General features: G+C 45.2%; 46 protein-coding genes. 32 read left to right on the top strand and 14 right to left on the bottom strand.

Annotated features, from left to right (window positions below; translation table 11 throughout):
* Nucleotides 1-99: 99 nt before the first annotated feature.
* The 17 genes from ACVBIL_RS15660 (at nucleotide 100) to ACVBIL_RS15580 (ending at nucleotide 23,582) form a co-directional block, all read left to right on the top strand.
* The gene (locus ACVBIL_RS15660; RefSeq protein WP_447167895.1) at nucleotides 100-573 is read left to right on the top strand and encodes a pilus assembly FimT family protein; all 474 of its coding nucleotides are present in this window, start codon (nucleotides 100-102) and stop codon (nucleotides 571-573) included.
* 37 nt (nucleotides 574-610) lie between these two features.
* A complete protein-coding gene (locus tag ACVBIL_RS15655) occupies nucleotides 611-1,198 on the top strand; it encodes a type IV pilus modification PilV family protein (protein WP_447167894.1) in 588 nt (195 codons plus the stop codon).
* A complete protein-coding gene (locus ACVBIL_RS15650; protein WP_447167893.1) occupies nucleotides 1,198-2,145 on the top strand; it encodes a PilW family protein in 948 nt (315 codons plus the stop codon). The genes ACVBIL_RS15655 and ACVBIL_RS15650 overlap by 1 nt, the downstream gene beginning before the upstream one ends.
* A gap of 94 nt (nucleotides 2,146-2,239) precedes the next feature.
* Complete coding sequence (locus ACVBIL_RS15645; RefSeq protein WP_447167892.1) at nucleotides 2,240-2,701, top strand: MSHA biogenesis protein MshP; 462 nt, start codon at nucleotides 2,240-2,242, stop codon at nucleotides 2,699-2,701.
* Complete coding sequence (locus tag ACVBIL_RS15640) at nucleotides 2,694-7,115, top strand: DUF6701 domain-containing protein (RefSeq protein ID WP_447167891.1); 4,422 nt, start codon at nucleotides 2,694-2,696, stop codon at nucleotides 7,113-7,115. Before ACVBIL_RS15645 ends, ACVBIL_RS15640 begins: the two co-directional genes overlap by 8 nt.
* 172 nt (nucleotides 7,116-7,287) lie before the next feature.
* Nucleotides 7,288-8,337 (top strand): rod shape-determining protein, encoded by a 1,050-nt coding sequence (locus tag ACVBIL_RS15635; protein ID WP_447167890.1) that lies wholly within the window; start codon nucleotides 7,288-7,290, stop codon nucleotides 8,335-8,337.
* Between the two features lie 41 nt (nucleotides 8,338-8,378).
* The gene (gene mreC / locus ACVBIL_RS15630; protein WP_447167889.1) at nucleotides 8,379-9,266 is read left to right on the top strand and encodes a rod shape-determining protein MreC; all 888 of its coding nucleotides are present in this window, start codon (nucleotides 8,379-8,381) and stop codon (nucleotides 9,264-9,266) included.
* The gene (mreD, locus tag ACVBIL_RS15625; protein ID WP_447167888.1) at nucleotides 9,263-9,751 is read left to right on the top strand and encodes a rod shape-determining protein MreD; all 489 of its coding nucleotides are present in this window, start codon (nucleotides 9,263-9,265) and stop codon (nucleotides 9,749-9,751) included. The genes mreC and mreD overlap by 4 nt, the downstream gene beginning before the upstream one ends.
* A gap of 97 nt (nucleotides 9,752-9,848) precedes the next feature.
* Entirely contained in the window at nucleotides 9,849-10,457 is a 609-nt protein-coding gene (locus ACVBIL_RS15620) for a Maf family protein (protein ID WP_447167887.1), read from the top strand.
* Nucleotides 10,458-10,656: 199 nt separating this feature from the next.
* Complete coding sequence (gene rng, locus ACVBIL_RS15615) at nucleotides 10,657-12,123, top strand: ribonuclease G (protein WP_447167897.1); 1,467 nt, start codon at nucleotides 10,657-10,659, stop codon at nucleotides 12,121-12,123.
* Nucleotides 12,123-16,499 (top strand): YhdP family protein, encoded by a 4,377-nt coding sequence (locus ACVBIL_RS15610; protein WP_447167886.1) that lies wholly within the window; start codon nucleotides 12,123-12,125, stop codon nucleotides 16,497-16,499. Before rng ends, ACVBIL_RS15610 begins: the two co-directional genes overlap by 1 nt.
* Nucleotides 16,423-17,253, top strand: coding sequence for a carbon-nitrogen hydrolase family protein (locus ACVBIL_RS15605; protein WP_447167885.1), 831 nt, complete (start codon nucleotides 16,423-16,425; stop codon nucleotides 17,251-17,253). The genes ACVBIL_RS15610 and ACVBIL_RS15605 overlap by 77 nt, the downstream gene beginning before the upstream one ends.
* An 82-nt stretch (nucleotides 17,254-17,335) precedes the next feature.
* Entirely contained in the window at nucleotides 17,336-18,784 is a 1,449-nt protein-coding gene (gene tldD / locus ACVBIL_RS15600; RefSeq protein WP_447167884.1) for a metalloprotease TldD, read from the top strand.
* Nucleotides 18,785-18,897: 113 nt separating this feature from the next.
* Nucleotides 18,898-20,289, top strand: coding sequence for a TolC family protein (locus tag ACVBIL_RS15595; RefSeq protein WP_447167883.1), 1,392 nt, complete (start codon nucleotides 18,898-18,900; stop codon nucleotides 20,287-20,289).
* Nucleotides 20,279-21,250, top strand: coding sequence for an HlyD family secretion protein (locus ACVBIL_RS15590; RefSeq protein ID WP_447167882.1), 972 nt, complete (start codon nucleotides 20,279-20,281; stop codon nucleotides 21,248-21,250). Before ACVBIL_RS15595 ends, ACVBIL_RS15590 begins: the two co-directional genes overlap by 11 nt.
* Nucleotides 21,251-21,280: 30 nt before the next feature.
* Nucleotides 21,281-22,444: an ABC transporter permease gene (locus ACVBIL_RS15585; protein WP_447167881.1), complete on the top strand. Its 1,164-nt coding sequence runs from the start codon at nucleotides 21,281-21,283 to the stop codon at nucleotides 22,442-22,444.
* 1 nt (nucleotide 22,445) lies between these two features.
* Nucleotides 22,446-23,582, top strand: coding sequence for an ABC transporter permease (locus ACVBIL_RS15580; protein WP_447167880.1), 1,137 nt, complete (start codon nucleotides 22,446-22,448; stop codon nucleotides 23,580-23,582).
* A gap of 320 nt (nucleotides 23,583-23,902) precedes the next feature.
* Here ACVBIL_RS15580 and ACVBIL_RS15575 read toward each other — a convergent pair whose 3' ends face one another.
* Both ACVBIL_RS15575 and yjgA read right to left on the bottom strand, forming a co-directional pair.
* Nucleotides 23,903-26,425 (bottom strand): hypothetical protein, encoded by a 2,523-nt coding sequence (locus tag ACVBIL_RS15575; RefSeq protein WP_447167879.1) that lies wholly within the window; start codon nucleotides 26,423-26,425, stop codon nucleotides 23,903-23,905.
* Between the two features lie 155 nt (nucleotides 26,426-26,580).
* On the bottom strand, nucleotides 26,581-27,123 hold the full coding sequence (yjgA, locus tag ACVBIL_RS15570) for a ribosome biogenesis factor YjgA (RefSeq protein WP_447167878.1): 543 nt from the start codon (nucleotides 27,121-27,123) through the stop codon (nucleotides 26,581-26,583).
* A gap of 227 nt (nucleotides 27,124-27,350) precedes the next feature.
* Here yjgA and pmbA point away from each other — a divergent pair, with 227 nt between their 5' ends.
* On the top strand, nucleotides 27,351-28,691 hold the full coding sequence (pmbA, locus tag ACVBIL_RS15565) for a metalloprotease PmbA (RefSeq protein WP_447167877.1): 1,341 nt from the start codon (nucleotides 27,351-27,353) through the stop codon (nucleotides 28,689-28,691).
* Nucleotides 28,692-28,989: 298 nt separating this feature from the next.
* Here pmbA and ACVBIL_RS15560 read toward each other — a convergent pair whose 3' ends face one another.
* Nucleotides 28,990-30,243, bottom strand: a complete 1,254-nt coding sequence (locus ACVBIL_RS15560; RefSeq protein ID WP_447167876.1) for an esterase/lipase family protein — start codon at nucleotides 30,241-30,243, stop codon at nucleotides 28,990-28,992.
* A gap of 213 nt (nucleotides 30,244-30,456) precedes the next feature.
* On the opposite strand from ACVBIL_RS15560, the gene ACVBIL_RS15555 reads away from it, so the two are divergent.
* The 5 genes from ACVBIL_RS15555 (at nucleotide 30,457) to ACVBIL_RS15535 (ending at nucleotide 36,461) form a co-directional block, all read left to right on the top strand.
* Nucleotides 30,457-30,801 carry a metalloregulator ArsR/SmtB family transcription factor gene (locus tag ACVBIL_RS15555; RefSeq protein WP_447167896.1) on the top strand — a complete coding sequence of 115 codons (345 nt, stop codon included), beginning with the start codon at nucleotides 30,457-30,459 and terminating at the stop codon, nucleotides 30,799-30,801.
* A 43-nt stretch (nucleotides 30,802-30,844) separates the two neighbouring features.
* Nucleotides 30,845-31,888: an ACR3 family arsenite efflux transporter gene (gene arsB / locus ACVBIL_RS15550; RefSeq protein ID WP_447167875.1), complete on the top strand. Its 1,044-nt coding sequence runs from the start codon at nucleotides 30,845-30,847 to the stop codon at nucleotides 31,886-31,888.
* A 128-nt stretch (nucleotides 31,889-32,016) separates the two neighbouring features.
* The gene (locus ACVBIL_RS15545; RefSeq protein WP_447167874.1) at nucleotides 32,017-33,027 is read left to right on the top strand and encodes an ArsJ-associated glyceraldehyde-3-phosphate dehydrogenase; all 1,011 of its coding nucleotides are present in this window, start codon (nucleotides 32,017-32,019) and stop codon (nucleotides 33,025-33,027) included.
* A gap of 480 nt (nucleotides 33,028-33,507) precedes the next feature.
* Complete coding sequence (gene arsJ, locus ACVBIL_RS15540; protein ID WP_447167873.1) at nucleotides 33,508-34,740, top strand: organoarsenical effux MFS transporter ArsJ; 1,233 nt, start codon at nucleotides 33,508-33,510, stop codon at nucleotides 34,738-34,740.
* Between the two features lie 341 nt (nucleotides 34,741-35,081).
* Nucleotides 35,082-36,461, top strand: coding sequence for an alanine/glycine:cation symporter family protein (locus tag ACVBIL_RS15535; protein WP_447167872.1), 1,380 nt, complete (start codon nucleotides 35,082-35,084; stop codon nucleotides 36,459-36,461).
* Between the two features lie 93 nt (nucleotides 36,462-36,554).
* Here the strand turns inward: ACVBIL_RS15535 and ACVBIL_RS15530 are convergent, their stop codons facing one another.
* From ACVBIL_RS15530 to ACVBIL_RS15510, 5 genes are all read right to left on the bottom strand, one after another.
* Nucleotides 36,555-36,734: a PA3496 family putative envelope integrity protein gene (locus ACVBIL_RS15530; protein ID WP_447167871.1), complete on the bottom strand. Its 180-nt coding sequence runs from the start codon at nucleotides 36,732-36,734 to the stop codon at nucleotides 36,555-36,557.
* A gap of 330 nt (nucleotides 36,735-37,064) precedes the next feature.
* Entirely contained in the window at nucleotides 37,065-37,757 is a 693-nt protein-coding gene (locus tag ACVBIL_RS15525; RefSeq protein WP_447167870.1) for a TorF family putative porin, read from the bottom strand.
* A 248-nt stretch (nucleotides 37,758-38,005) separates the two neighbouring features.
* Nucleotides 38,006-38,278 carry an HU family DNA-binding protein gene (locus ACVBIL_RS15520; RefSeq protein WP_447159742.1) on the bottom strand — a complete coding sequence of 91 codons (273 nt, stop codon included), beginning with the start codon at nucleotides 38,276-38,278 and terminating at the stop codon, nucleotides 38,006-38,008.
* Nucleotides 38,279-38,414: 136 nt separating this feature from the next.
* Complete coding sequence (locus ACVBIL_RS15515; RefSeq protein WP_447167869.1) at nucleotides 38,415-39,212, bottom strand: response regulator; 798 nt, start codon at nucleotides 39,210-39,212, stop codon at nucleotides 38,415-38,417.
* Between the two features lie 127 nt (nucleotides 39,213-39,339).
* A complete protein-coding gene (locus tag ACVBIL_RS15510) occupies nucleotides 39,340-39,732 on the bottom strand; it encodes a hypothetical protein (RefSeq protein WP_447167868.1) in 393 nt (130 codons plus the stop codon).
* 167 nt (nucleotides 39,733-39,899) lie between these two features.
* Here ACVBIL_RS15510 and ACVBIL_RS15505 point away from each other — a divergent pair, with 167 nt between their 5' ends.
* Nucleotides 39,900-40,409: a DUF4240 domain-containing protein gene (locus ACVBIL_RS15505; RefSeq protein ID WP_447167867.1), complete on the top strand. Its 510-nt coding sequence runs from the start codon at nucleotides 39,900-39,902 to the stop codon at nucleotides 40,407-40,409.
* A 92-nt stretch (nucleotides 40,410-40,501) separates the two neighbouring features.
* Here ACVBIL_RS15505 and ACVBIL_RS15500 read toward each other — a convergent pair whose 3' ends face one another.
* Nucleotides 40,502-40,810 carry a hypothetical protein gene (locus ACVBIL_RS15500; RefSeq protein WP_447167866.1) on the bottom strand — a complete coding sequence of 103 codons (309 nt, stop codon included), beginning with the start codon at nucleotides 40,808-40,810 and terminating at the stop codon, nucleotides 40,502-40,504.
* Between the two features lie 299 nt (nucleotides 40,811-41,109).
* On the bottom strand, nucleotides 41,110-41,415 hold the full coding sequence (locus tag ACVBIL_RS15495; protein ID WP_447167865.1) for a hypothetical protein: 306 nt from the start codon (nucleotides 41,413-41,415) through the stop codon (nucleotides 41,110-41,112).
* Between the two features lie 269 nt (nucleotides 41,416-41,684).
* Here ACVBIL_RS15495 and ACVBIL_RS15490 point away from each other — a divergent pair, with 269 nt between their 5' ends.
* Nucleotides 41,685-42,209: a DUF3016 domain-containing protein gene (locus tag ACVBIL_RS15490; RefSeq protein WP_447167864.1), complete on the top strand. Its 525-nt coding sequence runs from the start codon at nucleotides 41,685-41,687 to the stop codon at nucleotides 42,207-42,209.
* A 61-nt stretch (nucleotides 42,210-42,270) separates the two neighbouring features.
* Here ACVBIL_RS15490 and ACVBIL_RS15485 read toward each other — a convergent pair whose 3' ends face one another.
* Together ACVBIL_RS15485 and ACVBIL_RS15480 are read right to left on the bottom strand one after the other, a co-directional pair.
* Nucleotides 42,271-44,013, bottom strand: coding sequence for a bifunctional diguanylate cyclase/phosphodiesterase (locus ACVBIL_RS15485; RefSeq protein WP_447167863.1), 1,743 nt, complete (start codon nucleotides 44,011-44,013; stop codon nucleotides 42,271-42,273).
* A 106-nt stretch (nucleotides 44,014-44,119) separates the two neighbouring features.
* On the bottom strand, nucleotides 44,120-44,431 hold the full coding sequence (locus tag ACVBIL_RS15480; RefSeq protein ID WP_447167862.1) for a prephenate dehydrogenase: 312 nt from the start codon (nucleotides 44,429-44,431) through the stop codon (nucleotides 44,120-44,122).
* A 45-nt stretch (nucleotides 44,432-44,476) separates the two neighbouring features.
* On the opposite strand from ACVBIL_RS15480, the gene ACVBIL_RS15475 reads away from it, so the two are divergent.
* From ACVBIL_RS15475 to ACVBIL_RS15465, 3 genes are all read left to right on the top strand, one after another.
* Entirely contained in the window at nucleotides 44,477-45,361 is an 885-nt protein-coding gene (locus tag ACVBIL_RS15475) for a TraB/GumN family protein (RefSeq protein ID WP_447167861.1), read from the top strand.
* 108 nt (nucleotides 45,362-45,469) lie between these two features.
* Nucleotides 45,470-46,336 (top strand): MaoC family dehydratase, encoded by an 867-nt coding sequence (locus ACVBIL_RS15470; protein ID WP_447167860.1) that lies wholly within the window; start codon nucleotides 45,470-45,472, stop codon nucleotides 46,334-46,336.
* 248 nt (nucleotides 46,337-46,584) lie between these two features.
* Nucleotides 46,585-48,297: a formate--tetrahydrofolate ligase gene (locus ACVBIL_RS15465; protein WP_447167859.1), complete on the top strand. Its 1,713-nt coding sequence runs from the start codon at nucleotides 46,585-46,587 to the stop codon at nucleotides 48,295-48,297.
* Between the two features lie 95 nt (nucleotides 48,298-48,392).
* Here ACVBIL_RS15465 and ACVBIL_RS15460 read toward each other — a convergent pair whose 3' ends face one another.
* Entirely contained in the window at nucleotides 48,393-50,009 is a 1,617-nt protein-coding gene (locus tag ACVBIL_RS15460; RefSeq protein ID WP_447167858.1) for a mechanosensitive ion channel family protein, read from the bottom strand.
* A gap of 88 nt (nucleotides 50,010-50,097) precedes the next feature.
* Between ACVBIL_RS15460 and ACVBIL_RS15455 the strand changes: the two genes are divergently transcribed.
* On the top strand, nucleotides 50,098-50,523 hold the full coding sequence (locus ACVBIL_RS15455; RefSeq protein WP_447167857.1) for a hypothetical protein: 426 nt from the start codon (nucleotides 50,098-50,100) through the stop codon (nucleotides 50,521-50,523).
* Nucleotides 50,524-50,732: 209 nt separating this feature from the next.
* Here the strand turns inward: ACVBIL_RS15455 and ACVBIL_RS15450 are convergent, their stop codons facing one another.
* The gene (locus ACVBIL_RS15450; protein ID WP_447167856.1) at nucleotides 50,733-50,858 is read right to left on the bottom strand and encodes a hypothetical protein; all 126 of its coding nucleotides are present in this window, start codon (nucleotides 50,856-50,858) and stop codon (nucleotides 50,733-50,735) included.
* Between the two features lie 231 nt (nucleotides 50,859-51,089).
* Between ACVBIL_RS15450 and ACVBIL_RS15445 the strand changes: the two genes are divergently transcribed.
* The 3 genes from ACVBIL_RS15445 (at nucleotide 51,090) to ACVBIL_RS15435 (ending at nucleotide 53,546) form a co-directional block, all read left to right on the top strand.
* On the top strand, nucleotides 51,090-51,374 hold the full coding sequence (locus ACVBIL_RS15445) for an ABC-type zinc uptake system zinc chaperone (protein ID WP_447167855.1): 285 nt from the start codon (nucleotides 51,090-51,092) through the stop codon (nucleotides 51,372-51,374).
* Between the two features lie 77 nt (nucleotides 51,375-51,451).
* Nucleotides 51,452-52,636 carry a hypothetical protein gene (locus ACVBIL_RS15440; RefSeq protein WP_447167854.1) on the top strand — a complete coding sequence of 395 codons (1,185 nt, stop codon included), beginning with the start codon at nucleotides 51,452-51,454 and terminating at the stop codon, nucleotides 52,634-52,636.
* Nucleotides 52,620-53,546 carry a metal ABC transporter solute-binding protein, Zn/Mn family gene (locus tag ACVBIL_RS15435; protein ID WP_447167853.1) on the top strand — a complete coding sequence of 309 codons (927 nt, stop codon included), beginning with the start codon at nucleotides 52,620-52,622 and terminating at the stop codon, nucleotides 53,544-53,546. Before ACVBIL_RS15440 ends, ACVBIL_RS15435 begins: the two co-directional genes overlap by 17 nt.
* Nucleotides 53,547-53,658: the final 112 nt, after the last annotated feature.

Raw genomic sequence — 53,658 nt, 5'->3', positions numbered from 1 at the left:
GAACCTAGAACCTAGAACCTAGAACCTAGAACCTAGAACCTAGAACCTAGAACCTAGAACCTAGAACCTAGAACCTAAGCTTATCAATCAGGACGAGTCATGCATAGATCGCAGCGACACACAGGTTTTACGCTAGTCGAGCTGGTGACTACGATAATCCTTATTGCCATTCTTGCAGTGGTGGTGATTCCTCGTCTGCTGACCTCTTCAAGTTACAGTGCTTTTACCCTGCGCGATGAGTTTATCAGTGAGCTTAGAAAGGTGCAGATAATGGCGATGAATAATCAAGATCGCTGCTACCGTTTATCTGTTACTGATACCAATTATCAAGTCTCTCGCTACCAAGGTGCTTGCTCAGGAACGCCAGTCCGTACCGATATGCCACAGACATTTCAAGGTGGCGCCAGTCTAGCCTTGCTCAATGGAGGTGCGAGTAGTTTCAATATCGAATTTAATGCCCAAGGCGTGCCCATAGTCAATGGTGCTCGCTGCAATGGAAATTGCATTAGCGTGATTGCCGATGAAACCCTGTTTCTCGCAATAGAGTCCGAGGGCTATATTCATGAGGGCTAATGTGAGGGCTGGTGTGAGGGCCAGAGTGAGGAGGGATATGAAGGCTAATATAAGGGCTGGTCAGTTCTCTATCCTCAAATTACAGACTCAAAAAGCCTTTACCTTAATAGAGCTTGTTGTGGGCATGGTGGTGATAAGCATCGCCTTTGTGTTACTTAGCACCATGCTATTCCCTCAAGCGGAAAGAGCCGCAGATACCTTGCATCGAGTACGTACAGCAGAACTTGCCCACTCTATTTTAAATGAGATCTGGGGTAAGCGTTTTGATCAAAATACCAATGCTAATGGTGGAGTGCCAGCCTGCGGCGCACCAGCAAAGCCTGCATTAGGTTTGCCAGCGGGATTAGCTTGTACTGCTAAAGGTGATTTGGGACCTGATAAGGTTAATGGCGCCGAAGAAACCCGTAATAACTATAATGATGTCGATGATTATAATGGGCTGAATATCAACAGTCTTATGCTTGATAGCAGCGAGACTTATGCTCAACGTTATGTGAACTATGGCCTTAAGGTCGAAGTGGCATATAACAATTTACCTAGCCTTAATACCAAGCTTATTACGATTAATGTGACCACGCCTAAAGGCGAGATGATGACCTTCAACGCGATCCGGAGCAACTATTAATGCCATTGTTAATACGCCCAGCTTCGAGGTCGACATTGAGTCAACGAACTCAATTAAATCAGACTCAACTAACTCAGATAACTCAACTTAAGCAACTAACTCAACTTAAGCAACTCAAAAATAGCGGCTTCACCTTGGTGGAGATGGTCACTGTGGTGATTATCTTAGGTGTATTAGTGCTTGGAGTCAGTAGTTTTCTTATTTTTGGTACACGGATATTTATCGATGCCACCTCGGTCGACAAGGTGATGAGTCAAAGCCGATTTGCTATTGAGCGCATGACCCGAGAGATCCGTAATACAGCACCAAACAGCATTCGAGTTCGCGATAGCGGTGATGGTGCTTGGCAATGTATCGAGATGATGCCGATTATCTCTAGTGCATCTTATATCGATATGCCTATTGCGCCAGCTTCAGCAGTGAGCAGTGGTACTGCAATGCAATCAGCCGCCAGCGCCCCTTTAACGGCGGATCAATTATTGCTGATTTATCCATTATCACCCGCCGATGTTTATACCTCAGCGGCTGGCACCCAAGGCAAGCTATTTAGCATTAAAGCCATTACAGCTAATGCAACAACGAATGATCTCAGTATCGATTTTGGCCGTGCAGTACGTTTTGATGCCGCCTCACCAAGGCAGCGTTATTTTGGCGTGAAAGATGCGGTGAGTTACTGCTTTGAGCAGGTGACGACAGAGTTGAGCTTATTAAAGCGTTACGCAGGCTATGGTTTTAATCATCCTAATTTGCAACCAGCGCCTAATGATATGGGCACAGGGATATTGATGGCAGAAGATATCGTCAATACCATAGCTAACAACAGCCCTATTGCCTATACCCCGGGAACGCTTAGAAACAATGCTATGGTGCATCTGAATCCACTGTTTAATGTGCAAGGGCAAACGTTTCAATATCATCATCAAGTGCAGGTGATTAATGTCCCGTAACCGAATGCTTTTTCCACCTCATCACCGTAGCACTATGAACTCAATTCATCGTTCTAGTATGAGCTTTGGCCCTAGAATCAACTCTGGCTCTAGCATGAGCTCTAGGCAGCGCGGTAGTGCTTTGGTGATAGGTGTATTCATCATCACAGTGATGTTTTTGCTGGCTGCGACATTGATTAATGTCTTAGATGACGCTGACCAAGATATCAGCCTTGAAGTCTGGGGAACACGCGCCTTTGCTGCAGCAAACACCGGTGCCGATAGTGCTTTAGCCACTTTGTTTCCAGTTGATGGCAGTAACGGCAGTTGTAATACTCAAGCTCCTTGGAATACTCCTTGGCATATAGGTACTGCAACTGGACTCGTGGGCTTTAACGGCTGCAGTGTTGTAATGACCTGCTCGGCTATCACCACTAACTTAGCGCAAAATAATATGACTCAGTATTTAATCACCAGCACGGCAACCTGCAGTACCGGGCAATGCGATTCAGGCACAGATAGCGATGTCAGTTGCATTCGCGTGAGTCGTCAAGTGGAGGTAGAAGCTCGTGATTAGAACCTTAATGTTTATTTGCAGTTTAAGCTTACTGGGTCAATCTGCAGTGGCGTCAGATTGGAGCTCTGTTTTCCAGGAGGGGATTAATACTCATGGCGCAAGAGGTGAAATTGAATTTAAAAAAGATGCTCGTCTTGAAAATGCGCCGTCAAATGGAGAGCTACCTGCTAGAGACGTAAAAGATAAAGACGACAACTCTTGCTGGGTAAGTGATGGGCGTAGAATCGAGTGTGAGGAGTCCGATACTCCCTCAGAGTTCCCACCGGATAGAATTAGTTTTGAGCAGTGTAAATCACATAGTAATGACGATATTACTACCTCAAATAGCAACCGTGAATTTGAGCTGCCAGATGGTGAATATGGTCATATCCATATGGAAAATAGTGCCAGTGATAAAATATCATTCACAACGACAAATGGTATTTACAAGATTAAACATTTAAAGGCAAAGCTAGGAACCTTAACTTTTGCCCCAGGTAAATATTGGATTGAGGATTTAGAAATTGAAGATGCTGTACAAATTGTTTTTCCGACTACTGGCAATATAAGTTTATTTGTAAAAAAAGATTATAAACATAAGAAACGTCAATTTTTACCATATAGCGCTGAGCAAATGTTGATCTATGGTTATGGTAAGATTGAACTTGAAAATAGTACCTATTTACGTGGTTTTGTTTTTTCAGAAAAAGACGTCAATCTGAAAAATAGCTCATCGATTGAAGGCGCTGTTGCAGGTAAAGACAAGGTTAAGCTTGATAACAATAGCCGTGTCATTCAAAAAAATACCATGGGAAACCTTCGTGTAAACCCCAACTGTGAATCGGTGCCGGTTCCCAAGCCTCCTGTTATCCCTCAATGCCCTGCAGAGCAAAGCAATGTTGAGGGACTAACGTACCGCACTTATGATGCTCGGAGTTGGTATGCTGATAATTATAGCCCTGCAAATAAAAATGAGTTTAGAGAACTTGTAAATGAAGTCAGTAAAACCAGCAATCAAATTGGTGAGTCAATTGAAACGAATCTAAATCAGCATGGCTATAGCATCAATCCTCATTCAAACGCTGCGGCCGATCAAGACCTGTATTTAGGTATATTTGAAGGCTACATAGAGGCACCTGAAACTGGTGAATACACCTTTGCAGTTGATGGTGATGATGCGATTGAGTTATTGATAGATGGTGAGGTTATTACCGGTTTTTATGACGTCCACGCGACCTGTGATTGCACTCGATACCAAGGTAAAGTTTCATTAGAGCAAGGTGCGCATACTATTGAGCTTAGATTTCATGAAGCCTTTGGTGCAGAAGCCTTTAGACTGTATTGGCAGCCTCCCTCTTCAAATAGCTTTGAGATAGTTCCGTCGAGCCAGTTGCTGACTTGTCCGGCGCCGCAGTTTGAGTTTGGCCGCGCCGAGCTTGATGCCAACGGCAATGCGGTTATCAATTTTGATAATACTTATTCTACAGCTCCTGTCATCATGGTTATGCCAACGATTGATGGCAGCGATGCCAATGCTGACCACTCCTCTACAGTAACAGTCGATAGTCTTAGTTCGAGTAATGCCTCCATTAAGCAGGTGAACTCAGGCTCCTCGCAAGTGCTAGATAAAAAAATGGATAAAATCGATTATTTTGTCATGGAGCAAGGTTACCGTTTTCTAGAAAGAGGCAAGGCACTGCAGGCGGGATCGATATCAACCGAGTTGTATCAAGGTAAAAATCTGCCAAGCTCAGGTCGGGGTTACGAGAATATCGAATTTGAGCATGATTTTGGGCTCCATCCAGCAATGATTGGTCAAGTCTTAACCCATAACAATAATCGTTTTATAACCACGGTTATTAATAATGTTGATACCGATGGCTCACAGTTTGATATCGCTATTGAAGGCTCTGAAATGAGCTCTGGGATCACTCGCCCAGAACTTTTAGGCTATGTTGCTGGTGTGGGTAAAGGCGTGATGACGGTTAATGGTGAAAGCTTAAAGTACGAGTTTGCCAACGGCTTAAATCATGGCAATGGTAGTTCAACTCGAACACTAAGTCAGCAGTGCGCGTTTAATAACAACTATCAGCAAACCTATTTTGACCAACCCTTAACTATCGCCAATAAAAATCAACGTCGTGGTGGTGATGGCGGCTGGGTAAGGCGCTGCACTAAAGAGAGTTTTAACCATCAGGTAAGCTTTGCAATCGATGAAGATCAACAGCGAGACGGTGAGCGTAGCCACTTAGCTGAAAGCATTGGTTATTTTGCTTTTGAATATGCACCAGAGGCGCCAGCGGTTAACCATTACCGGATCAATTTTGATTCGGGTGCGCTCAGCTGCGCCGCTAAATTAATCACCCTTCAGGCGTGTGCTAACCCAGATTGTACGTCGTTACTTAGCGATCCCGCTTCTGTGACGTTAACTAAAAACGGCACCAATTATACTCGTGAAACCTTTACCGGTAGCACAAGCACAGAGTTGTGGCACCCCGAGGGAGGCTTGGTCACGCTTGGGTTAAGCTCGACCTTGCCGACGGCTAACTACAGCTGTTATATCGATGGACGTTTTGTTGCCAACAGTCAATGCCAATTGAACTTTGAAGATAGCGGCATCTATTTTAATATCGATGATTCTACAGCCTGTAAAAACGCCAATAACTTCGAGCTGTTCGCGGTTAAAAAAGATCAAGTTACTCAGCAATGTGTACCGCTATTTGCCAACAAAACCAAGCCTATTTCCATGGCGTTTAATTACATCACGCCAGATGCCGCAGCGGTTAATACCGAGGCAAAGTTGACCATTAACAGCCTAAATGCGCCAACGGCCAGTAAAGAGATTGCAGGCGGGGCAAGTCAACAGCTACAAGTGCATTTTGATGCCAATGGTAAAGCATTGCTTAATGTGAACTACCCAGAGGCGGGTAAGGTTGAGCTGGCTGCGACACTAACAGAAACCATTAGTTCTCCCGATGGCAGTACTAGCGAGACCTTAGTGCTTGAGCATAGTGAGCAGTTTGTCTCTAAACCTGATGGTTTCCACTTCTTTAATGATTCAGGCCTAAATGGTTGCAGCGGCGCAAGTTGTGACTTGTTTGCTAAAGCGGGCGCTGATTTTAAGATGAATGTCAAAGCGGTGTGTGGCGTTGATAACGGGACGCGCTACAAAGATCGCCCAGCACTTAAAAATTTCCAATTTTCAGACTTAAAAATTAAGCCTGTACTGCAAGCGCCATTAATCACTAACGGTGATGAAAAAGATGGTGGACTTGGAGGTTTAGGGCTCACAGGCTTAAACTTTACCAAGGCGAACAGTGCACCGTTGAAAGTGACCAATCAGACTTATTCTGAGGTGGGCGCGATAAGCATTACGCTTGATGGCGAAGTTAATTACCTCGGCGCGACGATTGCTGAGGCGAACTCAAGCAGCGACACGTTTGGTCGCTTCTCTCCTTACTATTTAACCTTAACGGGCAATACTCCTAGCCTTGAAGTTCAGTGTGGTAGTTTCACCTATATGGGCCAACCGTTTGGCTTCTTAACGGGTAAAGAGCCAACCTTGTCGATTATCGGTAAAAGTAAGAGCGGGGCGATAACCAATAATTACCAAATTGGTGACTGGTGGCGCTACAAGGGCAAGCAATGGCTAGATCGCAGTTATAGTGATACCTCGGGTGCGACTTCGTTTAATGGTGTAGCGCTACAAATTGCAGATGAAACACCGATTTCTGGCGTTGTTGATTACTACCCGATTAATGATACTAACAGTGTTCAAAGGGCTTATCTAAAGGGGGCTGAGCTGCATTATGTCCGTACGGCCTCATTAGCCGTGCCGTTTAATGCCCAGTTTGATTTAGACCTTTCGAAGACAGATGTCACCGATATCGATGCCATTTGTTATCAAGACTCCGCATCTGGTGCCTGTATCGGCTTTAGCTTTGATGATATTGCTAAAGCCGATGGCTTTGCTATGCGCTACGGTCGACTGTTGATGCAAAATGCTTACGGTCCGTCGTCTGAGGAGCTGCGCCTTCAAGTCAGTACTCAATATGTGAAGGCCGATATTGATGGTAAAGCTCAGTGGGTCACCAATACTAGCGATAGCTGCTCGATTTTTGATACGACCAGCGCGACGGAATCAGCAGATGTTGGCTTGAATTTAAAGCCTGATGCCGGGCTTGAGTTAGTGCAAGGTTTTACTCAATCAGGGGGAACCGGAAAAGCCGGAACAATAGGATTAGGTAAAAGCTTTATCTATTTCCCAGCACCTCATAGCGATGGCGAAGTAGGCTTGCAGCAGCATGTTGATAAATGGCTACAGTGGTATTGGAATTATGATGAAAATACTGGCCTGCAAGACCCTAGAGCAACGGCTTATTTTGGTACTTATCGCGGCCATGACCGGATTATTTATTGGCGAGAAGTTAACTAAATGTCAGTAACAGGGGGCGAGACAAGTTATTGACTCGCTGTTTGTGGATAAGATCGTAAAAAACAGCGTTTCATTAGCAATTGTTAACCTCTGTGGTCTTGTGGATTTTAAGAAGCATGATAAAGTTACCTGATTTCTTTTTTCTACGACTCCACTGAGACAGGCTGGTTACATGTTCAAGAAGCTACGCGGCATTTTTTCTAATGATCTTTCGATCGATTTGGGTACAGCAAATACACTAATTTACGTCCGTGACGAAGGCATTGTGCTAAACGAACCTTCGGTAGTAGCGATTCGTGGAGAGCGAAACGGTTCTGGTCAGAAGTCGGTTGCGGCCGTCGGTACTGAAGCAAAGCAGATGCTAGGTCGTACACCTGGAAACATTCAAGCAATTCGTCCAATGAAAGATGGCGTTATCGCCGACTTTTATGTCACTGAAAAAATGCTACAGCATTTTATCAAGCAAGTTCATAACAACAGCGTGTTCCGCCCAAGTCCTCGTGTTCTTGTGTGTGTGCCAGTGGGTGCAACTCAAGTTGAGCGTCGTGCGATTCGTGAATCAGCAATGGGCGCTGGCGCACGTGAAGTGTATTTGATTGAAGAGCCTATGGCTGCTGCCATTGGTGCTGGTCTTCCCGTATCTGAAGCAACAGGTTCTATGGTTGTCGACATCGGTGGTGGTACTACAGAAGTCGCAATTATCTCGCTAAACGGCGTGGTGTATTCATCTTCAGTTCGTATCGGTGGTGACAAGTTTGATGACGCGATCATCAACTATGTCCGTCGTAACTACGGCAGCTTGATTGGTGAAGCGACAGCCGAGCGCATCAAGCACACAATCGGTACTGCTTACCCTGGTGATGAAGTGCTAGAGATTGAAGTTCGCGGTCGTAACCTTGCAGAAGGTGTACCACGTAGCTTTACGCTCAACAGCAATGAAATTCTAGAAGCACTACAAGAGCCTCTATCGGGTATTGTAAGTGCAGTCATGGTTGCGCTAGAGCAGTCTCCACCAGAATTGGCATCTGATATTTCAGAGCGCGGTATGGTGTTAACTGGTGGTGGTGCACTGATTCGTGACCTAGACAGATTGCTAATGCAAGAAACAGGCATTCCAGTGATGATCGCTGAAGATCCATTAACGTGCGTTGCTCGTGGCGGCGGTAGAGCTTTAGAGATGATCGATATGCACGGCGGCGACCTGTTCTCTGAAGAAAACTAACCACGGTTAAAAAGGGCGGTATATCACCGCCCTAGTTTGTTATGAAGCCTATTTTTGCTCGCGGAATTTCCAATCAATTTAGATTAACACTGGCTGTTATCATGTCGGTGATCTTGCTTGTCGCTAATGACAGGCTTGAGCCTGTGCGTAACTCCCTCTCTTCGCTATTAAGCCCGCTGCAGTATGTCGCCAATATTCCCGGTGCGTTACTCGACCTTTCGGCCGAAAGCTTAGCTACACGCAATATGCTAGCTAAACAAAATAAAGAATTGTTACGTCACCAACTCCTTATGAGTGAGCGTTTACAACGCTTCGAACACCTTCGCCAAGAAAACGATCGTCTGCGTGGTTTACTGGGCTCTCCGGTACATATGGATGCTAAGAAGGTGGTTGCCGAGGTGATGGAAGTTGCTAGCGATCCTTTTCGTCAATATGTGGTGTTAAACCATGGATCGCGTAATGGCGTATTTGTTGGTCAACCTGTGGTTGATGCTCAAGGGGTTGTCGGCCAAGTGGTGCAGGTGAGTGAGCTCAGCAGTCGTGTGTTACTGCTTTCAGATACCACTCACGGGATCCCGGTAAGAATTACCCGTAATGATGTCCGTCTTATGGCTGTTGGTACCGGTGTGCTTGACGAATTAGAGCTTAAGCATGTCGCCAAGAGTACCGATGTGCGCGTAGGCGATCTGTTAGTGTCGTCAGGCTTAGGACAACGCTTTCCTGAGGGCTACCCAGTAGCTCGAGTCATGAGTGTTGAAAAAGATGACGGTAAGAATTACGCAACCGTAGTGGCTCAGCCGTTAGCGGCGCTAGATAGAATTCGTTATCTATTATTACTTTGGCCAGATATTGAATCTGACGACGCCGAACTCACGCCACCTAAGAGTGTCGAAGAGGCAGTGAAAGCGAGTCAAGAGGTCACACCATGAGTTTACATGTGGCAAATGGCCGCTGGGTCGTTTGGTTAAGCCTATTAGTGGCAATGCTGTTTCAAATCATGCCACTGCCTGATTTGGTGGAAGCATGGCGTCCCGACTGGCTATTGTTAGTCATCATCTATTGGGCGATGGCACTGCCTCACCGATACAATATTTTAACGGCTTGGGTGCTGGGAGTGATGCTAGACATCCTGCTTGGCGCCACCTTAGGCATTCGAGCCTTTGCTATGTCCGTTGTGGTGTATGTGGTTGTGCTGCATTTTCAGCGAATGCGTAACTTCCCTATGTGGCAACAATCGCTGCTGGTGGCCATGCAGGTGGCACTCTATAACCTAGTGGTATTTTGGGTGCAGTTTGTTACTAATGGTGCCGTGTTCGATATTAATCTGTTCTATCCGGCACTGTCGAGTTTGGTGATGTGGCCGTGGATATTCTGGCTTTTGCGTCGTGTAAGGCGTCTGTATAAGGTTCGATAGCAACCGTTTATTTGGGTTTGTTTTTTCGTTAGTGTGCTTATTCAGATAAATTCTTGAATAAACACACTCAGCTAAAATCGTATCAAAGGTACTCATTATGAAGTTAGTACTCGCCTCGGGCTCGCCTCGCCGTAAAGAGTTGTTAGGTCAGTTAGGTTTTTTGAGCACTAACAGTGCAACCCCATTCTCGTTCGAGATTTTAGCGGCGGATATTGATGAGAGTCACCAAGCTGGCGAGTCTGCAGAGACATTTGTCGTGCGCTTAGCAGAAGAGAAAGCGCTAGCAGGATTAGCCTTATATGGCGTGAGAACTGGTGCAAATAAGCCAGCCGTAGTACTGGGTTCAGATACGATTGTGGTGCTAGGCGATGCGATTTTAGGTAAGCCGACAGATGAAGCTAATGCCGCTAAGATTTTAGCAAGCCTATCGGGGAAAACGCACCAAGTGATGACAGCGGTAGCCCTAACTGATGGCGTTAAGACTATTAGTCGATTGGTTAAGACCCAAGTCCGTTTTTGCACGCTATCAGAGGCTGATATTTTAGCCTATATCGCCACACAAGAGCCGATGGATAAGGCGGGCGCTTATGGGATCCAAGGATTGGGCGGAAATTTTGTTGAAGCTATCGAAGGAAGTTATTCCGCGGTAGTCGGGTTACCTTTGGTAGAAACCCGCGCGTTATTGTGTGAGATGCAAGTTTTATAGTCATAAAAACAGTAAAAACTAGGTCTAATGGCCGAACTATAAACATCATTCATTGCAGACTTTACGCTGGCTAAACTGAGTTAATATCCCGTTTAGCCAGATCACAATTTATGCCAAATCCTTTTTAAATTAGCTATTTCCCTAAGCGGGGTGAGTTGTGAGTAGAAGTCGAATCGCGCAGAGCAGAGTGCAGAAAAAAATAGGCTCTGAGCTGTTAATCAATGTAACGCCAACAGAAGCTCGAGTGGCACTGGTTGAACACGGTGTGCTGCAAGAGGTGCATATTGAACGACGTATGAAACGTGGTTTAGTGGGTAATATTTATAAAGGTAAAGTGAGTCGTGTACTGCCGGGTATGCAGGCCGCTTTTGTTGATATCGGCCTTGATAAAGCCGCGTTTTTGCACGCCTCAGATATTGTGCCGCATACAGAATGTGTAGCCGATGTTGAAAAAGGTAACTTTGTGGTGCGTGACATCGCCGAGCTTGTTAGGCAAGGGCAAGATATCATGGTGCAAGTGGTTAAAGATCCGCTAGGCACCAAAGGCGCGCGCTTAACGACAGATATCACCTTACCCTCTCGCTATCTGGTGTTTATGCCTGGTTCTAGCCATGTTGGTGTATCGCAACGCATCGAGTCTGAAGCCGTGCGTGCTCGGCTGAAGAAAATTACTCAGCCCTTTGTTGACGACGACGGTGGTTTTATTATCCGCACCGCAGCCGAAAGTGCGGGTGAAGATGAGCTAATACAAGATGCAGGCTTTTTAAGGCGCGTTTGGGCCAAGGTCCGCGAGCGCCGCAAGCGCCGCGGTGTGTCTTTGTTGTATCAAGACTTAGCCCTGCCTGTGCGTATCGTACGTGATTTTGTGGGTACAGAGCTGGACCAAATTCAGGTGGATTCGGCGCAAACCTACGAAGAGTTACAGCAGTTTGCACAAGAATTTATGCCTGAGATCGCTGATAAGCTTGAGCATTACAATGGTCCGATCCCAATTTTTGATCTGTATGATGTTGAAAATGAAGTGCAGCGTGCATTGGGGCGTAAAGTAGAGCTTAAATCTGGCGGCTATTTGATCATAGATCAAACTGAAGCCATGACGACAGTTGATATCAATACTGGCGCATTTGTTGGTCATCGTAACCTTGCAGAAACCATCTTCAACACTAACCTCGAAGCGACCCACGCGATAGCGCGCCAATTACGGCTACGTAATTTGGGCGGCATTATCATTATCGACTTTATCGACATGCTCAATAATGAGCATAAAAAACGTGTGCTAGCTAGCTTAGAAAGCGCGTTATCTAAAGACAGAGTCAAGACTAACATCAGTGGTTTCTCCGGTTTAGGTTTAGTCGAAATGACCCGTAAGCGTACTCGTGAAAGCTTAGAGCATGTGCTTTGTGGCGAATGTCCTGCTTGCTTAGGTACGGGTAACCTAAAGACGGTTGAAACGGTTTCTTATGAGATCTTCAGAGAGATCATTCGCTTGAATCGTGGCTACGATGCTGACGAGTTTTTGGTGTATTGCTCACCGACGGTTTACCTGAGCCTGAAAGGTGATGAGAGTCATCTGCTGGGAGAGTTAGAAGTTTATATCGGTAAAAGAGTCAGACTGCAAAACGAACCTATGTACGCGCAGAACAAGTTTGATGTGGTAATAATGTAGTGTCATTAGAGACTTGCGCACCTAAAAAGCGCTCTTTCAATTTGATTCGTTTTTGCTGGCAATTCTTCGCCATCATCTTAGTGTTATTTGCACTTATGGTCAGTTTGTTTAGAGGCTTATTGCCACAACTTGATCAGGTCCGTATGGAGCTGATCAGCTTTGTGGAGTCTGAATATCAAGTCGAAGTTGACGTCGGTCAGCTTGCGGCTGAATGGCAGGCCTATGGTCCGGCATTAACCGTTAAGAATTTCGTCTTACCCGCACAAGACAACCTTCCCGTTACTCTGCTGTTTAATCAAGTGCATGTGAAATTTGATTTTTGGCAGTCGTTGGTCACAGCGTCGCCACAGATTGAGGATGTTATTTTTGATGGGGTTAATGTCGCCCTCGATTTAGATCGTTTAAAGGCGTTAGAACCGCGACAGTCGACCACAAAAATGCAAACAGACTGGCTCTATAAGTTACTGTTAGAGCAGCTAGACCGCTTCTCGATTACCGATGCAAGATTTCAATTATTGAGCAAAGAGCATAGCTATCGCCCCATTTACATTAAAGACATGAAATGGCGAAATACCAGCGGGCGACATCGCGGCGAAGGTCAGTTAGTTCTTGATGAAGATGCCTCTGAAGTTGAGAAGCTAGCATTAAGTGTGGATATTAAAGGTAACGGCAATCGACCCGAGTCTCTCGTTGGGCAATTTTATTTAGCCGCTCGATCGCTTGATATTGGCGAGTGGGCAGCGAGACAGCCTAATCCATATGACACGACAAAAAGTTTACCACTCGAAGGCGTGGTTAATCTTCAGGCTTGGGCTGGCTTTTCAAACCGAACAATTGATGGTGTTACCGTCGAGTTTCAACCTAGTTGGTTAGAGTGGTTTCTTAATGATGAGTCTCAGAAGTTTACCATTAACTCTGGGGCAATGGTGTGGCAACCGGATCCGCAAGGTTGGTCGCTAACTAGCCACGCGCTGAGATTTTCTACCAATGAATCGTCTTGGCCAGCATTATCATTACATGCTAAGAAAACAGATGAAGGTGTCAATGCCAATCTTAGTCAGCTAGAGCTGAGCCAATTGTTGCCATTGCTGCCGCTTATTCCAGGTATAGAGCTCGACAGCCTGAGTACTTGGCAATCATTACAGCCTGCTGGGCGAATTAAAGGTGTTAACGCGCACTGGACCCAGCTACTGAAACAACCTCAAGTTTCACTTGAGCTTGATCAAGTGACTTGGCTAGCTCATGGCAGTATTCCTGGGGTATCTCCAGTTGATATCAAGCTGCAGATGATTGATGACACGCTGAGTTTTTCGCTACCAGAACAAGATTATCGTCTCGACTTGAATGGTGGTTTTGCAGCGCCAGTCAACCTTAAAGGCGATGCCTTTAGTGGTGATTTTAATTTTTCAGACTTAGCGCTGTCTTTGCCTAAGGTGCACTTTAGCAATGCAGACTTAGATATTGATGCGGGTCTGCGTTTAGAGTTTGCCGATGCCGTGCATATGGCGCTGCTCGCCAATGTTGATATTAATGATGTGGCAAATGTCCATCAGTACTTTCCGTTAAATGGCATGAGTAGCGAGCTGGTTAGCTATCTTACCGAGGCGCTTAAGGCGGGTAAAACGGATGATGCCGTCGTGGTTTGGCACGGTGCATTTAGTGATTATCCTTATGCTCAGCACGCCGGTATTTTTCAAGCCTACTTTACGCTAACTGAAGCGAACTTTGAATTTCAACAAACTTGGCCAGCCGTGAGTCAGCTCAACTTGTCAGCCCAGTTTGAAAATGATGCGATGGCGCTTTGGGTCAATCGGGGCCAGCTATTAGATGTTAAAGCTGACGGTGCTTATATTGGTATTCCGTCACTGGGTGAAAGAAGTTTACTGCAGGTGAAAGTGGACTTGGCGACCAAGGCTGAAGCTGCCAATGAGGTTATTCAGAAGTCACCTTTAGTCGATTCAGTTGGGGCTACGCTTAATGTGGTGCAGATCAGTGGCGATATTACTGGGCAGATCGATCTAAGCATTCCACTTTATGATGGCGAAAGTGAGATCATTAAAGGCACGGTTAACTTTAAAGATACGCCGGTTTATGTGACTGAACCTGGGATCCTACTCGATAAGGTTACTGGTCAGCTTCAGTTTATTAATGATGTGGTGACAGGCACAAATCTCGATGCAATTATGTATCAGCAGCCGCTGCAGTTTAGCTTTAATACCGAAAGTATTAATAAAAATTATGCGGTAAATGTCGCGCTCTCAGGGCAATGGCAATTGGCCGATTTGCCACCAGAGCTACATAATCCCCTTAGTGATTATTATGCTGGTCAAGTTGATTGGGATGGTGATTTGCTGTTGATCTTCGATCCCATAGGTTACCGAATTCAAGCGCGAGTCGAAACCGATCTCAATGATGCCAGCCTACAACTTCCAGCGCCTTTTGCTAAAGAAAAAGGCGAAGCTAAGCACTTAGTTGCCGAGTTAATTGGTGATAATAAGCAAGCTTCGCTAGGTATTAAGCTCGATAAGCAAATGGAGTTTTGGGGTGGGTTTGATGCTGACTCTGGTAATTCGTTAGCGCACTTTGACTTACTCTTGGGGCGGCTATTTAAGCCAGGCGACATACTGCGTAAAACCCAAGGCCACCTGCAAATCGATATAGATAAAACCGAGCTGTCACCTTGGTTACCGATTATCCAAAGCTTTGTTGGCCAAGGCGATGCGAGTCAAAGTGATGTTAGTGCAATTACGACAGCGTCTATCGATACCACCGCTAGTCAGCAGGCAGCATTTTTTCCGCCGTTAGTGTCGATTGATGCAGATTTTAATGATCTAAACCTTATGGGGCAGCCACTTGAGGATGTGCATTTTGACGCGGCACCAACCGAGCATGCGTGGCGCTTTGATGTTAATTCGCAGCAGTTCGATGGTCATATTGATTTTTATCCTGATTGGGTTAATCAGGGCCTAAAAATTGTCGCAAATAAATTCCATATGGCGCCAGAGGCGCGTACGGAAGAAACGGCGCACTATAAGTCTGATACGATTATGGCTAACTTGCCGCCACTGGCGGTCGACGTCGACGATTTCTCATTATATGGTAAATCGTTAGGCCATTTAGTATTGCAGGGGACGCCAAGTGAAACCTCTTATCAAATCCAAACTGTGTCGATAACCACGGCTAATGTCGAGCTAAAGGGCACTGGCAACTGGGATATGAGTGAAGGCAAGAACTTAACTTCATTTAAGCTTACGCTAGATGCCGATAAGTTTGATTATCTGTCAGAGCAATTAGGTATAGACCCGGGGCTTAAGAATGCACCGACTGAAGTTACTGCTGATATTTCATGGACTGGCGCGCCTTATGCGTTTTCGCTCGAGACGCTTAATGGTGATGTCAGTTTTGAGTTAGGCAAAGGCCACCTATCTGAAGTGAGTGACAAAGGCGCACGCATTTTTTCGCTGTTTAGCTTAGATTCACTGCTACGTAAGTTGTCATTAGATTTTTCAGATGTGTTTGGTAAGGGGCTTTACTTTGACTCCTTTAATGGCACGCTAAAGCTCGATAACGGGGTGGTTAAAACGACCGACACTGAGATGAATGCCGTAGCGGGTAACATGCGAGTGCGCGGTTATACCGATTTAATGACCGAAAGCCTCAATTATGATATTCGCTTTGTGCCGCAATTGGCATCGAGTGTTCCGACTGTCGTGCTGTTGAGCACGGGCTGGACATTTGGATTAGGGGCGTTTGCACTGACTAAAGTGCTTGAGCCTGTGATTGAGGTGATTTCAGAGATCCGCTTTAGGCTAACTGGCACCATGTCAGAACCTAAGCTTGAAGAGCTAGAGCGCAAGAGTAAAGAGATTGAGATACCAGAGTCTATCTTGCGTCAGCAAACGCCACCGCCGGGTAGCCAAAGCCAGCAAGACCTACCTCAATCAAATACAGTGACAGCAGCCAACAAGGCTGCCTCGGTGGTAATAGGGGCCAGCACTCAGGCCAGCACTCAGACGAATACTCAGGCTGCTAAGGTTGAGGCATCAGGTGTTGAATTAAAGGCCGTGACAGCACCGAATATACAATTTAATGATGCTGGTAGTAGTACCAATATCGGTAGTGGCATTAATGAAAGTGCGACTAATCGCACACTAGATTTACAACCGGCAAAGCTTAGCGTTATTGAATCCAAGCTTGAAACCGCTCAAGATGAGCAGAGCGAATCATCAGATTTACCGCAGCAAGATCTATCCAAGGGCAGTTTGTTAGAGCCAGATAGTCGCCAACAGGGAGAGTTAGATGCAAGTCAGCCTACTGCAATGTCGAAGCAGTCGCAGCGTACCCGACAACCTAGCGTTTATCGAATCGCAGCTTAAGTCATTACCGCAAAAGATTGATGGACCGCAACTGGTGGTATTGCCAGAATGTTGTTTGCTATTTGGTGGTGAAGAGAGTCAACAACTGCAATATGCTGTTGACGCGGAAACGAGCCCCCTTAAGCAAGCACTGGCTAAGCTCGCGGCGCAATATGGCGTTGTGATTGTTGCCGGAAGTATCCCCATTTTAGCTGAAGATGGCCGGGTTTATAATCGCTGTTATGTGTTCGATACCGATGGCAGTATTTTAGGTCAATACGATAAGTTGCACCTGTTTGATGTTGAGGTGACAGATGGCACTAAACAGTATCGTGAGAGTGATGCATTTTGCCCCGGAGATCATATTTGCGTCGTTGATACGCCAATAGGGAAATTGGGTTTAGCTATCTGTTACGACATACGCTTTGCGGATCTTTTTAGAGCGATGCGTGAAGCGGGAGCAGAGCTGATTGCAGTGCCCGCCGCTTTCACTAAAGTCACGGGAGAAGCCCATTGGCAAGTATTGTTGCAGGCCCGTGCGATAGAAACCCAGTGCTTTGTGTTAGGTGCGGCGCAGTGGGGACAACATAATCAAGGTAGCCGAGAGACCTGGGGGCAAAGTATGATAGTCAGTCCTTGGGGAGATATTCTTGCCGAAAAAGCACAAGGCACTGGTTGGGTCCAGGCGCAAATCGATCTGGAAAGCTTACAAGCGCTTCGGCTTAAAATGCCGGTGATTAGCCATAATCGCTTTGTGTCGCCAACGCTTAAATAATGAATTTAGGGTAAATTGAAACTCATAAAGCAGAGCTTCAGTTCACCGAAGTATTTATCGAATCAATATAAAGAGAGAAGAGATGTCATTTTTAACCCAAGTTGGACAGAGCTTATTACAAGATGGGCTAGCAATCGATGATCTACAAAGCTATTTAAAGCGTATTCATGAGCATCAAATTGACTTCTCTGATCTTTATTTTCAAGGTAGTCGCCACGAGTCTTGGGTATTAGAAGATGGCATCGTCAAAGATGGTAGCTTTCACATCGAGCGCGGTGTGGGTGTACGCGCAATTAGCGGCGAAAAAACGGGTTTTGCCTATGCCGATGAAATTACGCCAGCAGCCCTTGAAGCGGCTGCAACAGCAGCGCGCGGCATTGCGGTGGCAGGCGGTAATGCACAAGTTAATGCTTGGACCCAGCAGCAGAGTAAGGCGCTGTATATCAGTTCTGATCCTATCGCTGCGATGGAAGAAGTGAAAAAGATTGAGCTACTTAAGCAAGCCGATGTGTACATTCGCAGTTTAGACAGCCGCATTATTCAAGTTGTTGTGAGCCTATCTGGTGTTCATGAAGAAATTCTAGTGGCAGCGAGCGACGGTACGCTTGCGGCCGATATCCGCCCTTTAGTGCGCTTTAACTGTAGCGTTATTTTAGAAGAGGATGGCAAGCGTGAACGTGGCGCTTCAGGTGGCGGTGGACGTCATGACTATAGCGTACTACTTGAAGATGCTGATGACGGCCTACCATATTGCTTTGCCTTTGCGCGTGAAGCAGTGCGTCAAGCACAAGTCAATTTACACGCGATTGATGCGCCAGCGGGCGAAATGCCGGTGGTACTTGGCGCAGGTTGGCCTGGTGTGTTACTGCACGAGGCTGTGGGCCATGGTCTAGAAGGCGACTTTAACCGTAAGGGTAGCAGTGCCTTTAGTGGCAAGGTTGGCCAGCAAGTCGCGTCAGAATTAGTAACGGTAGTCGATGATGGCACTATGGCTAATCGCCGTGGCTCGTTAAGTATTGACGACGAAGGGGTTCCGACACAAAAGACGGTACTTATCGAGAACGGTATCTTAAAAGGCTACATGCAGGACAAACTTAATGCGCGCCTAATGGGCGAGCAGTCAACCGGTAATGGTCGCCGTGAGTCTTATGCTCACTTACCTATGCCACGTATGACCAACACCTATATGGAAGCGGGTGAGTCAGATCCCGCAGAGATCATTAAGTCGGTTAAGAAAGGGGTTTATGCACCTAACTTTGGTGGCGGCCAGGTGGATATTACATCGGGTAAGTTTGTGTTCTCTGCATCAGAAGCCTATCTCATTGAAAACGGCGAAATCACCCAAGCGATTAAAGGTGCAACGCTAATTGGTAATGGCCCTGAGTCTATGAGTCAGATCTCTATGGTCGGTAACGATCTAGCACTGGATAAAGGTGTGGGCGTATGCGGTAAAGATGGTCAAAGTGTTCCTGTTGGTGTTGGCCAGCCAACATTGAAGTTAGACAAGTTGACCGTTGGTGGCACCGCATAAAAGTTCATAAGCTAGGATTTAGCGAGTAAATAATCGACTAAGTCCTAGCAGGCAAGATGATGCAATGATAGTATCGACCCATTAAAAATAGAGTAAATACTCTAGAGGTGCTAATGAAACGTTCGCTGTGTGCTCTTTTGCTAGTATTGCCGTTAACAGCCCAAGCTAAGACCATGGCTTTTGACGAGGCGTGGCTGCAGTTGACTAAGGTCAGCGACAAGCTGCAGGCCGGAGCTCAAGAAGTCAATCGTGCAGAAGCCGAGCGTAAAGCCGGTGAAGATATGAACCTGCCGTCGATTAACCTTACCGGTAGTTATACTCGCTTAGAAAAACCAATAGAGTTAGATCTGCGCGATCTTAACCCTCTCGCATCACTCGATCCTGCTACATTGCCCCCCGCTCTCGGTGGCGCATTGGCCGGTATTCCTGGCTCAATGTTTGTGACACCTTTTACCGAGCAAGACATTTTCCGCTCAAGCCTGCAGGCTATGTGGCCTATCTACACTGGCGGTAAGATTACTGCTGCGCAAGGGATCCATGAGGCGCAAGTTGCTGAGAAAGAGCAACAGCTTAAACTGACCAGCCGCGAGCTATTCTTACAGCTTGTCGATCGGTATTACGCCGTTGCGGTTACTGAAGCCTTAGTGAGTACCCAAGCCAAGTTAGTTGACTCACTGACCTTGCATGTCTCTCATGCACAGAAATTGGAACAACAAGGTCAAATCGCTAAAGTTGAACGCCTTAATGCACAAGTGGCACTAGAAAATGCCCGCGTCAGTTATGGTAGCGCTAAGCGTCAGTCAGAGATGGCGATGATTGCGTTATCACGCATGTTGCATGAAAGAAAAGTCGACACGACTTCGCCGCTATTTATGCTGCATAAGTCGCCTTCACTGCCGCAACTTGCCGAGCTAACGATGAAGCAGCATCCGGCATTAAAACTGCTTGAGGCAAAAGAAGCACAGGCCCAAGGTTTAGTGGATGTTGAAAAGGGTAGCTACTTGCCAACGGTATTTCTCTACGGTAACTACACCCTGTATGAAGATGATAGCTTGTTTGCCCAAATTGAGCCTGATTGGATGCTAGGTGTTGGCTTTACTATGCCGTTACTCAGTCGAGATGGTCGTAGTGGCAAAGTAGAAGCTGCGCAAAGTGCACTGCTGCAAGCAAGGTATACCAAAGCGCAAACCCAGCAAGATCTGAACTTATTGCTCGATCAGAGCTATCGTCAAATGTTGCAGGCGCAAGAAGAGGTGCAGTCACTCAATACCTCTATGAGCTTGGCTGAAGAAAACAAACGTTTGAGAGATATCGCGTTTAAACAGGGATTATCGACGTCAATTGAGAAAGTCGATGCAGAGCTTAAGCTTAACGCCGTCGCAACCCAACAACTGGGCGCGCAGTACCGATATGTACAAGCATACGCAAGACTGATGGCGATAAGCGGTCAGCTAGATGAATTTATAGGTAGAAGTATCCAGCAAGGGGAAACGAATGCGCACTAACCGTATTTTGGCCGCTGTGGCATTAATCATATTAATTGGTGCGCTGGTATATGGGTTAATCCTTGCTTACACGCCGAAACCACAGCTGCTACAAGGGCAGATAGAAGCCCGCGAGTATAACGTGTCTTCTAAAGTACCGGGGCGAGTCGAAGAAGTCTTAGTTAGACGTGGTGACCTTGTTACCGAGGGCGATCTGCTTTTTGCTATCGATAGCCCTGAGTTAAAAGCGAAATTGATGCAGGCCGAGGGTGGCAGAGATGCCGCGGTTGCTATGCAGAAAGAGGCAGATAATGGTGCGCGTAAACAGCAAATCGCAGTAGCGAAAGAGGAGTGGTTAAAGGCGCAGGCGGCAGCCAAGCTATACCGTACCACTTATGAGCGTTTAGAGGTGCTCTTTAACGAAGGAGTATTGGCAAGGCAAAAGCGCGACGAGGCCTTTACTCAGTGGCAAGCGGCAAAGTATACCGAACAAGCGGCATTGTCCATGTATCAAATGACCAGTGAAGGCGCCCGGGTTGAAACCAAAGCGGCGGCTGCGGGCAATGCTCGTATGGCTGAAGGAGCGGTGAATGAGGTTTCTGCAATCCTACTTGATAGCCAAATGCGCTCACCAAAAACAGGTGAGATCAGCGAAGTCTTATTGCAAGCCGGAGAGCTAGCACCAAGTGGTTTCCCCGTGGTGAGTTTGATTGACATGAATGACGCTTGGGCCGTGTTCCAAGTGCGTGAAGATCAACTAAAGCAATTTAAGCAAGGCGATGTACTTAAACTGACCATTCCAGCGCTTGAACAGGACGTGGAGTTTACCGTGACTCATATTGCGGTGATGGGCGATTTCGCGACTTGGCGTGCTACCGAGAGTGGCCATGATTTTGATATGCGTACCTTCCAAGTAGAGCTGCGTCCTAACAAATCTATTGCAGATTTAAGAGTCGGTATGTCGGTGCTATTCACCCTTTAAGGTGAGTGACACAACGAAGAGGTCAAGGCTTTGATAAAGTTGCTCAAGCGAGAGTTTATCGCCCTGCAAGATGATCCATGGCAGTTGGCGTTGATCAGCTATATTCCGCTGCTGAGTATCATCTGCCTGTGGCTGCTATTTAGTGCAGGCTTGCCAAGGCAGTTACCGGTTGCAGTGGTTGATCTAGACAACAGCCAAGTTAGCCGTGCGCTCGCACGTCAACTGCAAGCCAACCCGGTGACCAAGCCTATTAGTTACGCTGGTTTACCAAGCGCAGTCGAAGCGATGAGGCAGGGTGAGGTTTATGCCTTACTCGTGCTGCCTTACGGGCTCAATCGCGATCTATTGACCGCTAAAACTCCTATTATCGATATTCGTTACAACAGCCAGTTTTTATTGGTGGGTAAGTTACTATCGAGTCAATTATTGGTGACAATGGCAGATGGTCTCAAGCCATTAGGCGAGCTTAAATTGCTTGCGGCAGGAGTGCCTATGGAGCGGGTTGCTGTTAACTTGAGTCCTATTACCACCCAAACTACGGCATTGTTTAATCGTAATACCAACTACGTTGGCTTCTTGGTGCCACCAGTGTTGATTGCACTGCTGCAGTTGTTGGCGATGATGGTGTTTGCTAATAGTCTTAACCGCGAGCTCCGCTGGAACACGACGAAGCAGTGGTCTGAGCTTGGATTATGGAAAGTGATTACGGCAAAAGTGTTGTTCTATACGCCGTTGGTACTGCTGCATGGTGGCTTTATCTTGGCCCTTATCTATCTATTTCTTGAACTGCCTATCGCAGGCAGTATGGCCGTGATATTGCTCGCGCAAACGGTGATGTTATTAGCGGTTTGGTTAATGGTACTGACCATCTTTTTTGCCCTACAAGACAGCGCCCGAGTTATTAGCTTTTGTACCGCAATGTTCGCGCCCGCGTTTGCATTTATGGGGGTTACCTTTCCGGTGCATGAGATGCCAGTACTTGCTCAGTGGTGGCGCGTTATCATGCCAACCAGTCATTATATTGAAACACATATTGCGGTGGTCAGTTATGGCCAAGGCTTGATGGCTAGCTTAGCGCAAATGACCAGTTACTGGGGATTCCTGTTGCTACTGATCCCAATCAGCATCTTGGCGAAAAAAGATTTTTCTGTCACTGAAGCGCCAGTGTTAACCGCTACGGCTAAGGAGCAATAATATGAGCTTCCTAGCGCTTATTTGGTGTGAATTAAAAGCGATTATTGCCGATAAAACGATTGTTATTACCGTTTTTGGTGGTGTGCTGTTTTATTCGATTCTTTATCCTCTGCCCTACCTCAATGAGGTGCCGACAAAGCAGCAAGTGGTCGTGATCGATCATGACCACTCCTCATTAAGTCGCAAGCTTATTCGTTACGCCAATGCCAGCCCTAAAATTGAGGTGGTCACTGAGTTAGGTTCAATCGATGAGGCGAAGCGCTGGATAGAAACGGGCCGCGCACATGGTTTGCTGGTGATCCCTGCTGACTTTAGACAAGATCTGTTATTAGGCAAAGGTGTTACCTTAAGCTATGGCGGTGATGCGAGTTACTTTTTGATCTACTCTGCAATCGTTGAAGGCTTGGTTTCTGCGGGCTTAGATATCAGTAAAGATATCCAACGAATGGGCCTATTAGCCAAGGGTAATAATGCGACAGCGGTCAAGCAGAGCTTGAATGTGGTTAAGCTCAATAGTATTCCAGCTTTTAACCCAAGCTTAGGTTATACGCCTTATGTGGTACCGGGTTTGTTCCTGCTGATATTGCATCAAACTTTGCTAATTGGCACTGGAATATTAGGCGCAAGCCAATGGAAGCAACAAGGTTATTGGCGCGATGTCAGCCCACTTAAACTCATCTGTGGCCGTATGGTCGCCTTTATGGCGGTTTATGCACTATTAAGCAGTTACTACGTCGGCTATTGCTACTATTGGTATGACGTTAGCTTACAGGCAAGTTTGGGCCAAGTAGCATTGCTGATGTTACCTTTCTTATTGGCAACGTGTGCGGCAGGTATCGCCTTTAGTAGTCTGTTTACTCGGCGCGACTTACCGACGCAAGTATTGCTACTGGTTTCTATGCCAATCTTGTTTGTTTCAGGCTTTGTGTGGCCAACAGCGCTTATTCCTGAGGCGGTTGTAGCGGTATCACAAGTTGTGCCAGCGGTTCCCGCGATTATGGCCATGTTAGAGCTAAATCAGATGGGCGCATCGTGGCAGAGCATTATGCCGCAGTGGTTACAGTTATGGGCTATGGTAGCGGTTTTCTTTGGCTTGGCTTATTGGGGCGCTTCTAAGCGGTTAAAGCGGCCAGCTTAGCTCTATATTAACTTGAGTACGCTGTTAATTTGGGTGCGATGTTAATTCTGATTATTAGCATCGCATTAATTAACGGCTCATCTTGATATTGACTCTGCAAGACGGCGTGAACTCATCCATGAGGGGTTAACCGCAGCATTCATGCTGCAGAGACTTGCTCCCTCAATATCAAGCAGATCTTCATTGGGCTGTACGATTCATTGTGTATTTAATTAAATTGCAATTAGTCGATAGAATCAGACGAACGACTGATAAATAAAAAGCCCGCTGTAACTTAAGTTGCAGCGGGCTTTTTATTTGTGTGTTGAAAGTGGCTGGTTTTAGGTGCCGCTTAACTCAACAATTAATGATATGCCTGACTTGACGGCTTTCGGTGTTTCTACATCGATAGAAATAGAGCTGCTCTTGGCGGCTTCGCCAACGCTTGCAGGATCGATATCATTGGTCAGGGTAAAGCTGGTTGTGGTGCCACCTATGCTGTTGGTGTTGGGGACTTCATAGGTTGAAGCATCTAATTCACCTTCACTGGCGGTGGTATTTAAAGTGGTACCCGATGGCATTATTTGATTAGCGCTATCGAAGAAGCGCACTGCAAATGTTGATGTTGCGCCAGCTGGAATTGCTGTTGGAGTCAGGGCTTGTTGACCACTGGTGTAGATAACAACTCCATCTTGGGTTATTTCAAAATGCGCAGTAGAGCCAGACATGGTCATCACTAATGCTTTGCGGATATACGTTTTATTAGCTTGGGCATCACCACAAAGGCTACCTGTACACTGCGGGCCATTAAACAGGCCATCAGCTGGAGTATAGGGTTGGTCTGACAGGGTATTAAAGTAAGGCTCACCGGAGTCATGTTCACCATCTTCATTATCATCACGGAATGCATCACCTAAATCGCTAAACCCTTGAGGGTGGTAGGTTTCAATATCCATACCATTTCCTGAACAAGCAACTGCATCGCCATTCGCATTTAAGCACGCTAGTGCTACGGCGTTGCCATCATCATTATCAAAGATATTATTACCGTTAGTATCGAAAAAGGTTTCATGACCTAAGGCATAAGCCAGCACTGTGATGCGATGATCGGGTACGCGTGGGCTAGTTGACGTCCATTCAACGCTACAACTGCCATTTACTGTTACGCAGCTTGGCTCAATTTGACCGCCTTCGGCTGTAAAGTTAATGCTGGTGTCATTCGGCGCTGGGTTACCAAAGCTGTCAGAGGCATAGGCTGTAATCGTAGCCTTTACGTTGTTAAAATCACCCGCTTCAGGGTTAAATAAGCTGCTTGATAAACCAAAGCCTAACTGCTGTGGCAAACCGGTATTGATGGTGAGTTGCTCAGACTGGGTCGTTACTGATTCGCCATCACTGCTTGTCGCTGTGGCTAGCACGCGCACAGGGGTAGGCATGGTGCCTGAAAGTACAGTAGCGCTTACTAGGCCTGCAGAGTTACTGGTGTTGCTGGTGCTTGTGTCGCCATTGGCAAAACTAATATCGCCAATCGTGGTATCTAGCGAGAAATCCACAGCTTGCTGGGCGATAGGTTGGCCATTAGCATCAGCCACCTTAAAGGTGATGAGCGATGATTCACTCGAACCGGTACCGCCTGCGCCTTTAATCCGAATTGATGTCGGCTCAGCAGAGATAAAGCTCAAATTAGCTAAGGTTTGGCTTTCCAGTGAAAAATCGAGCTCTGCTGTTAGGGTTTGGTTACCCGCAACAACTGATGCGATGATTTGGTCGTTACGCTGGCTATTGCCGCTACAGCTCGTGTTCTCAAAGGTTGAACTAGCAGTACCTGATAGTGTCGTTACTGGCGAGTCGATACTGGCATCGTTACTGAGTACGCAGCTAGAGCTAAAGCTGACGCTGGTGGGTGTTTGTAAAGGGGTGTAGGTGCCATCATCGTTTTTGGTCGCTACATCAGCAGTCACCCCAAATGTACCGCCGGCACTGACAATATATTTATCCGCTTCAAGTGGTAGGGTGGTAGCTAGTTTATTTTCTGTAAACGTGCTGCGGTCTGTTGAGAAATGACCGATGACGATAATGCCATCGTCACTGACCGCATCTTTGGCTAGCACTTCATATAGACCTGAGCTTTGATAGGTCTTGCCTTCATCTTCAAGACTAACGGAGAAATTAGCAGCGCCCAGTTCAGCCTCACTTGGAGTGTAACTAACTTGAGCAATACCGTTTTCTTTGGTCAGCGCTGAGTCTGGATTAAGGCTAGCGCTACCTGCGGTAAAGCTTGCTTTCTTGCCTGCTACGCCTTGGCCTTGATCATCGAGGAATTGAGCCTGTAACTGTACGGTTTCACCCGCCTTAAACTGAGTCACGACAGCTGTGCCATTAATGATGGCGCTATTTAAGCTGAACTTAGGCTCAGAAGGCGCCGTTGTCGAGGTAAACTCAAAATTCTTGCTGGCATTGGCATTGCTTTCACCTTCAGTGAAGCTAGCGCTTAATGTTCCCGCCCCTTCAGCGCCAGAAGCGTTGCTGACGATGACCTCGGCTAGGCCATCGGAATTAGTTAGTTTGTTGGCGACAGATAACTCAGCAAAGCTTGTCGAGAAAGAGATGAGTTGGCCACTGCGGTTGCTATTATCTTGCTTAAGATGTGCAACGGCACAAAAAGAACTGTTAGCTGCAAAACTGAGCGAATTAGTTGGTTCGGCACAGGCGCCGTCAACAACGGTCTTATAACTGATAGACAGGCTGTAGGTTCCGCCATTGTCGGTATCGCTATTGTCATCCGATGCACCGTTACAGCCACCGAGTAAAGAAAGACAAATTAAAGAAAGAGGGAGAGTAGCCAGTTTTGAGGGCAAGCGCATTTGCATATTCCTTGTACTACAAATTTTCACTGTATGTTTAGGATGGGCGCTTGTGTACTAAATCTAAAAAGACCATAAAAAAGCTCCCAAAGTCATGTAAGGACTGAGGGAGCTATTGTGTCGCTATATAGAGATTATGTCTATATATGTAACGATTAATCTTTGATCTCGTTACGGATATATTTACTTAATTCTTTCGCTGTCTTTGAGGCTTCGATATCAGGATTTTTCGTTAGCTCTTTTTTAGTCTGACGAATGTACTGACGTAGCTTCTGCCTATCAAATTCAGGGTATTGCTCTATTAAGGCTTGTACCGCTGAGTCGCCTTCAGTTAATAGCTGATCACGCGCCTTATCGGCTACATTGGTCTTAGCGCTTTCATTGCTGTTCTGGTTCAGCACGTTCTTAATCGCGACATCTAACTCTTCGAGATCAACAAAACGCATTAGTTTACCAATGTACTGAATATGACGACGGTGCGCTTCTGTATTCATTTTGATTATTTTAGCTTTCAAAACATTATCAAGAAGTGTTTCATCAAGATTTAGCTTCTGTACTTGGGTCTTACTAAGTGCAACTAGTCTATTACCGTATTCTTGATAGATGGCGATTTCGCGTTTTGCATCCGCTCTACTTTCGTAGTTCTCATCTTTGTCATACGGCTGGTGGAAGTGTTCTGAGTCACCGACAATCTTCATATCTAAAATCTCTTACAAATTCTGCGTTAATAATAACATCTAAACTTGGTTATTTCCTTTCCTATTTTTGAGACTAGATACCTTTATTAGTGGTTTGAGCGATAGGGGGTAGGTATTTTTAAGCTGGTTGCTTTAGTACAAGAGATTGCTGCCGAGGGATTATTTAATGTGATTGGCATTTGGGTTTGTTATGCTAGCGTCATTGCCGACAAATAAAGAGTAGATCTGTGTCTTCACCTAGCATTGATATTGAATTGGATTCCCTGAAAGATGCCGTTTCGATGGCGCTGGAATATGCAAAAACATTAGGCACTTCTGGTGCAGAAGTTGCGATCAGTAAGCAGCAAGGCTTATCTGTTTCGACGCGAATGAAAGAAGTTGAAACCGTTGAATTTAATAAAGATGGCGCCTTAGGTATTACCGTTTTTAGAGAGGGTTGCAAGGGGAGCTCGTCGACGTCAGATTTAAGTAAAGAAGCGATTCAGCAAGCCGTTAAAGCGGCAAATGATATTGCACGCTTTACCTCAGCAGATCCATTTAACGGTTTGGCTGAAAAGTCGTTGATGGCAACTCAGTTCCCCGATCTTGATCTGTACCACCCTGAAGATATTTCGCCTGAAGAGTTAACTCGCCTTGCGGTATTAGCCGAAGAAGCGGCATTAGACACCGATAAGCGAGTACAAACTTCTGATGGCGCTAGTGCAAACGCGCATTCAAGTGTAAAAGTGTATGGTAATAGCCATGGATTTTTGCATGGTTTTTGCAGCTCACGTTACAGCCTAAGTTGTGTCGCAATTGGCGAACATGAAGGCGGTATGCAACGTGATTACGACTATACGATTGCACGCAAGTTTAGCGAAATGACGTCCCCTGAAATTATTGGTAAGCAAGCGGCTGAAAAAACCGCAGGCCGATTAGGCGGACGAAAAATCGCGACGACTCAATTGCCTGTATTGTTTTCTCCCGAAATCGCCACAGGCTTAATGGGCCACTTAGTGGGCGCGATCAGCGGTGGCAGTTTATATCGTAAATCAAGCTTTTTGCTTGATGCCATCGATACCCAAGTGTTCCCTGATTGGTTTAGCATTCATGAAGATCCATTAATGGTAGGCGCATTGGGAAGCTCGGCATACGACAGCGAAGGCGTAGTCACTCAGGCGCGCGACATTATTGATAATGGCCGTTTAGCCACTTACCTACTGACCAGTTACTCGGCGCGTAAGTTAGGCTTAACCAATACAGGTCATGCTGGTGGTATCTACAACTGGACGCTATCAACGACAGGCCAAACTTTTGATCAATTGGTTAAAGAGATGGGTACAGGTCTTATCGTGACTGAGGTGATGGGCCAAGGCGTGAATACGGTTACTGGTGATTACTCTCGTGGCGCAGCGGGTTTTTACGTTGAAAATGGCGTAATTCTTTACCCGGTTGAAGAGATCACTATCGCGGGCAACCTTAAGGATATGTATCAAAATATCGTTGCGGTGGCGAAAGACAGAGATCTACGTTCATCGATCCGCACAGGCGGTATCTTAATGGATAAGATGAAGATCGCAGGTAGCTAAGGCTAAGACTCCATATCGCTATTGGCATTGGCGCTAGAGCTAGCTGCTCGACTTGTCTAAAAAAGGCGACCAATGGGGATAATGCCGGTAAGTTAAGCCCAAACTTGATTCAAAACTAAAAACTAAGAACCCAGCACAAACTGGGTTCTTTGCTTTAAAAGCTATAAACCACGAAGTGCTCACTTCGTGTCCTTTGTGGTCCATTCTTATCTTTCGAAATCATCGAACTTTCTCTGCGTAATTTGTTTAAGTGATCGGCTTTACTACCAATCGGAAGTTTTTATAGCCAGTTATTGGATTAATCAAGCTTGCTGCTATGCGCCTGCTCGGTGCTTTGCCAAAACTGCTGTAATGCCCTTGCAAGGTTATCGCTACTTAAAATACTGAGGTGATCTTCATTTAAACCATATATACGTTCAGCCTGTTGCTGAGCTTTGTCTCTAAGTTGGCTATCTAGGCTAATCACACCGTCACTGCTCTTTTCATTAATAATACCACTGACTTTGTAGCCAAAGATGAGCTGGTGTGCAGGCTTTACAAGCTCCTCATCACTGGAAAATAATTTGGCTATGAAGTGACTGTTTGGCGCAAGATCGCGCCAAGCCGGCATTACCACTGGCGCATAATCGACTCCACTTTGGGCCGACCCGACACCGGCGAAGGGACTCGATATCGAAGTAAAGCTGGCAATATCGTCACAACCTAGCTGATTACGGCACAGATCTAAATAGGCTTGGGTGACTAGTCCTCCCATGCTATGGGCGACTAAGTGTAGGGTTTTGACGTCATAGCGGTAATCGATAATTTTTATGAGGCTGTTTAACCCATTAGCTAAGAGATCTAGCGGTAATCCGCTGGGGTAGTTCATCACCCAAACTTGATACTGGCTTCTATCGACTTTATTGATAAGTGGGGCAAAGTCTCGGGCTGTGCCATTCATGCCGTGGATAAACAGGATTGGGATTTTACTGTCATCGAATTTATCGACAAAGAACACCCCACTATGGCCTTCCAATAGATGGGTTATCGGTTTCCACATCCCGAGCTGAGCCGTCTCTGCATCAAATGTTACATCATCAAGACTGGCCATCTCACCTATCTTAGCGGGACTCACCTTAACATTGACGAGATTGTTTAATGCTTTGTCGACGAGATTTTTAGGGACGTTTTTGTCGGAATTAACTAGGGTTAGCTTCAATGGTTTATCAGCCACTCCAGAGAGTTTAGTGACCGAAAATGCCTCACCTACTTGAAAGCGTAAATCGTTATTAAGGTCGTTAAAAGTAAACAGGTATCGGCTGCGAGTGTCGCCTGTAACCGTTATCTCCTGGTTGCCAATAACCACTTCATAACCATCGACGTAATCGCTATCTAGCTCCTGTAGCAGCACTAACACAAAAGACTCTGTCTGATGAGCCGACTCAATAATTACCTGATACTCGACGTAGACCTTATCCAGCATATCGACCTCTTTAGCGAGGTGGCGAAAGTTAGCACAGCCATGGATTAAACTGATGATCGCGATAATGAACATTATTTTTAGCATCTGCATTGCTAGTACACTCCTTGGCGGTGGAGTCCTAATGCCCCTTAAATCATGTTGATAACTTAGCAGGATTTGTGAGCAATGTTTATATTTTGCTTGTGATTATCATAACTAAAAATAAAAACTTGAATATATGAAAAATCATATATATTATTTTTCATATATACTGTTTTCTATGTATACAGTATCTAGTACATATTAGTTTACCGAGAAGTAATGATGACACCTTTAACATTTTTTAAGGCATTAGCCGATGACACGCGCTTACGCAGTTTATTGCTTATCCAAGCAGAAACGGAGCTGTGTGTTTGTGAGCTGATGACAGCTCTTGATGAGATCCAGCCAAAGATCTCACGCCATCTAGCGCTGCTGCGTAAGTTGGGTCTGTTAGTTGATAGGCGCCAAGGCCAGTGGATTTTTTATCGTATTAATCCAGAGTTACCTTCTTGGGCCAATGAGATTATGCAAACCTTGGCTAAGGAGCACGTTGAATTAATAGCGAGTAACTTAGCCAATTTAAAACTGATGGGTGACCGCCCAGAGCGGGTTAAGACCTGCTGTTAGTTACTGAATGTTGTTAGCGATTTTTACAAATTAGGCTGAAATTATGGGTATTTTTGAACGTTATTTAAGTGTTTGGGTGGGGCTTGCTATTGTAGCCGGGGTTGTCCTCGGTAGTTTATCTCCAGATACATTTGCGATGGTTGCCGGGCTTGAGTATGCCCATGTCAACTTGGTTATAGCGGTACTGATTTGGGTAATGATCTACCCGATGATGGTACAAATTGATTTTTCTGCGATCAAAGATGTCGGTAAAAGCCCGAAAGGTCTCGTGCTGACACTGGTTATCAACTGGTTGATTAAGCCGTTTACGATGGCGGCTTTAGGCTGGCTATTCTTTAAAGTGTTCTTTGTTGATTTTGTCGACCCACAAACGGCGAATGAATACATTGCAGGCATGATCTTACTTGGCGTTGCACCTTGTACTGCCATGGTCTTTGTCTGGAGCCAGTTAACCAAAGGTGACCCTAACTACACATTGGTGCAAGTTTCGGTAAATGACTTAATCATGGTTGTCGCCTTCGCTCCGATCACGGCATTGTTACTCGGCGTGAGTGATATCCAAGTCCCTTGGGCAACACTGTTATCTTCAGTGGGTTTATATGTGGTGTTGCCCTTGGTTGCAGGGGCTGTGACCAGACATTTATTGCAGAAGAAAGGCGATGATAACCAGCTCAATGCTTTCGTCGCTAAACTAAAACCTTGGTCTATGGTGGGCTTGCTTGCCACTGTGGTTTTACTATTTGGTTTTCAGGCTGAAACCATTATTGCCCAGCCGCAAAACATAGTGTTAATTGCTATTCCATTATTAATCCAAACATATGGCATCTTCTTTATCGCGTTTTATGCCGCGAAAAAAATGAAGTTAACCCATAAGATCGCCGCGCCAGCTTGCATGATTGCGACTTCAAACTTTTTTGAGCTAGCGGTGGCAGTGGCAATCTCGTTATTTGGTCTGCACTCTGGTGCCGCGCTTGCCACTGTGGTGGGTGTGTTAGTCGAAGTACCTGTGATGTTATCGTTAGTGGCAATTGCTAATCGCAGTCGTCACCTATTTGCCGATGATGATGCTGCAGAGCCATCAGTGTAATTGGGGCTATATATTCGAGCGATATGGACAACAGAAGAGTTTAATCACTAGATTGGAGTTCTGTGCTAGCACTATAACTAGTACAAGACCCCAGCCTTACAGCATAACAAACAGATTAAGAGACGATTATGACAATTAAAATTGGTATTAACGGTTTCGGTAGAATGGGGCGTTTAGCACTAAGATCTGCATGGCATAATAGCGACGTTGAGTTTGTACAAATTAACGATCCTGCAGGCGACGCCGCAACCTTAGCGCACTTATTAACGTTCGATTCGATACATGGTCGTTGGTCTGAAGAGGCCACCGCTGAGGGGGATACCATGGTCATAGGTGATAGTCGTATTGCGACCACTCGTAATAAGGCGATAGCCGATACTGACTGGTCTGCTTGTGATGTGGTGATTGAAGCGTCTGGAGTGATGAAAACCAAGGCGCTGCTACAAGCCTATTTAGATCAAGGTGTTAAAAGAGTCGTGGTGACAGCGCCGGTGAAAGAAGACGGTGTATTAAACGTGGTAATGGGCGTGAACCAGCAACTTTATAATAAAGACATTCACCCAATCGTGACCGCGGCATCGTGTACCACCAACTGCTTAGCGCCAGTGGTTAAAGTTATCCATGAAAACATCGGTATCAAGCATGGCTCAATGACCACGATTCATGACATTACCAATACCCAAACGATATTGGATGCGCCTCATAAAGATCTACGTCGTGCCCGTGCTTGTGGTTTAAGTCTTATCCCTACTACCACAGGTAGTGCAACGGCAATTACGCATATTTTCCCTGAGTTAAAGGGCAAGTTAAACGGCCATGCGGTGCGTGTGCCACTTGCTAATGCCTCTCTTACTGACTGCGTTTTTGAGCTAAACCGCGATACGACAGAAGCTGAGGTGAATCAGTTATTACGCGAGGCTGCAGAGGGTGAGCTTAAAGGTATTTTAGGATACGAAGAGCGTCCACTGGTGTCTGTGGATTATAAAACCGACCCTCGCTCAAGCATTATTGATGCGCCATCGACCATGGTTGTTAACGGCACCCAAGTTAAACTTTATGTCTGGTATGACAATGAGTGGGGTTATGCGAACCGTACTGCTGAGTTAGCCATTATGGTCGGACGAGCGGATCAGGCTTAAATAGAAGGTTCTAGGTGCTAGGTGCTAGGTTCTAGGAAAAGCAGGGCGCTTCGCTTCTAGGTCCTAGGTAAAGCAGGAAAAGCTAAGACAGTGCTAGCTGGGACGAATGTTTTGGCTGTTGCTTTTTCCTAGCAGCGCAGCGTCCTAGCAGTGGCGCAGCCACGTCCTCGCATCCTAGGTCCTTCTTTAACTTTAGGTTCTAGGTTTTAGGTCCTAGGAAAAGCTAAGACGAGCGGCCTGCGGCCTTACGGAACGTTCGCAGACTCACTCACGGAACGCTTTGCTTACGGTAAAGAAAAGATAGAAAATTGACTGTAGGTTGGGCTTTAGCCCATCAAGCTAAGATGATGCAAGCTGAGTCAGTCTGCTGTTCTAGCCTTTTCTTTTCCTAGCAGCGCAGCGTCCTAGCTGTGGCGCAGCCACGTCCTCGCATCCTAGGTCCTTCTTTGTATCCTAGTCCCTTTTTTAAAGGTGGTAAGCGTGTTAACTAAATATCGTTCTTTGCCTGATAGCGTTAAGCAATACTTCATCGTTACAGGTAATTACTGGGCATTCACGCTCACCGATGGCGCCCTGCGCATGTTGGTGGTGCTGCATTTTTACGACTTAGGTTATACGCCGCTGGCGATTGCGATGCTGTTTCTATTTTATGAGATCTTTGGTGTGGTAACCAATCTGGTTGGCGGCTGGCTTGGGGCAAGGCTTGGACTAAACCGTACCATGAATATTGGCCTAGGTTTACAGATAGTGGCTTTATCTATGCTATTGCTGCCAACCGCTATGCTCACCGTGCCTTGGGTGATGGCGGCGCAGGCGCTGTCGGGGATCGCTAAAGATCTTAATAAGATGAGCGCTAAGAGTGCGATAAAAACCTTAGTGCCCAAGGATGCTGACGATAAGCTCTATCGCTGGGTGGCGATGCTTACCGGATCTAAGAATGCACTAAAAGGTGCGGGGTTCTTCTTAGGAGGGCTATTACTCTCTGCCGCAGGCTTTACTGGCGCGGTGGCGATTATGGCTGTGATGCTATTGATTGTTTGGCTTTGCAGTATGGTGAGTTTGAAAGCGAACTTAGGTAAAGCTAAGTCTACACCTAAATTCACCGAGATCTTCTCTAAGAGTGAAAGTGTAAATGTTTTATCTGCAGCGCGCTTGTTTTTGTTCGCGGCTAGAGATGTGTGGTTTGTGATTGCGCTGCCAGTATATCTCGCGAGCCAGTTAGGCTGGGATCATAGCAGTGTTGGGGCATTCCTTGCGCTCTGGGTAATCGCCTATGGCATGGTGCAATCCATCGCGCCCTCTTTGACGGCAAGAAACAAGACTCCTGATGGACACATTGCAACGCTTTGGGCGGGGTTACTGACCTTGGTTACCTTAGTGCTCGCAGTACTGCTCTTTACTGGTTTGGTTGCACCTCAGATCGCGCTGATCACAGGTTTAATGGTTTTTGGCGCTGTGTTTGCCATTAACTCTTCACTGCATAGCTATTTGATTGTTAGCTATGCTGGCGAGGATGGCGTATCGCTGGATATTGGCTTCTACTATATGGCTAATGCGATGGGGCGTTTACTGGGGACGATTTTATCAGGCTGGGTGTATCAGGAGGCTGGCTTATCGGCTTGTTTGTTTATTTCGGCTGCCATGTTGTTTGTGACTTTTCTCATTTCCTTCAAATTACCCAGAGCCTCGCTTAAACCAAAGCGCTCTTTGTAACGGCCTCTCACTTGGTAACTCACTGCTGTTAGCGCGTTATTAACAGCAGTGTTTTGTTCACTGGGGGCAGATTAATCATTACTTTGTCATAACGCCACCTAGCGCGATGGCAAAATAATTCATGTCATATCGATGGCGATAACAGTTTTAGTTTGTTTTCTAGCCTTTCCAAAGGTTAACAATTCGTTGTACTCTGTTTTCCAAGTTTGAGTGGTTTCTGAAAGATATAAGCACTGACTTGCTAGGACCTTTTGATCTTGCTTAACCAAGGAAAGATCAAAAAGCCCTAAATGTATAAATATAAATAATAACGATAAATTCTCTGTATCAACGAGGTTTGAATGGAAGCTATTACGGATTTTGTAGGCATGATCAACGGCGTGGTCTGGGGGACTCCAATGTTGGTTATGATTTTGGGGGTAGGCTTGTTCCTGACCTTTGGATTACGTTTAATGCCGATTTTAAAGTTAGGCACAGGCTTTAAACTCTTATGGTCGGGTCGCATCCCTGACAAAGATAAAAACATGAAGGGTGAAATTAGCCCTTTTAATGCGTTAATGACGTCTCTGTCTGCCACCATTGGTACGGGTAATATCGCAGGTGTTGCTACCGCGATTTTTATTGGTGGACCGGGCGCGCTATTTTGGATGTGGTGCACAGCGCTGGTGGGCATGGCAACCAAGTTTGCAGAAGCTGTTCTCGCGGTTAAATATCGCGAAGTCGATGACAATGGTAACCACGTTGGTGGTCCAATGTACTACATCAAAAATGGCTTAGGCTCTAAGTGGGCGTGGTTAGGTACCGCTTTTGCGCTATTTGGCTCTCTAGCGGGTTTTGGTATCGGTAATACGGTGCAGGCGAACTCAGTTGCCGATGCGCTCAGCAGTAACTTTGGCGTACCTAACTGGGTGACAGGCGTGGTGCTAATGGTATTGGTTGGTGCAGTGCTGATGGGCGGAATTAAGCGTATTGCCGACGTTGCTGGCAAGTTAGTGCCTATGATGACAGTCTTTTATATTGCTGCGGGTATTGCGGTATTGGTTGTCTACGCTGCTGAAATCCCGGCCGCATTCGAGCTTATTATTCACAGTGCCTTTAACCCCGTGGCGGCTCAAGGCGGCTTTGCCGGTGCAGCAGTTTGGGCGGCGATTCGCTTTGGTGTCGCGCGTGGTGTGTTCTCCAATGAGGCTGGTCTAGGTAGTGCGCCTATCGCGCATGCGGCGGCGCAAACTAATAATCCGGTCGCTCAAGGCTTAGTGGCGATGCTAGGTACATTTATTGATACCTTGATTGTTTGTAGCATTACGGGTTTGGCTATTATCGTATCGGGTGCATGGACCTCAGGTGAGAACGGCGCGGCGCTGACATCATTTGCATTCTCACATGCGTTTCCAATGGGTAACTATGTCGTGGCGATAGCGCTCAGCGTATTTGCGTTTACGACCATCTTGGGCTGGAGTTTTTACTGTGAGAAGTGCGTGCAGTTCCTATTTGGCATGAAAGCGATTAAGCCATTTAGAATTATTTGGACCTTAGTTGTGCCATTAGGGGCGGTGAGTTCACTGGAGTTTATCTGGCTACTTGCAGATACGCTGAACGCTATGATGGCTATTCCTAACCTAATCGCTTTAGCGCTGCTAAGCCCCGTGGTCTTTGCGTTAACGAGAGAGTATTTTCTGAAGAAGCGTGAGACTGATTTGGAGTCGCAAAAAGCGAAATAGGCGATTATTGAACGCTGATATTGATTGGTATTAAAAACTAAAAAAGCTCCTGGATAGTATCTCAGGAGCTTTTTTTATTACGCTATTTTAAGTTTATGCCCAAAAGTCATCTTCACTTAAATCACGTTTTAATTGTGCTCTTTCAAGGTAGGCTTCGAGGCGTTTTTTCACCTCTTTTTTGTGCGCTAACTCGTTAGCAGCTTGCTGATTTTTAGGCGTTGTATACGCCTCCATCTCTGCATCGTTGGGCACAAAATCAATAATCTGAGCCATCACGAATTCCTCTTAGCTAGGTATCTATTGTTCCAAATCGCTTGCTTAGCGTTAAAAGGGAATACTCTTGATACCGTATGGTTAATAACTAAACAATGTCTGCACTCATTGGCTTACTCGATTAAACCTATTAGTGAGTGCTTAATTTGGAATTTAGCAGGAAGTGGTTTAAAAATATGCGATCTATGTAACAAAATTACATATTCCGTCTACTTTTTATCATTACGGATGAATTTCAGATAGTTAGTGAAACTTTATAACGGTAATTGTTTTTTGATAATTTGGCCATTTATTGTTAAATATTGAATAAATGGCCTTTAAAATAGAAGCTTATAGAGAAAAACTATAGCTGTAACCGAGTAAAACTTTGGCATCGTCATTTTTAAGATCTGTGTCACTGACAGTAAATGAGACGCTACCAAAATCGGTATCTTTACTTAATGCCAGTGAGTAGTCGGCATAATTATCAGTATCGAACCAAGCTGTAACAACATCGCCTGTTGAGTAACCATAGTGAGCGGCGATAAATAAGCTGTCAGAGATTGGATAAGTGATGGTTGTTTGAAGGTAGGCCATATCGGTATTGTCTAAAGAGGCGCCAGTAACATCATCTCCAGCATTGACTAAATGCGAGTAGCTGACAGCTATCCACTTCCAGCTAACGGCTGCGCTCAATTCGCCTAGATCTATGTTGGCGTCCGCATCTGGGTATGCGTAATAGAGGTAGCTCAAGTCATATTCAAACTCATCGCCAATGGTGCCTGCAAAACCGGCATAAAAGTCAATTTCATAGCTAGTGTCATCACCAAAGTCGACATTAGATGCCCAAGTACCCGCATAGAAGCCTGAATCATGGCTGTAATCAACTCCGCCTTGTACGGCTACCGCGTCGTTAGTTTGTGTCACCCCGCGCCATAGATAGTTAGAGGTAGCGCCTATGTTCGCTTCTACTGCTGCTTGTGCTGAAGTTGCGAGCAGTGATGTCACCAGGATTACCGTGCTATTAATGAGTAACTTGTTCATTCAATTCCCCTTTGCAGAAACATTAATTGTGTTTTTTATGGTCACAATTGATTTAGCAAAGTCTAAGCCAATATAAATAGTTAATTAAAACAGTTGTTTATTCTGTTTGTGGATTAGATGTAAGGCTGAAATGATGCATCCTAGCGCAGAAAGCACTGAAATGGGGCAGAGGAAGAAGGGTTTTGGATCAAACAGACATAAAAAAACCTCCATAAGGAGGTTTAGTTATCAACTGCGGAAACAGTGATTTAGTTAACGCTATCTTTAAGCGTTTTACCTGCTTTGAACTTAGGTACTGTAGCCGCTGGGATCTGGATCTCTTTACCAGTCTGTGGGTTACGACCAGTACGCGCTGCGCGCTCTGTTGTTTCAAAAGAGCCAAAACCAACAATAGAGATTTTCTCTCCATTCTTCATCGCTTCTGCAACAGTTTCTTCAAAAGATTTTAAGGCGCGAGCGGCTTCAGCTTTAGTTAGTTCTGCAGATTCAGCCATTTTTGCAACAAGTTCAGTCTTATTCATTTGAATAGTCTCTTCTTTCCGTAGATTTAATTGTTAGTAGCGTTATGTAACATGCCACAAGCTTTTGCATTTGAAAAGCGCTTTAACCCTATGAAATAGGCCTTATAGTCAAAAGTAGGGCCAATTTCTCAATTTTTTACTCTTCTAGCAGCTGATAAAGGATCTGTTTAACCACATTGGGCTCAAATGGTTTGTCACAAAGGGCATTTACTCCGGCTTGAGAAACGTTGCTCAAATGAGTTTCATTGGCTTCTGATGACACCATTAAGATGGGGATATGAGACTGTTGGCTGTCGTTACGAATAAACTGAGTCAATGCTAAACCGTCTACGCTCGGCATGTTGTAATCGGTAATGACCAAATCAAACATCTGCTGCTGCATCAGTTCAATCGCCTCTTGGCCATCTTGTGCTTCGGTGATCATCCTTAAGCCGAGATTCGTTATGGTTCGCTTAATGATATTGCGAGCCATCTTACTATCATCGACAACGAGTACACGCAGATCCTGCACGTCAAAATGGGTGAGATCTAATTCGTCATTAGTAAGCAGGTCGATAGTGGCATTCAGTGCTTTACCTAGATGCTCGGTGGTAAAAGGTTTAGGCAGTATTGCGACAACGCCTGATTGACGATAGTGCTCTAGTTGCTCAGGGCGACACTCGCTCGATACCAGCATAAATTGAATATCGCTAAAGTGAACTGAGGATTTAATCTGTTGCAATAACTCTAACGCAGTCCCATCTGCAAAGTGCATGGCACTGGCGACCAGATCGGGTTGATGGCGATTGATTATTTGCATAGCTTCTGCAAGCGTAGTGGCGGTTTGTATGTTGTTAACGCCTTCTAAGCTTAAACGTTGGCTGATAATTTTTCTTTGGGTATCAGAAGGCTCAACCAACAAGATAGAAAGTTCGCCGGGCTGTAAATGGCTCATAAATTTATGTACCGATCGTTAGTCTTAGTTTTGTTATGGCGTTAACCTACGTTAACGCCTTTGGCTTATCAAGTAAGTAACAGGCTGTGTGCTGGCTTAGTCTGTGATCTTGTTAGTCACAGCGCTGTTAACTCACAAGCTTTGGCTTTAAGTATTGTCGTGTCTTTGCACTAAAAGCGACCCAATATTGGAATGTCATAGCGATGATTGCAGCAATGACGATGCCGCCGATAGGAATATTTTGTCCTTCATAGACGACTTTCACATCCTCAGGGGTAATTTGGTAGGCGATAACGGCAGCGGTTGCTAATGCAAGTAAGGCAACGGTTTGAATGGCTAGGTAGATTTTTAGTACCACAGCGGCCCAAAATTGGCGCATGATTAAGCCATAAAGCACAGGAAATACACCTAATGTTAATAGATCAAAGGACTGAGTGGTAAAGGTGCGCCAGATTGCGGCAACGGCCAGCAGAGCGTAAAGGAACATTAATATCGCTAAAAGAGGATGTGGTTTTGTCATGGGGTCCCTAAAGTCGTCATATTTTTTATATAGTTGTTGTGTGGAGTTTAAAAAAAACCGCGAGTCGCGTCTATAACGCATGCTGTTTAGCCGTGATATTGTTTAGCTAAGATGGCGAGTAATGCGATAGAATAGCGACTATCACAGCGTACAATTTAGAGAATCCGATGACAGAGTCTGAGTTTTGGGAATTAGTCACCCGAACATCCCCCCAACAAGATCAAACTGAATTGGCTGAGGTGCTTAAGCAAAAGCTGAGCCCGTTAAGCAATGATGAACTCCGAGATTTTGACAAGATATTTGGTCAACAGATGCGTCGTTCGTACTCTTGGTCAGTGTGGGGCGCGGCTTATATTATTACCGGCTGTGATTCAGAATATGCCTTTGCTGAGTTTCGTTGCTTCTTAATTTCATTAGGTAAAGACTGGTACGATAAAGTGATTGAGTCGCCTGATGCGTTAGGCTCTCTAACACTTTGGCCAGAAAAAGATGGCTCTGCCTATCCTTTCCTTGATGAATACGATCTGATAGCAGGCCAACTATATGAAGATCGTAGTGATGACGAGCTACCTTATGTGCCATCGGGCCAGGCTAATCCAGCGGGTAAGAAGTTTTCTCATAAGAAGAAGCTGCTTAAGGCAGCGTATCCACTATTGAGTACCGCGTTTCCATTTTAACGAATACTAATTAGTATGATGGCGAAAACAGCAATAAAAACGAGGCGAGCCTCGTTTTTTTATGGAAAAATTTAATCTTATACCGATTGGTATTACTCGTAACAGACCTCTGTTTCACTGTCGAAATCTAGCCCGTAGGCGGTGCAGGCTAGCTCCATGAACTCCTGCTCAGATTCCTGTACCTGCTCATCAAACTCAGATTGTAATTTGGACTCTAATGCTTGGTCTGACTTAGCTTGATGTTGGTCTAAGATCTCATAGTGGTCTGCGATTGCCGCTTGCTCTTTTGCTGTAAATTCTTCAGCGCTGACTTGGCCAATGAAGACGAAAGAGAACAGTATTGCTGCAATTACAGCCATGCGGCCAGAAAACGGAATGTTGGTGATATTTGAATAGTTCATATTTGACTCCAAACAATTAAATAGATGACCCAATTTAGGAACCGTTTGCTCTTAGCTGCACGTTTGCTCTTATTAGCATAAGTGGCAAGCTTATGAGTATTCCTCTGTGGCGTTGTTAACTTGATACGTATGTTAGCGAATGCAACATGTACCAGTGCTGAACGAAAAGTGAACAGTCATGTTGATGGCATTTACAGGCTGATGGTTTCAAACTGAGAGCAGGGCTCTTAGTCAGGGGAATTAGGCAGATTTAAAGCTTAGACATGTTGGCGCTAAACGGAACTGATATTCATTAGCCGTTATTCATTACTCATGGTGTCACAATGAAACCCTTGACGCATTGAATCAAAACGACAGCTTAAGCCACACTCCCAAGCTACACCGCCCAGTTTTTCAGATGCTTGCTGAGCGTAAGCTTTACAGCTTGGATAGCTGTCAAAGTCATCTTTCTTGTCATATTTGCCAGAGTTGTATCCATTTTTATAGATAAAAGCTGACCATGTTTCAGGTCCTGAAGGCGCTTCAGATTGGTTGATGCTAAAAATTGCGGCAGTAAGACCAATAAAAAGAAGTGCTACAAATAGCACTGGAGCAAGTTTTTTCATGGGGACTCTCAAGATCTAACACTTAGCGCTCTAGCTTAAGATCTACTACCAATAAAGCAAATTTTAAACGCGATATTGGTAGCTACAGCGAATTTTTATGCCATTTGATACAACTAAATAGCGATAGTATGGTCTACTAATGTAATGATTTTTAAATCACTCCTTTACTAAGATTTAGACTATCCCTATAGGGATTAAGCTGTGATACAGCTTAAATATTGTAAAGTGTAGTGATTAAAAACCGATTATATTCAACCGTGGGGGCACTTATGAATGTTAAACATATACTGGTAGCGGGTTTACTCGTATCTAGCTCAGCTTGGGCCGCAGATAAAGCGGTTGAAAACCCAGTGACAGAAGATAGTGTGGTTAAAGTTGAATGGCAAGATCCCAATAGCTTTCGAGACATAAAATCGAGCGGAGAAATTCAATCTCGTTTTGAAAAACGCACCTTCGAACAACTGACTAAAAGCTTAAACAAGGAAGCGGTGAAGGTTCTCAAGCCTGAACAGAAACTAGAGATGCTTGTTACCGATCTCGATTTAGCGGGTGACGTTAGGCCCACATTTGGCGCGACGACTCACGACCTTCGGGTGGTAAAAAATATCTATCCACCACGTATTACCTTCAGCTACAAAATTCTGCAAGATGATAAAGTGATTATGGCGGGTGACGAGAAGCTAACGGATATGAATTTTATGTATTCGGTTAACGCGAGGAATGACAAGCCCTATCGCTACGAAAACACAATGCTAGCGTCCTGGCTTAAAAAAACGGTAAAGCCTAACCTTTAACGCGTTTATTATTAACGACTCAACTTTTAAGTGGTTAGGCGGTTAAGTGTGAGCTGCCACCTTACGGGCTCATCGCCGCCTCTAGTGTAAACAGGCTAAGTGAGCTCGTTGCTTGCTTGGCCTGTTTTTTTGCTTGGGCGCTGTAAAGAGACAATTGGTGTTCATTACAGTCGATGGTAATTGAGGGCGGAAGAATTCCCGCTGTGAGTGAGATCAGCTCATGGTAGCAGCGCACGCCTTTCCTATCTTCGGCTAACATTTGCTTTTCTTGCCAATGTTTCTTCGAATAAAACAGTGATTTACCGACTTCAAAATCTTTTATGATCTGCTGTGCTTGCTGCTCAATATCGGCATCACTACTTATCATCACAAAGTCATCGCCACCAACATGGCCTATAAAGTTATGACAGGTTTGATGGCATAAAAGTAACCGACAAACCTCCATAATCACTTCATCACCACGACAAAAACCATAGATATCGTTGTAAGGCTTAAAGTTCGACAGGTCGAAGTATGCCAAATAGAACGGCTTCTTTTGCAGACGTAATCGCTGTAACTCTTCTTGAATAGGGATATTACCCGGTAACCCGGTAAGGGGATTAGCGTGGCGGGCGACCGCAATTTTCTGTTCGGTGATTTTTGCTAATAGATCTTTTGTGTGGCCGATACCTAAGAGCTTGCCTTGCTTGAGAATAATAAACTGCTGGACTACTAAATCGGTCGACTCCATAGTCAGCCGTTGGCTGACTTGAGAAATGGGCATTTCGGCTTCAATACTAATGAGCTCGGTTGTGAGCACTTCATCTACAGCTCTATGTTCGTGCAATGCCCGTCCGTAAGGAGTGCTGAACAGCTCGATTACCTGACTTCTTAGTACCATGCCGATAACTTGTTCTTGGCGCATAACAACAATAACTTGAAGGCTAGGGCGTTGATTAAATGTTTCTCCTATGCGCTTAAGTTTGCTATCAAACTGGCAGGTAATGGCTTTGCTGCATAGGCTTTGTGCTGATTCGGGAAAACGCACCTTTGGAGAGGGAGGTTCTACCGCTGGGCTAAACGGAATACTGCGGTTTGGTTCTGTAGCGGGGCGCCCCAGTAGAAATCCCTGACAATAAATAATGCCAAGTTGCTTTAGTACGCTTAGCTCGGCTTGGGTTTCAATTCCTTCGGCGATCACTTTACAACTGAGGTTTTGGCACAGGGCAATGATAGAGCGAACAAATTCTTGCTTGACCGATGAAGTGTCAATCGACTCGATAAAGTGTCGATCAATTTTGACATAATCGGGTGCTAATTCTGACCACAACCTTAAGCCTGAGTAGCCAGCGCCCAAATCATCGATAGCGGTGAGAAAGCCTTGGCTTCTATAGTGGTTTAAGCAATCTTTTAATAGATCGATATCATCGGCAGGGTACTGCTCTGAAAGCTCAATCACAACTTGAGATGGATCGATTCCTAACTCTTGCACTAAGCTAAGAGTAAGGCCCTTTGGATGATTAGGCTCTAAAAGCGCTTTAGGAGAAATATTTAAGAAAAGCTTGCCAGAAAGTTGGGTGTTTTTGAATTGCTGAATCGAAATTCGTCGACATAAGCTTTCTAGCTCAGAGAGGCGCCCTTCGTAGGCTGCGGTCTTAAATAATGGAACGGGTGAAAATAGTGGGCTATGCTCAGGTCCGCGGCTTAAGGCTTCAAAGCCGTGAATTTGATGAGTTGAGATATTACATATAGGTTGAAAGACCGCTTTAATTCTTTCTTTATCGATAATTTTTGAAAGTTCTAGCTTTAGATCGATTGCAGCCATTTTTTCTACCAAATATTAATGAGGTAGAAAATCCTATGACACTGGTGTGACAAATAGATGACAAATATCAATCCATTAATAATTTAACGGATTGATATTTCGGGCATTACTTTGCGTTAGATTTAAACGCCTGCATGGTCTGTAGTAATAGGCCAAGCTTTGGGATGTAACTTTCTAGCGCTTGAGCAAGCGTTTCAGGCTGTTGAATAAAGCCTTCCATCTCGGCGGCAAGTTCTTGCACGTATGGCGTAAAGCGATTGCTCTTAGTTGTGAAGCCTTCAGTTGTACTGAAAATTGTATCGAACTTTACATGACCCGCTTTTTTTAGCTCGTCTAGTCTAGCGTCAGCATCAATTGCTTGGCGGTAGGCGGTTTGCAAACTGGCTTTAAGTTGCTCGATAACCTGTGTGTGTGGCATAACAGCCTCTCAATTAGAAATTTTGCTGAATTATAAGGGGCAAGGATGATAGCAACAAGTGTCGTTAGGCGTTTATTCACATTAGTGGGGTTAGCTCTATTGTTTGTTGCTGCAAGTAGTCAAGCTGCTCCCGATGATAAACCGCCTTTTTATCAAATATCTTATCAAGGGCAAACGGCCTACTTACTCGGTTCTATTCATATTGGTGAGGCTAATTTTTTCCCGCTGGCGGCACCGGTAGAAAAGGCCTTTCAGCAGTCTGCTGCTCTTGTGGTTGAAGCCGATATTAGAGGGGCTGATGTACCCGCATTATTGGCAAAATATGGGGCTGAACAATTCCCCGTTGATGCTGAAACGCAAACGGCATTAACCGATTACTGTCGTGATAAAAAAAGGCTCTGTAAAGCCATCGAAAATTATTCTCCATGGTTACAGTCAATGCAACTCAGTATTGGTCGGTACGCAGCGCTGGGTTATAGCGGCCTTTATGGGGTGGATTCGGTATTAGTGAGTCAAGTGGGCAATCGACCGGTATACGAGCTAGAAAGTACAGAGTCTCAATTTGAATTGCTGTCCTCGTTTGATGTTGATACCCAATGGGGCATGGTAAGGGAGGCTATCGAAGCCCCTGATTCAGACATGCTTGAATTAATTTCAGCATGGCGTAGCGGTGATGAAACTGAGCTCGCCGATTTGATGGAAGGTGAGATGTTGCGTGATGGTGAGACGCAAATGGTGAAGAAGATGCTGTGGGATCGCAATAAAACCATGGCACAAGGTATTGTTGACTTGATGCAATCACCGAATACGGCGCAGCCACTTTTTGTGGTAGTGGGGGCTGGGCATTTAGTGGGGCAAAAGAGTGTGCAATCCTACCTGCAGCCTCTTGGGGCCAAGGCTAAAAACTGTTGGACACAGAGTTGTAACTAAGTTTGCTTTTTTAAAGAGGGTCTTGCTGAGATTATCGGGTTTGTGACTTTTGATGTATAATACGCCGCTTGTTTTGGTTTCCCGTGTCATTTGAAGGGTTTTATCGGTTTGAATAAAGAATACTGTATCGATTTAAAGGCGTTGCCTTCGCTATTTACGCTTTATCGCAAAATATTTTTTGGGCGTAAGCCAGGCTGGGACGAGCAACCATTACCGATGATCAAGGTAATGAGCCCAAATGTGTCGTTATCGTCAGATAAAGTCGAGCAATATGCAAAAGTATGTGGCTTTGATTTTGATGGTAAAACTCTGCCGCCGACATACCTATATATCATGGCATTTCGCTTACATGCATTTATTTTTATCCATGAAGCGATTACTTTCCCACTGCTTGGGATGATCCACCTAAAAAATAGCATTACGATGCATCGTAGCGCTCGTGTCGATGAAAAGTTCGATATTCAGTGCGCATTAACCACGAGCCGCATAACAGATTCTGGTCTTGAGTTTGAGTTAGTCTCTAAAGCGTATGTGGGTAGCGAGCTGGTATGGGAGTCGTTATCGACCTACTTGTACCGCATCGAAGGCAAGGCCAAGCGCATTCGTCCACCCAAGGCGAACGATATGCAGTGGTTAGAACCTGTTAGCTGGAGCCTAGCCGAAGACTTAGGTCGCCGTTACGCTAAAGCATCTGGTGATTATAACCTGATACATCTGCATCCAGTGATGTCAAAACGTTTTGGCTTCGAGCGTATATTGGCTCATGGTATGTGGTCAAAAGGCCGATGTATTGCCCAATTAATGCCAAACATTGCTGATAGACCATGTCAGATTGATGTCGCATTTAAGTTGCCATTATTTATGCCTAATAGCGTTAGCTTTGCGGCTGAGCATCTTGAAAACAAAACCGTGTTTGAGCTACGCGATCAAAAAGGTCGTCGTCCACATCTAAGCGGCGAAATAACGTTTTTATAAGCGTTCATCTTGAAGAAAAGGCGCTGCTAGCGCCTTTTTTGTTTTCTGCGTTTAAAATGTTTGTTCTAGCGTTATGGTTATTGGGGGGGAAAGTTTGGCCGTTAAGTCGGCAACAAAATGAGTCGTTTATTGATGTAGATTCCAAAAAGCTAAAATAGCGTTCGCTGACTATTTAACCTATGACAGAGATCATCTATATTCCAATCGAAAGCCTACCCTACATAAAAATATAACGTGGAGCCATTCTCATGCTGTCAGATATTGAAATTTCGCGCCAACATGCTTGTTTACCGATAACAGAGATAGCGGCTCAATTAGGACTTCAGCCTGAAGAGCTGTCTTTGCACGGTGCTAATAAGGCAAAAGTGTCTCTTTCTGTCGCCAAAAGACTCGCCAATAAAGACAATGCCAAGCTGGTTATTGTGACTGCGGTAACCCCGACCCCATTTGGTGAAGGTAAGACAGTAACCACTATTGGTTTAACGCAAGCGATGAATTTTAACGGTGTTAAAACCTGCGCCTGTATTCGCCAGCCGAGTATGGGGCCTGTATTTGGCACCAAAGGTGGCGCTGCGGGTGGTGGCTATGCCCAAGTCGTGCCGATGGAAGAGCTTAATCTGCACTTAACCGGTGATATTCACGCGGTGAGTAGCGCTCATAACTTAGCCGCAGCTGCTGTTGATGCTCGTCTATTTCATGAAACTCGTTTTGGGGCCGATGTATTCGCTCAAGAGTCAGGTTTGGCAGCACTTAATATTGACCCTGACAATATCCTCTGGCGCCGAGTGGTTGACCACAATGAGCGTAGCCTTAGAGAGATAAAGGTGGGTTATGGCGCATTTAATGGGCCGATACATGATTCAGGATTTGATATCACGGCGGCGTCTGAGCTCATGGCTATTTTGGCGTTAAGCCAAGATCTAAGCGATCTTAGATTACGCATTGGCCGTTTAGTGCTTGCGCTTAATACTCAAGGTGAGCCTATTACGGCTGAAGAACTTGGCGTTGCAGGTGCAATGACGGTCATTATGGCTGATGCTATTGAGCCAACCTTGATGCAAACCCTCTCAGGGGATCCATGCTTTATTCATGCGGGACCCTTTGCCAATATCGCCCATGGTAACTCGTCCATTATTGCCGATACTATAGCGGCAAAACTGGCTGATGTGGTTGTTACTGAAGCAGGTTTTGGCTCTGATATGGGCTTTGAAAAGTTCAGTAATATTAAGGTGAGAGAATCAGGTTATGCACCAAGTGCATCGGTGGTTGTTGTGACCCTTAAGGCGCTAAAGGCTAATAGCGGTATCGAGTCTAATAAAGATATCAACCAGCCCGACCTCGAGCGCTTACAAGCAGGCTTTGCCAACCTAGAGTGGCATATTAATAACGTCAGCCAATATGGCGCGCCAGTTGTGGTGGCGATTAACCGTTTCCCAACCGATACCGATGAAGAGCTTGAGTGGCTGAGTCAGCGTATTGGCCAAACTAAGGCCTTTGGCTGTGAGATAAGCGAGGCTTTCGCTAAAGGTGCTGCAGGCGCTTCTAAGTTGGCTGAAATGGTTTATCGTGCCACACAAGTCACATCAGACTTTAAACTGCTGTATCCAAGTGACATAAGCTTAGAGGCTAAGCTGATGACCTTGGCTGAGGTAGGCTATGGCGCATCAAGTGTGACCTTATCTGATAAAGCTAAATCGCAGCTAAATTGGCTAACCAAGCACAATTACAGTGGCTTACCTATCTGCGTGGCTAAAACGCCGATGTCGATAAGTCACGACCCAAGTATTAAAGGCATTCCGACAGGATTTGAATTACCTATTACTGAGCTACGACTGAATGCGGGAGCAGGCTTTGTAACGGCATTAGTGGGGCAAGTGATGACCATGCCTGGTCTTGGCATTAAGCCAGGTTATTTGAATATCGATATTAATGATGCTGGCGAGATTGTTGGTCTAGCCTAAGCTGGGTCGCAATACCAAGTTAAGCTTAGATAATAAAAAGCCCCGACAACTTAGGTTGGCGGGGCTTTTTTACTATATTTTTAACCTTGTAAGATTTATTTCTCTACCGCGGTTTGATAAATATGCACATCGCGTTGCGGGAACGGAATGCTAATCCCTTCAGCGTCGAAGCGCATTTTAACGGTACGGGTAATATCCCAATAAACGTCCCAGTAATCTTCTGGCTTGGTCCAAGGACGCACAATAAAGTCGACAGAAGATTCACCCAGCGTATGCAGCTTAATCATAGGCTCAGGATCTTGCAGTACTAAAGGATGCGCCATAACGATCTCTTTCAATACTTTCTCAGTATGTTCAATATCATCGCCATAACCAATACCAAAAGTCAGATCCACTCGGCGCTGATGTTCAACGGTAATGTTGTTAATGGTATCGCCCCAGATCTTGTTGTTTGGCACAATCAGTCTTTGGTTATCTAAGGTCTTAATCGTGGTTGATACTAAGCTCATGTGGCTTACACGACCCGTCACACCACCGGCGTTGATTAAGTCGCCCACGTCAAACGGGCGGTAGACCAAAATCATCATGCCAGAGGCGAAGTTAGATAGGGTATCTTGCAGCGCAAAACCGATAATCACACCGGCGATACCGAAACCGGCAAGCAGTGGTGCGAGCTCAAAACCAAGCTGGGATAAGGCAATAAGTAAACCGAGTGCGAATACGGCTTTACCTGATAGCGAGATAAAGAAGTCTTGCAGTAGCATGCTGAACTTAAGTTTAGAGTTGCTAACGGCTTTTTCAACGATACGCTTAACTACTTTGCCAACTAGGCTAGATAGGAAAAGGATCAAACAGAAAATAATCAGTTTAAACATAACTCCCGCACCATTTTCCATGGCTTGGGTTTTGGCAATCGTTATCCACTCTGATAATAGATTGCTTGCTACATCAAGGTTTAATACATCTTGAGTAATATCGCCAGACACACTAAACAAGGTTTGCTTATAAAGTGCAGCGTCTTGTCCTAATGAATCTAATATGCTGATCGTCGATGCCAAACTGCTTGAGCTTTGATCTAAGCGTTCTTTTAGCTCAACAACTAAAGCCTTCTGATCTCCACTCACATCAGCGCCAGCGATTTGCACGTCAGCAACAGCTTGGTTTAAGCGATCTTGATTGAAGTAAACAAAGCTATTTAAATCATCTGCACGAGTAATTAGCGCAGAGATAAAGACTTTCGTTTTCTCATCGACATTGATCCCAGCGGCTTTTGCCCAAGTCAGCAGTTCGTGTTCTGAAGTGAACAGCTTGTCTTGTTCACGCTGGATCTGCATGAGCCCAAGCATGATCTTGCGATCGCCATCGGCGCCGATTGAACTCATCAGTTCAATTTTTTGCTTAGTAAAATAAGCTTCAACAGAATCAGTGAAGGCTAATTGCTTAACAATATAAGGTGTTAAGAAAGCCAGATCGGGATCCGTAGCATCCATTTGCTCTTTGAGAGTCTCTTGCAGCAAAGAGGCATTACGGCCAATTCGATACTCAAGAAAGCTCTTAATCTCACCTTTACTGCTAGGTAAGGTTTTAACATCGCTGTCGATTAAGCTTTGTAATTTATTAAGATTGTTGGTTAAGTCTGTATTTTCTGCATTTGCTACAAATGAACAAAAGCACAAAATAATAACTAAAAGTTTGGGGAGCATTTTATGCATTGGATATGTCCGTTATTTCCCTAGTTCTAGTAATAATATTACGACTTTGGAAAACTGTCGATTTGTTATTGTGATAGTGATAAGCATAATGGCGAAGATACGATTAGATCTGTTAAACTTCGACGCCTTAATATTGGTTAATATCGATCCAATATGTAGCTTAAGAGAGATACCTCTAGTGATATGCGCTCATTGTTCAAAATCATTTGCGATAGATAAAATTGAAAACCAAAGAGGGAAGGGATTGAGTACCGAGATCCAATGCCCATTCTGTCAGGCTTGGTTAGGTAAAAATGTCATTTTATCTTGGGTTAAGATCATCAGCTTTTATGCTGGGGTGGTGCTATTTGTTTGGAGCTATTTTGATACCGATACCCGACAGTTTGGTATTCCGCTCGCTATTTTTTCCATCATGGTGATGTTAGTGGTTCATCTAATGGATAATCTGAAAGTGACACAAGCGCCAGAAGTTGAGTTGGTGGATAATAGTGAGCATCTGAAAAAGTATCGCTAGTCACGGTGGCCTAAGCTGTGCAATAGATTGTGATGATGAGATAGATTGTAACGATGAGGTGACTGTCGCTATGAGGTGGCAGTATGGTTTATTGCTGAGTAACAGCCTGAGTTAATGAGTGTTTAAGACGGTTAACGATAAAGGTATCTAGCACAGTAAGACTCTACACCCTGATGGTATTTGGCCATCAGAGTGTCACGAGTTGTGACTTAGTCAATAACGTGAACTTGCGCTTCTAGCGCGGCTTCTACGTAGTAAATGCCACCGAGTATCGCAACAAAAAATAGCGTTGTCATGATGATGAATTTTAAGTTCTTACGAATAACGTCAAGCATGATATTTTCGCCTTTCTAATAGATAAACTCTTGTTAAATATCACTATGGATATCATTTCACGTTAACAATATTAATGGTTAGAGCTTAAGTCAGTATTAAATACCATTCAAGCCTAGGTGATCTATCTCACAAACACTTTGTAACGCTTTGGGAGCCTCAAGGCTTGACTTCAATACTCATCCACATAGACTAGTCTCGTTTTAACACATAAGGTTAACACTGTGATTCGAATGAGTAGCGTAAAGCAGAAACTGGTAATGGGGCTTGTTGCCGTATTCCTGTGTCTGTCATTTGCCGCATCCGCTCATAGTCTGAGTCATTTGGACGATGGGGCAAAAAGCCATTGTACTCTGTGTTATCACCAACACCAGGTCAATAACCTGCTACCTACTAGTAGCGGTCTCGATATTACTATTGAGCGTCAGGGAGTTGAAAGCCAAGAGTACATTCTTCCAGCATCTTACTCGCGTCATGTGAGTTTCTTTAATAGCCGCGCCCCTCCAGCTTCAGCGTAAGTTCATTCCTTAAAAAAACGACATAAAATTTTTAAAGTATTCCCATAGGGAAGGCTTAGCTGTATTTCGGAGTAAAAATGACTAATTCAACTTTGCGCTTAACTGGCGTAGCAGCGGCATGCGCGCTATTTTCAACTCAGGCGCTAGCGAGTGACCCAAGCTTAACTAACCCTGCGATTAGCGCCGTATTAGACGGTTACTATCAAAGTGGTGAGCGACCGATGTCAGAGCGTGTAGAAGGCTTTGGTTTAGGTCACACAGAGCTGGCTCTCAGCGCTAATATTGACGACATGTTCTACGGTAAGTTAACGGCTGTGGTAGAGATGCATGATGGTGAAACTGAACTTGGCCTAGAAGAAGCTTTTATTCAAACATTGGCGATGCCGGGTGGTTTATCTGTTCGTGCGGGTCGCTTCTTATCAGATATTGGTTATTTAAATAACCAGCATGTGCATACCGATTCTTTTTCAGATAGGCCCGCCGTTTATCGTGCCTTTTTAGGTAGCCATTATTTTGATGACGGTGTGCGCCTAAGCTACGTGGCACCGACGGACCTATACTGGACCATGGGTGTTGAATCGTTTAAAGGCGATAAGATGCGCGCCGCAGATGAGCATGCTGAACGTGATTATAAAAACCTAGGTGTATATACCGCCTTTACTAAACTAGGCGGCGATGTCGGCGATAATGGTTCTTGGCAAGCGGGTTTAAGTTATCTACGTAACGAAAATGGTCGTATGACCGCTGACGAACATGAACATGCTGAAGTACAAGGTGATCATGACCATAATCACAGCGTGCAATACACTGGTGAGAATACTTACGTTGCAGATTTCGTTTATAAGTGGGCACCTAATGGTAACTATAAATATCAGCACCTGACCTTAAGTGGTGAGTATTTCAGAGTCACCGACTTTAAACCACTTGAGGAGCATCATGACGATGGTGATGACCACGGCGATGAAGGTAAAGATTATCAAGATGGCTGGTACTTGAGCAGTGTATATCAATTGTCGCCTAACTGGTCTGCAGGACTGCGTTATGGCCAAGTAGATACACAAATGATGCATGGCGACCATTTTGATCCGCAAAAACTGAAAGAGACAGAAGTCAGCCTTGCTTGGCACCACAGCCATTTTTCAACAGTTCGCTTGCAGTATAGCAATCAGCAAGGCACCAACTTTGATGGCTTCGAAGATGACAACATCATCACTCTACAATATGTCATGACTCTGGGGGCTCACGGTGCGCATCAATTCTAAGCAGTTTTTATCAACAGGGGCACAGGTACTCACATTAGCGCTAGCATTAGGCGTGACCAATAATGCGGTTGCGGCGTTGAATATTTTTGCCTGTGAGCCTGAGTATGCAGCGTTAGCTAAAGAGCTAGCGCCAGACGCTAAGATCTATTCGGCGACTACGGCGATGCAAGATCCGCATCAAGTGCAGGCGCGTCCGAGCTTGATCGCAAAAATGCGTCAAGCAGATCTCGCTATTTGTGCTGGAGCGGATCTTGAGGTCGGTTGGTTACCGATGTTACAGATGAAGTCTGCTAACGCTAAAGTTCGCTCAACCGATCAAGGTTTGTTTTTTGCTGCGGATCAAATAGAAACGTTAGATCAGTTAGCATCGGTCGATCGCTCTATGGGGGATGTGCATGCCCAAGGTAATCCACATCTGCATTTCGATCCAACGCGTTTGCTAAGTGTTGCTAATGCATTAACCAATAAGATGATCGAGCTCGATCCTGAGGGCAAAGCGGATTATGAAGCAGCATTAGCAAGCTTTAGTGAACGTTGGCTAGCAGCGATCCCTAGCTGGCAAGCTAAGGCCGCTCCGCTGCACGGCGGCAAAGTAATCGCCTACCACTCTAGCTTTAAATACCTGTTTAACTGGTTAGGGCTAGAGCAAGTTGCCGATCTAGAGCCAAAACCTGGGATCCCGCCAAGTAGTTCCCACCTTGCTAGCCTATTAAGTCGCACTAAGCAGGACGATATTTTAGCGATCATTATCGCATCATATCAAAGTGAACGCGGTGCAGATTGGTTAGCTGATCGATCGGGTTTACCTGTGTTAGTGCTACCTATGTCAGTAGGTGGCAACGATCAGAGTATCGATCTCTTTAGCTTGTACGATAGTGCGATCGATCTCTTGCTCAGCACTAAACAGTAGCAACGGCATCTGGCTACTTTGATCTAAGTGTATAACTTATACCCAAGCCACCTGAAGATGCAGGGTTCAGTGGGAATTTAATGCGCTTTAAGCAAGGCGTTGATTGCAGTTA

It is taken from the genome of Shewanella sp. 125m-7 (genome assembly GCF_052977045.1).
This window is presented reverse-complemented; position numbering and strand designations above follow the sequence as displayed.

What these genes read in the sequence shown, in the direction of transcription:
- ACVBIL_RS15560 (WP_447167876.1), bottom strand. Translation starts at nt 30,243, where the DNA reads ATGCAGATGCTAAAAATAATGTTCATTATCGCGATCATCAGTTTAATC.
- ACVBIL_RS15490 (WP_447167864.1), top strand. Translation starts at nt 41,685, where the DNA reads ATGAATGTTAAACATATACTGGTAGCGGGTTTACTCGTATCTAGCTCA.
- ACVBIL_RS15535 (WP_447167872.1), top strand. Translation starts at nt 35,082, where the DNA reads ATGGAAGCTATTACGGATTTTGTAGGCATGATCAACGGCGTGGTCTGG.
- mreC (WP_447167889.1), top strand. Translation starts at nt 8,379, where the DNA reads ATGAAGCCTATTTTTGCTCGCGGAATTTCCAATCAATTTAGATTAACA.
- tldD (WP_447167884.1), top strand. Translation starts at nt 17,336, where the DNA reads ATGTCATTTTTAACCCAAGTTGGACAGAGCTTATTACAAGATGGGCTA.
- ACVBIL_RS15620 (WP_447167887.1), top strand. Translation starts at nt 9,849, where the DNA reads ATGAAGTTAGTACTCGCCTCGGGCTCGCCTCGCCGTAAAGAGTTGTTA.
- yjgA (WP_447167878.1), bottom strand. Translation starts at nt 27,123, where the DNA reads ATGAAGATTGTCGGTGACTCAGAACACTTCCACCAGCCGTATGACAAA.
- ACVBIL_RS15660 (WP_447167895.1), top strand. Translation starts at nt 100, where the DNA reads ATGCATAGATCGCAGCGACACACAGGTTTTACGCTAGTCGAGCTGGTG.
- ACVBIL_RS15595 (WP_447167883.1), top strand. Translation starts at nt 18,898, where the DNA reads ATGAAACGTTCGCTGTGTGCTCTTTTGCTAGTATTGCCGTTAACAGCC.
- ACVBIL_RS15455 (WP_447167857.1), top strand. Translation starts at nt 50,098, where the DNA reads ATGGCGAAGATACGATTAGATCTGTTAAACTTCGACGCCTTAATATTG.
- ACVBIL_RS15475 (WP_447167861.1), top strand. Translation starts at nt 44,477, where the DNA reads ATGATAGCAACAAGTGTCGTTAGGCGTTTATTCACATTAGTGGGGTTA.
- ACVBIL_RS15440 (WP_447167854.1), top strand. Translation starts at nt 51,452, where the DNA reads ATGACTAATTCAACTTTGCGCTTAACTGGCGTAGCAGCGGCATGCGCG.
- ACVBIL_RS15460 (WP_447167858.1), bottom strand. Translation starts at nt 50,009, where the DNA reads ATGCATAAAATGCTCCCCAAACTTTTAGTTATTATTTTGTGCTTTTGT.
- ACVBIL_RS15505 (WP_447167867.1), top strand. Translation starts at nt 39,900, where the DNA reads ATGACAGAGTCTGAGTTTTGGGAATTAGTCACCCGAACATCCCCCCAA.
- mreD (WP_447167888.1), top strand. Translation starts at nt 9,263, where the DNA reads ATGAGTTTACATGTGGCAAATGGCCGCTGGGTCGTTTGGTTAAGCCTA.
- ACVBIL_RS15575 (WP_447167879.1), bottom strand. Translation starts at nt 26,425, where the DNA reads ATGCGCTTGCCCTCAAAACTGGCTACTCTCCCTCTTTCTTTAATTTGT.
- ACVBIL_RS15605 (WP_447167885.1), top strand. Translation starts at nt 16,423, where the DNA reads ATGCAAGTCAGCCTACTGCAATGTCGAAGCAGTCGCAGCGTACCCGAC.
- ACVBIL_RS15580 (WP_447167880.1), top strand. Translation starts at nt 22,446, where the DNA reads ATGAGCTTCCTAGCGCTTATTTGGTGTGAATTAAAAGCGATTATTGCC.
- ACVBIL_RS15510 (WP_447167868.1), bottom strand. Translation starts at nt 39,732, where the DNA reads ATGACAAAACCACATCCTCTTTTAGCGATATTAATGTTCCTTTACGCT.
- ACVBIL_RS15495 (WP_447167865.1), bottom strand. Translation starts at nt 41,415, where the DNA reads ATGAAAAAACTTGCTCCAGTGCTATTTGTAGCACTTCTTTTTATTGGT.
- ACVBIL_RS15515 (WP_447167869.1), bottom strand. Translation starts at nt 39,212, where the DNA reads ATGAGCCATTTACAGCCCGGCGAACTTTCTATCTTGTTGGTTGAGCCT.
- ACVBIL_RS15480 (WP_447167862.1), bottom strand. Translation starts at nt 44,431, where the DNA reads ATGCCACACACACAGGTTATCGAGCAACTTAAAGCCAGTTTGCAAACC.
- ACVBIL_RS15545 (WP_447167874.1), top strand. Translation starts at nt 32,017, where the DNA reads ATGACAATTAAAATTGGTATTAACGGTTTCGGTAGAATGGGGCGTTTA.
- ACVBIL_RS15590 (WP_447167882.1), top strand. Translation starts at nt 20,279, where the DNA reads ATGCGCACTAACCGTATTTTGGCCGCTGTGGCATTAATCATATTAATT.
- arsB (WP_447167875.1), top strand. Translation starts at nt 30,845, where the DNA reads ATGGGTATTTTTGAACGTTATTTAAGTGTTTGGGTGGGGCTTGCTATT.
- ACVBIL_RS15485 (WP_447167863.1), bottom strand. Translation starts at nt 44,013, where the DNA reads ATGGCTGCAATCGATCTAAAGCTAGAACTTTCAAAAATTATCGATAAA.
- ACVBIL_RS15525 (WP_447167870.1), bottom strand. Translation starts at nt 37,757, where the DNA reads ATGAACAAGTTACTCATTAATAGCACGGTAATCCTGGTGACATCACTG.
- ACVBIL_RS15500 (WP_447167866.1), bottom strand. Translation starts at nt 40,810, where the DNA reads ATGAACTATTCAAATATCACCAACATTCCGTTTTCTGGCCGCATGGCT.
- ACVBIL_RS15635 (WP_447167890.1), top strand. Translation starts at nt 7,288, where the DNA reads ATGTTCAAGAAGCTACGCGGCATTTTTTCTAATGATCTTTCGATCGAT.
- ACVBIL_RS15520 (WP_447159742.1), bottom strand. Translation starts at nt 38,278, where the DNA reads ATGAATAAGACTGAACTTGTTGCAAAAATGGCTGAATCTGCAGAACTA.
- ACVBIL_RS15465 (WP_447167859.1), top strand. Translation starts at nt 46,585, where the DNA reads ATGCTGTCAGATATTGAAATTTCGCGCCAACATGCTTGTTTACCGATA.
- ACVBIL_RS15445 (WP_447167855.1), top strand. Translation starts at nt 51,090, where the DNA reads ATGAGTAGCGTAAAGCAGAAACTGGTAATGGGGCTTGTTGCCGTATTC.
- ACVBIL_RS15555 (WP_447167896.1), top strand. Translation starts at nt 30,457, where the DNA reads ATGACACCTTTAACATTTTTTAAGGCATTAGCCGATGACACGCGCTTA.
- ACVBIL_RS15655 (WP_447167894.1), top strand. Translation starts at nt 611, where the DNA reads ATGAAGGCTAATATAAGGGCTGGTCAGTTCTCTATCCTCAAATTACAG.
- ACVBIL_RS15450 (WP_447167856.1), bottom strand. Translation starts at nt 50,858, where the DNA reads ATGCTTGACGTTATTCGTAAGAACTTAAAATTCATCATCATGACAACG.
- ACVBIL_RS15530 (WP_447167871.1), bottom strand. Translation starts at nt 36,734, where the DNA reads ATGGCTCAGATTATTGATTTTGTGCCCAACGATGCAGAGATGGAGGCG.
- ACVBIL_RS15645 (WP_447167892.1), top strand. Translation starts at nt 2,240, where the DNA reads ATGAGCTCTAGGCAGCGCGGTAGTGCTTTGGTGATAGGTGTATTCATC.
- ACVBIL_RS15650 (WP_447167893.1), top strand. Translation starts at nt 1,198, where the DNA reads ATGCCATTGTTAATACGCCCAGCTTCGAGGTCGACATTGAGTCAACGA.